Genomic DNA, 57,025 nt, shown 5'->3' with positions numbered 1-57,025 from the left:
GTCAACTATTTATTTAATTATCGGCTCTGGGATTACGGTTTTCGCGGGAGGTGCTTTATTTTATTTTATCTCTGACATAATAAATAAATCAATCAACTTGTCCACTACGACAGATCCATCAATCGGCTTTGGGTCGGCAATTTTTATTTTAAATAACCTTTACCCAATAATTGGAAAACTAATGCTAATAATATTTATCGAATCATTTGCTTTCTATTTTTTAAAACTCTATCGAAGCAATATCGATCTTAAAAAATACTACTTAAATGAATTAACGAATATTGAACTTAAAATTATTTCACTTTATGCTTCAATATTTCATGAAAAAGGGACTTCATTTGATGCCATTGCTTTAGAGATTGTCAAAATTGAACGGAATAAAATATTAAAAAAAGGTGAAACAACTACAGATCTCGAAAGAGTAAAAATAGAAAGCTCACAATTGATGAAAGTTATTTCAATGTTATCAAGAAGGATTAAAATAGGGACTTGAAGAACTTTGCACTTCGTCTAACTTCGGCTTCTCACTGCGTTCGCGACTCACGGTTCCCGCTCGCGCTCACTCCGGCCTTCGGCACATTGCTTTGTCACTTAGGTTCGCGGGACGTTCGCTAAGGCTCACTCGAACCTCGTGCCAACTCCGTCGCGCACAAGCGCTTGGACACGCAACGTCGAGAAGTCTCTTTCGTTAGACGTAATTGCCCAAAGCTACAATTGAACAAAAAGCAAAATCCTGAAGAAGGCTGAAAAGGGGAGCTCTCATTTTGAAGAAAATTCTTAAAAATTGATTCAAAGCATTTGCTTGATTTTTTGGATTGCGTCTGCATTCTATGGTTCATGGACCGAGATTTAGAAAATTTAAAAACGCAAGTTATTACTCTCGTAAATCCTTTAAAAATAATTCTTTTTGGATCAAGAGCTAGAGGCTTATTTAATGACCACAGCGATTACGATATTTTAGTAGTTATGCCCAAAGGAACGAATAAAAGAAAAACAGCACAATTCCTTTATCAAAATATTGAAAATATAGAAAGACCTTACGACTTCGTTGTGGTAACTGAAGAAACGCTAGAAAAATATTCTAATTCGCACCACCTTATTTACTTTCATGCACTTAAGGACGGGATCGAGCTATATGCCGCTTGATGATCCAAGCTCACCAAATACTTGGCTGATTCATGATAAAAGCGATTTATTATTATCTAAACTTGGTGATCGCGAGGAAATTCTTTTTAATCAGTTATGTTTTCATGCACAGCAATCCGCTGAAAAGTCTCTCAAAGCGGTCTTAATAAAATATAACATAGATTTTGAATTTACCCACAATATAAAAAATCTTATTTCGTCTCTACCTAAGCAAATCGAAAGACCAGATTTTTTTAAAGACTTAACAATACTTACAGATTATGCCGTGTCCACGAGATATCCTGGTGATTATGAAGAGATTCTTTTGCCTGAATATGAAAAGGCTATTTCTTTAGCACAACAAGCTTTCGATTGGGCAGAAGTTTTAATTAGAAAATGACTTTTTGAAGTCGAATGGCCAACTACGGCTTCTTGCTCCGTTCGTCACTCGCGGTTCCCGCTCGGAGACGCAACGTCGAGAAGCCTCTTTCGTTAGACGAAATGTGGCTGAATTTTGCATTTGAAATCGGAATGAAGATGCCACTAAAAATTAGTTGCAATTCTGAGAATTTACTTTAAAATAGGACTGTGTCGAAGGGCGAAAAGTTAGTAGAAAGATTCAAAGGAAAACCAAGAGATTTCTCTTACGATGAGCTTAGAAAACTACTCTCTAGTTATGGATATAATGAAAACAATTCCGGCAAATCCTCTGGTTCAAGGGTCGCTTGGATTCATTCAGAAACCAAACATATAATAAGACTTCATAAACCTCATCCTAAAAATATTTTGAAGTCGTACCAGATAAATCAAATTTTAGACGAATTAAAATCGGAGGGCTATGTAAAATGAAAGATATTATCGAATATAACGGCTTTTTAGGCTCTGTTCATTTTGATGCAGATGATGAAATATTTTTTGGAAGAATAGAAGGAATCGAAGATTTAGTTTCCTTTGAAGGTGAATCAGTTAAACAATTAAAGAAGGCATTTCAAGAATCAGTAGATGATTATTTAATTTTATGTCAAAAAGCTAAAAAAAGTCCAGAGAAATCTTTTAAAGGTTCATTTAATGTTCGCATACCGACAGAGCTTCATAGACGCGTCTATAGAAAATCTTTGAGAGAAGGGATCTCTTTGAATCAATTAGTTCAGAGAGCTTTAGAAAAAGAAATTACTGATCTCAAAACGCCACACTTCGGCTAACTTCGACTTCTCGCTTCGTTCGTCACTCACGGTTCCCGCTCGGACTCACTCCTGCCTCCGGCACATTTGCTTTGTCACTCGGTTCGCGAGACGCGACTAAGGTCGCTCGAACCTCGTACCAACCGCGTCGCGCACAAGCGCTTGCTGCCGCAACGTCGAGAAGCCTCTTTCGTTAGACGAAAATTTTGGGCGCTTTTTACCTCACATCATTATTTGAAATCTAAATTAAATAATGACCCAAAAAAGATTGTTCCCATGGTGGGAACATGTAAGGATTGTCAATGTGAGGATAATTTCCAGAAAAATCTTACGTGATTTCTATGAAAATCCAAAACACACAGATTCAAAAACAGCCATTGAAGTCTGGTATAAAGAAGCTTCAAAATCAATATGGACTTCTCCAACCGTAATTAAAGAGAAATATAGGAACGCAAGTATTCTAAAAAATAGTAGGGTAGTTTTTAATATTCATGGAAACAAGTATAGATTAATCGTAAAAATACATTATAATCTACAGACCATATTCATACGTTTTATTGGGACACATGAGCAATATGATAAAATTAGTGCTGAGGATATTTAAATGGAAATTAAACCAATAAAATCTACAAAGGATTACGATTTCGCTCTCAAAGAAATAGAAAGACTTTGGGATGCAAAGAAAAATACACTCGAGTATGATAAATTAGATATTTTAATAATGCTTGTTGACGCGTACGAAAATAAACATTTTCCTATTGAGAATCCAGATCCAATTGAAGCGATAAAATCTGTTATGGAAGAGAAAAATTTAAAGAACGTTGATTTAGGTAATTGGATTGGTGGTCGCAGTCGGGCAACTGAGATTCTTAACAAGAAAAGAAAATTAACTTTAGATATGATACGAAAGATCAATAAAAATTTAGGGATCTCTACTGAAATTCTTATAAAAGATTATAAAATCAAAGATTCGATATCAAAGAATAAAACGAGAGCTTCATAAGTCATTTTTTTGTACGCGCCAAAAGGCAAACTAATAAAACAGTTTCAAAAGATAAGTTTATAACCTACAGATAGCACGATCGCCTAACGTCGACTTCTCGCTCCGTTCGTCACTCACGGTTCCCGTTCCCGCTCGGACTCACTCCGGCCCCCGGCACATTCGCTTTGCAGTTCAGCTTGCGGGTCGGCGCTAAGGCATCTCAAACCTCCGTCAACCGCGTCACGCACAAGCGTTCCGGGAATGCAAACGTCGAGAAGTCTCTTTCGTTAAGCGACATTTTTTCTTGCGAGGATATACTATGAAATATTTTCGAATTTGTATTATCGATTATTTAGAATGGACAAAGGAAATTAGACAATTACCATATTCCGGTAAAAAGTATTGATCGTTCGCACAAATACGGCTATCAATATAATATTTGTAAAACAGTCAAGAAATCGTTTTCAAAAAGGGAGAAAAACATGGTAAATTCAAAGAAGAAAAGCAGTCCGAAAAACTCGAAATCCGACGGAACGAAAATTAAATTTGTGGGCGCTCCGTCGCACAGCATTACGCCCTTTCTCATGTTCAACGCGAACACCGAAGAAGCGGCGAAATTCTATGTATCGATCTTCAAGAAATCCAAAATTCTCAGGGCAAACTCAATGCAGGCGGATTTCATTCTGAACGGCCAAAAGTTTTTTGCCTACAATGGCGGACCTGAGTTTCAGTTCAGCTGGGGCGTCTCCTTTATGATCAGCGTAGAAACGCAAAAAGAGGTCGATTATTACTGGAACGCCCTTCTTGCAGACGGCGGAAAAGAACATATGTGCGGCTGGCTTCAGGATAAATTCGGCATGTGGTGGCAGGTGACGCCTAAAATTCTCTTGCAACTTATTTCGCATAAAGATCGCGCGAAGGCCGAGCGCGCAACACAGGCGATGCTGAAGATGCAGAAAATTGATATTGCGGCGCTTAAGGCCGCAGCCGATTAAATGACTTTTATTTTCTTTTCCCCCGCAGAAACAACGTCTCCTCGCGGCGCTTCGTTCGTCACTCACGGTCCCGCTCGGACACTGGACACATTTTTTTGTCGCTTTGGTTCGTAAGACACGACTAAGGCGACTCGTTCCAAGTCGGCGCCCTTGCGGACACAACGTCGAGAACTTTCTTTTGTTATATGACATAGCCAGCGAGGATTTTAGGATCGTCCGACATCCATCTATGCTTGGCGGAAATGTGCTACTGATCTCTATAAAATTGAGTACCGTTAGTTTTTATCGCAAAATACTGTTTCAATGCAAAACATTAGGTATTTATTATATAGTTATGAGTAAGGGTTGTATATTGGAGAAAGATATTGTTGTTCGTTTTTAAATAAGGCCCGTATTATCTTTCTCTTTTTACGAAGGGGGCGATGCGGAATGATTTATTTTGTTATTAATTGACCTTCATTCAAAGCTTTTATAAATTATTAGAAGAGGTGAAATAAAATGAGAAAAATAATTGTTTTATCATTTATTACATTAGATGGAGTCATGCAAGCGCCCGGTGGACCTGAGGAAGATACCTCAGACGGTTTCCAATATGGCGGTTGGACTGCGCCGTATTTTGACGAAGTTTCTGGTAAGGTCATGGAAAAACAGATGAAACCTACAGATTATCTTTTGGGCAGAAAAACATTTGAGATTTGGGCCGATTATTGGCCTGAACACGCTGACTTTTGGCCCGGCATCAATGATGGCACAAAATACGTCCTGTCCAAGACCATGAAAAAGTCAGATTGGAAAAACTCAGTCTTCCTCGAAAGTTTGTCGGATATCGAAAAGCTCAAAAATTCAGAAGGTTCTGACATTCAAGTTTGGGGTAGCGGTAAGCTCGTTCAGCTGTTACTTAAGAATGATTTAGTGGATGAGTTATGGCTTAAAATATTTCCCGTTACGCTCGGCGCCGGCAAACGTTTGTTTGGTGATGGGACCATTCCGGCGGCATTTACATTAATAGAAAGTTCTGTTACACCAAGTGGAGTAATTATTGCCAATTACGAGAGAGCCGGAAAAGTTAAAACAGGTACTGTTGGAGTTTAAAGAGAAATAAAATGAGAAAAAAATTGTTTCATCATGGGGATGGAGGCTGAAATACGACGGTACTACCAACTTTTTAAAGATGTTATACAAAGGGTTAGACACAAAAAGGCGGTGCTATACGTGCAATAACTTAACGACGAAAAGCTAACAATGTTGCTGACCGCCTCCGTCAATCCCGAAGATCCAAAAGATAATGGATCCGTTTATTTTCTAAATGAACGTGAGTTCGGTATAAGAAAATCCGGGCGAATCAGAAACTCGATTGTGTTCGCTCTCTAAGGATCGCTCTGCAGTTCACTTTGAAGTTTAAGGAAGAGCGAACTTAGTCGTCCCCATTGAGCAAAAACGCTCGGGTTCGCAGCGTCGAGAGACCTATTCGTCGTTCGCCTCAGACCTGGAAATTACGATTGTTCTTAGATCCTTTTCTTAAAAACAAGTGTATTTATGATACAAGAACTTCAGCTTCGCGTCGTTCCGGAGATAGCCGGTCAGGACGAGGCGCTCAAAACGTATGTTTCTAAAAATTTAAAGATCAACGCGCAAGAAATTCGTCATATTGAAGTTTTGAATCGTTCTATAGATGCAAGACAAAAAGCGGTCTACTACAATCTCAAGGTTTTGGTTTTTATCCGGGAAGATTTTGTCGAAAGGCAGATCGTTCTACCGGATTTCCCCGATGTGTCTAACGCAGAGGAGGTCGTCGTAATCGGCGCCGGACCGGCGGGTCTTTTTGCATCTCTTCAACTGATCTTATCCGGATTCAAGCCGATTCTTTTGGAAAGGGGTAAGGACGTGATGAAACGTCCTTTCGACCTGAAAGAAATCAACATTCATCATAACGTAAACGAAGATTCCAACTATTGTTTCGGAGAGGGAGGAGCCGGAACATACTCGGACGGAAAACTTTATACAAGATCCAAAAAAAGAGGGAACGTCCGTCAGATTCTCGAAATGCTCGTGGCATTCGGCGCAAACAGAGACATTCTCGTAGAAGCACATCCTCATATAGGAACCAATAAACTTCCCAAGATCGTAAAAAACATCCGAGAAAAAATTTTGGAAACGGGAGGAGAGGTTCGCTTTGAAAAAAGGGTGACCGATTTTTTATTAAACGGAAGTTCCATTCGAGGAGTTATTACGAAAGACGGAGATAAAATCCATGCAAAAAATGTAATTCTTGCCGCCGGACATTCGGCGAGGGACATCTTCGAATTATTACATCAAAAAGGAATCGAACTTGAACTCAAGCCGATTGCGGTAGGCGTTCGGGTTGAACATCGCCAATCTCTGATCGATTCCATTCAGTACGGATGTGAAGTTCGAAGTCCTTATCTTCCGCCTTCTCCTTACGGTATCGTAAAACAAGTGGATGGAAGAGGTGTGTATTCTTTTTGTATGTGTCCGGGAGGAGTGATCGCGGCCTGCGCCACAAAACCGGAAGAGGTCGTCACAAACGGATGGTCTTCTTCGAAAAGGGCGAGACCTTCCGCAAATTCCGGAATTGTTGTCGAGTTGAGAATGGAAGACTTCAAACCTTTTTCCAAATACGGCCCTCTCGCCGCGATGGAGTTTCAAAAAGAAATCGAACGAAAGGCTTGGATTGCGGGAGGACGCACACAAAAGGTCCCGGCGCAAAAGTTAACGGACTTTGTTCAAGGAAAGATATCTTCCGAACTTCCGAAAACCTCTTATACTCCCGGGATCACCTCAGTCATGTTAGGCGACGTTCTTCCGCATTTCGTTTATCAATCACTGAGGAAAGGATTTCAGGAATTCGAACGTACTATGAAAGGGTATCTAACGAACGAAGCGATCGTTCACGCTCCCGAAACGAGAACTTCTTCACCCGTTTGTATTCCTAGGGATCCAAATACGTTGCAACATATTCGGATCCAAGGTCTTTATCCTTGTGGAGAAGGAGCGGGTTACGCGGGCGGAATCGTATCGGCGGCGATGGACGGGATTCGATCCGCAAACGCCTGCGTTTTGGCGAACGGGTAAGATTTTTTTTCGATCCGGTTAGAACTACGCGCTTCGGTTCCGACAGGAATTATACTCTTTAAAATAATTTTCAGATTCCATTTTTCAAAACATTACAAATTCATAAACTGTTTGTTGAGTTTTTCCAAATCCTGAATCAGGTCCGTCGGTTTCGGTTGAATCGTTTTGGCGAGTTTCATTCCGTCGTCGATCAGATCGAGAATCAACTTTTTCTCGGCGATTGCGCGTGCGGAAGGCATGGACTTTCTTTCGTTTTTGTAAATGGAAGCTTTTTCGTCGATGATGGAAACGATCTTATTCAACGCGTGAATTTTTGCCTGTTCTGCTCCCATAAAACCCTCCTTCTTTTAGAGAAGTTTAACCGGTTTACAATTATAGGAAAGCTTATTTTTGAATTCGTTTCCGCAGAACGGCCGTTAGTGTTTTCCTTTCCAACCAAAGAAGTACGATGCAAATCAACGCGTTTCCCAGAGCCATAAAGAATAACAATCCACCGTCGTTTTCCTGCTCGATTCCGATTACGAATAAATGGGCCAGAACGGCGCCCGACATGAGTCCGAGTCCGAGTAAGGAACCGAACCAATTCCAACCCGGAACAAACAAAAGGATCGAGGTGAGGAGTTCCAAAATTCCGGTTCCGATTCTTCCCCAAGGTTCCATCCCGAGTTTGGAAAAAATCGCAACCGACTCGGGAGCTCCGGTAAACTTATAAAAAAGAGTTTGCAGGAATATGAAGGCTACAACCCCGCGAAGACAATATAGAAAAAATTCCTTTTTGGAAAAGTTGGGCATAAAACAAGAAACTTCTCCTAATACTTACCGATACATTTCGTCGATCTCTTTTTTATACTTATCCGCAACTACGTTTCGTCTGATTTTCATCGTTTGAGTGAGTTCGTCTCCGGGTTCGAATTTTTTTTCGAGAATTCTAAAACTCGAAACCTTTTCGAAATTCTTAAAACCGTTTTCGCTCGAAACCAGACTTTTGATTTCGTTCTTAAAAAGCGCGAGAACATCCGGATCACCGTTTAGATTTTGCACTTCGCTTAACATTTTGGATTTAAGTTCCTTCAGATATTTTTCCAAGACTTCTTCGTCCGGAACGATCAAGGCTCCGAGTGTTTTCTGATCGTGTCCGACCACCATCGCTTGATGAATGAATCGGCTTCGAACGAGCGCAAACTCGATCGGTTCGGGCTCTAAATTCTCCCCGCCTAAAAGAACGATCGTATCCTTGGCCCTTCCGGAATATTTCAATTCTCCCGACGTCGTCCAAGCCAAAAGATCTCCCGAGTTCAACCACCCGTCCGAACTCAAAATTTCCTTCGTCTTTTCCGGCTCCTTGTAATAACCCTTCATCACGTGATCGCCCTTATGCCAAGCGATTCCTTTGATACCCGGTTTTGTGATTTCATTACCTTTTTCGTCCATCAGTTTGATCCGAACTCCGGGAATACAACGTCCTAAAGTTCCGACCGTGATTTCTCCCAGAATGCGTCTCGTCGAAATGCCGGATAACTCGGTCATCCCGTAACCTTCCAAGATCGGAATCCCGATCGCGTTGAAAAACGTATCTATGTACTGAGGCAAAGCTCCGGCTCCTGAAAGTGCAAATCTCAATTCTCCGCCTAATCCTTGTTTGATCTTTTTGAAAGCGAGTTGTGCGATCTGATTCGGAATCCAGAGAAGGATCACGATCCAAAGTGAAATCAATTTTTGCCACAAGGAAGCGAACGTGGATCGTTCCGTTAAAGAATATTCCAAATCTTGCAATCTGGAAATATGTTTATAATATGTGATCGCGATTTCCTTAAACGCCCCGAATAGAACCTGTTGAACGGGTGATGCATTTCTCGCCTTATCGTGAATTTTGTTGTAGAGACTTTCCCAAACTCGGGGAACCGAAAGAAGTAATGTCGGTTTAATATCCGAAAGATCCTGACTCAAAGTGGAGATGGAAGTGAACGCTTCCGCGCCTCCCGCGCGGATACAAACCGTTTCGACCAATCTTTCCGCGATATGCCAAGGAGGAAGATACGCCATACTTCTATCGGTGGGATATACGTTCAGATCTTCTCCCTGTAGAGCGCTGTCCACGTTAAACACGATGTTTTTGTGAGTCAGCATAACACCTTTGGGTTTTCCCGTGGTTCCGGAAGTATAAACGATCGTAGCAAGATCGTCTTCCCGGATCGAGGAACCTCTTTTGTGAAATTCGTCCTTTCCCTTGTCCTGAATCCAGGTTTTTCCTTTTTGGATTAAGTCGTTTAACAAAATGATTTCGAAAGGTTCCGTGTCGGAAAGAGAACCTTTTTGATCGAATAAAATTATTTTTTTGAGATGAGGAAATTCGGACTTTCGGCCGGATACTTTTTTTAAAGCGACTTCGTTTTCTAAAAACGCGATCGAACATTCCGCGTGATTGAGTATGTAACGAAGATCGTCCGCAGTGGAATCCGTTCCTCTCGGAACGTCCACACAACCGATGTTCGTGATTCCCATACTACACCAGAGCCAACGCGCGCCCGAGTCGGCGATCAAACCGATCGGAGTTCCGGGTTCCAATCCTAAAGAGATCAGTCCACAACCGATTTGTTGTACGGTTTCATAAAGATTTTTGAAACTGTTCGCCTGATATTTTTTACCGTCCGGTTTGTAGTATTGCGCCGTCGAATCTGCAAAGGTTTCTGCGGAAGCTTTCATGACGTTGTATAAGGTTCTGGATTGGATTTTGGGGATGTTGGCGGTTTTCATAGCGGGAGAATTTTATGAAAACCTTTCATTCAGTCGAGAAAATTTTTGAATCTGGATTCATTCCTTTTTAAAAAATCGAATTTACCTCTCTCTGAAAATTCATTATACTCAAAGATCCATTTCGTAACTCGCCAGTTTGAGGTTTTTTAGAATACCGAGAACGTACGATAACAAGGACGCGCCAGTGGTTACAAATCAAATCCGACCGGAAGAATCAAAAATGCAGTCTCTCCTGAAAAAGATCGGGCAAAAGTTCGGGTTTCTGATCGACTTTAAGAATCTTTTTTACTTGGGAATCCGAGCCAAACTTGCCCTTTTTACGGGGACCTTGATCGCATTTACGGTTATGATCCTTTCCGCGATAGACGTTCATCAACAAACCGAAATTCTCACTCGGAATTACGAAAAGGAAGCCGCGATCTCCAGACGTTATATTTCGGACTTGGTGCTCGAATTGGAAAATCTTTCCAGTAGTCTGATCCGAGTGGAATCCTTTCGCGAAAGGGTCAAACGTCAAAGCCAAGCGTTACGTAAATATAGAACGAAAGTGGTCACCCAGGAAACGAAAGAAGTCAGTTTTTTCGGATTCAAAACGAAACTTTTCGGAGTTCTGGGAAAAGAACGTAAGTCGTCCATTAGGGATACTTACTATTCCGTTTATCTTTCCAAAGCCGACATCAACGAACTCGAAAAGAATACGAAATCCTTACTCAAAAATCCGAACGGGCTTGCCATTTCGGATGCGATGTATTCCAAACTCAAAAACATCGCACATCAAGTTGCGGTTTTGGAGGCGGATCTGAACGAACAAAAACAAAAATGGGACGAGTTACATTCCCTAGAAAAAACTTCCGAAAAGGAAAAGCTGGATTTGGAACACGGACTGGACAATCTGAAAACCGGAACCGAAAAAGCCAGAAATCAACTGGATCATTCCATTCTCGAACTTGCACTTCCGAAACAACATAAAAAAATCGAAGAACTCGGACTCAACATGTCTCAGTATAGAATTCAGACTTTTCCGGTGATCTCCAATCAGACCAAGGAGAACCTGACTCCTTCTTTCGATACGAAAATTTTTAAACCGGACGTTTCGATCAACTCGAACATTTTTTTATTGGATATCGACGCGAATCTGAAGGATTCGATCGCAAAAATTCTTTCGTTGGATTTCTCTCAGGATACGGATAAAAATTCGTACACGATCGGTAAGATGGAACTACAAACCTTGTATTCCCCGATTTTTAGAAATCAAAGTTCCACCGAACGAGCCGATCGACTTAGAAAGGAATTGCCGGACTTCGCGGAACGTTATCTGCAACAGGACGCAAACATCTCGGCGCAGATTCGGGATTTGGTAGTTCCTTTGAAAAAAAGGATCCAGGAACTGAAAGCGAAAAAACCGCCGGTTCCTCCTTTTAAGGATAAAACGTTCAACGATCTTTACGTTCGTTATTCCAAACTGATCGTGGAAAGAGAAGCCGGGTTTGAAACGTTTCGAAACCAATACTCCGAAGACAAAAAGGATCTTAAGGAAACCCCGCAAAAAATTAAAATAGGAAAACAAAAAAATCCGATCAAAACGGAAGTTTCCTTTCCGATCCGAAGCGAGACGGACCTTCTCATCGACGCGTTAGGCGAGCTTAGGAATGCGGGACTCGAAGATCTGATCGTATTGCGGTTCAGTCAGAATTCCGGAACTTACTTCGATTATTTGAGATATCCGAAAGAACAGAATTTATCCAAACAACGATGGAAGGCGATCCGGGAATGGATCTATTCGGGTAAAAGCGAAGCGCCGACCCCTCAACTCAAAAAATTAATTTCTCACGGAATTATCGCGAACTCAAGAGGGGAAGCCGAAGAGATTCTTTGGAACTTGGATTCCAAACCTCTTATTGCCGAATCGGGAGACGCGGTTAGTTCCGTGATTTTATCCGCAAATCTTTCCGGAATTTCAAGGACTCTCGTGGATCGTACGGAAGGTCTGGAGATGGTACAAAAAAATAAGAACTCGGCGATCGTAACCGCTTTCCTCATCTGCGCGGCGGCGCTCGTATTTGCGATTTTGATTTCCGGTTTTGTGGTTCAAAAGATCAAACGAATCATCTTTCACGCGAGGGAAGTCGGTCAGGGAAATTTGGAAGTTCAATTTGAACAAGGCGGCAAGGATGAATTCGGAACTCTTACGGTGGCCCTAAACTCTATGGTTACCGGTCTGAAGGAACGAGAAAAGATCAAAAACATTCTCGGGACGATGATCGATCCGGTGGTTGTTCGCGAGGCCATGGTCGATTTGGCCGCCCTCAAACGGGGGAGCGAAAAAAGAATCACCGCTTTTTTTTCGGATGTAGCAGATTTTTCGAATATTAGCGAAAAGTTAACTTCCGTAGAATTGGCTTTGTTGTTAAACGAATATCTTTCGGCGATGACGTTGATCCTGAAAAAACACGAAGGAGTTTTGGATAAATACATCGGGGACGCGATCGTGGGAATTTTCAACGCGCCCGTCGAAGTGGACGGACATTGTATCAAGGCGGCGCGAGCCTCGGTCGAGATGATCGAAACCCTCGAACAACTCAGACAAGAATGGAAAGGGAAAAAAGCTTATATTCCGGAAGCACAAGCGATGCAGATTCGGATCGGACTCAACACGGGTCTCGCCAAAGTGGGATTTATGGGAACCGATTCCATTTCGGCTTATACGATGATGGGAGACACGGTAAATCTCGCGGCGAGACTCGAAGCCGCCGGTAAGGATTACGGCGTCAGCATTTTGGTCAGCGAGATCGTTCAACGCGAGATCAAGGACGAATTCTTTACGAGACTTTTGGACGTGGTTCGAGTCAAAGGGAAAAACGAACCCGTTTATCTCTACGAACTCATCGGAAAGCCGGATAACGTTCCCGAAAGAGTGGAGGCTTCCGTGTTGGAATTTTCCAAAGGTTTCGAAGCGTATCTCAACCGGGAATGGTCCTTAGCCCAGGAACTTCTCGAAAGTTCTCAGATCACGAGAGGAATCAGAGATAAGGCCGCGGTTCTTCTCATCGATCGTTGTGAGGAATACAAAAACAATCCTCCTGAAAAAACCTGGGACGGAGTTTATACCAGAACTCATAAATGAAACAGTAAATCGATTCCGAGAAAAAAAACTCCGCTGAAGAATATCCAAAAAATGGAATATTCTTTTTTGAGTTTTAAAAACAAAACACTGAGCAAGGTCCAGGACAAAGAAAACCATTTTGTCCGGGCGAGGGGATTTTGAATCCAAAGTCCCCAGTCGCTTGCGGATTCCAATACGATCGACTTCGCAAAGAAAATTCCCAGATACAAAATCACTCCGCAGACACAAGCCGTTACATAGTTGAAAGTAACTCGTAAGAATGGAGATTCTTTGGTTTTTTCCACAAGACTTGCTCCTCCTAAAATGAAGATAAAGGAGGGAAGAAACGTATAATATGCCGTTAGTAACAAACCGAAAATGCCCGAACCAATTCCACCGAATTTATGCGCGCCCGCGAGAAATCCGATAAACGTCAAAATCATCACCAGAGGTCCGGGTGTGCTTTCGCCGAACGCGAGACCGTCTATCATTTCGTTGGCGCTGATCCAACCGGCTTGTCTTGTTGCAAAGTCGGCGACCGTGGGAAGAATCGCATACGCCCCGCCAAACGTGAGAAAGGCGGTCTTGGTAAAAAACAAAATCATCTCCTTCCAAAATAAAAATTCAGATTTCAAAAAGAATAAGATTCCAAAAATCGGCAAAGCCCAAAGAACCAGGCCGATACTTCCGATTCTGCTGATGTTCTTTAGAATTTCTGAATTCGTTTCTCTTCGGGTATCCAAAGTCGTCTGAAGGTCGATTTGCTCCAAAGAAAAAGTGGAAACGTCGGACTTTTTTAAAGATCGTTCCAAAGAGAAAAGATTTTCTTCTGTGTCATTGTGTGTTTGTTTAAAAAGAGAATCGTTTCCCTTAGAAAGAATCAAACCTTTCCGTTTCCAAAACGGCAAGTCGATCACTAAAGAATTCTTTTTACTCGCATAAAAGGAGACTGCGCCGAAAAACATTGAAAACAAAAGAAGAGTCGGATAGCCAATCGAAAAGAATAAGATTCCGATCGCGGTTAAAATAAAACAAAGAATATGTCCGTTCGACTTTAGGTTCTTTTGAACCAAATTGCCGAAGGCGACGAGGATGATCGCAAGGATCGCCGGTTTGACCCCGTTTAAAAACGAAATTACGAACGGAAGCGAACCATAAGAAAAGTAGAATGTGCTAATTCCGATAAAAATCAGAACGGAAGGAAGGATAAACAAAAGACCGGCGAAAATTCCTCCCTTGGTTCCGTGTAAAATCCATCCGAGATAGGTCGCGAGTTGCTGCGCTTCCGGACCGGGAAGAAGCATACAATAGTTGAGAGCGTGAGAGAATTTATCTTCGGAGATCCATTTTTTTTCCTCCACTAGAGTTTTGTGCATCAGACTGATTTGTCCGGCGGGTCCGCCAAAACTCAACCAACCAAGTCCGAACCAAAAAAGAAGGGATTCTCCAAAAGAAGGAATCAACCCGGAAGTCTCCCGATTTTAAAGAACAAAGGCCATTCCACCGACCTCGTCGCTGCGGCTCCCCAAAACTTTCTGATATCGGGTTCGACTTGCAACACTGGATCGGATTCATTTTTTTGAATGTATTTTTGTACGCTGGACCAAGTCCTGAGATAACCCAATACTTGATCCACGGTCCATTCTTCTTTCATGCCGAAAGGCGGAGGAAAAATTTCTTCGAAAGGGAAGGGGATCGTTTCGTATTTATCTTCCACGTATTTTCTTTCCGGCGGCCAATACGAACCTACGATTTCGCCGTAGAGTTTTCCCACGGTTTTGTCGATTTCCGGACTGATTCCGTGTAGACCGTAACCCCAGATCGCAAGAATTCCGTTTTTTTTACCGACCCGAACCGCCTCTTTGTAAAAAGGTTCAAAGTCGAACCAGTGAAACGCCTGCGCCGCCGCGATCAAATCTACTTCATGATTTTCTAATGTAGAATTTTCGGCTTTGCAGACTCTGTATTCCACGTTTTGACGTGGTTCCGCGTTTGCGATTTGATTGGCGCTGGGATCAGTCGCGATGACTTTTTCAAAAACTTCTCCGAGGGCAACCGCGGCCTGGCCCGTTCCGGTTCCGCAATCCCAAACTACTTTTCCGTTTGGAACCAGGCTTTTGAGATATAAAAAAAGTTCTTTCGGATAACCCGGTCTGAATTCGGAGTAAGAAGAGGAGTGGGAGGAAAAATGATCTCTGAAACTCATACTCAGATACTTTCAGAAATCATTATATAAACTCAAGTCGGAATTTAGAAACTACCGTCCGGATGTTTCTTAAATTCTTTTTGATTGATAAAAAGATACTGATATTGGATTTGTTTTCCGTCTTTTGTTTTGGCTTGTACCATCAAAGGAAGGAAGGTCGATTTTCTGGAAAAGTCCGGAATTTTCACGGTATAATCCGGAGATAAATTTTCCGAGATCACGTTCTTACTTTTGATCGTAATCGTTACCGATTCGGGTTGAACCCCTTCGAGATGGATCTTAAATTCCTGACCGGGTTTTACCCAGGCTCCGTCTTGAATGGAAATGGAAATTTTAGAAGGAGGAGCCATCGTCAAAATGGAGTTAAACGCAGACTGAGACTGACCCCAAGGAACCAAGGATCTATGAACGTTGTAAACGGGAGTTCCCGGAAGATTTTTTCCCGGATTGACCGTAAACGCCATTCTGTAACCGATCGATTTGGCTTCTTCGATGACTCTCGGATCGAAAAGGCCGAAAGGATACGCGAGATCGATTACCTTTCTACCGGTTTTTGTTTCTAAGATCTGTTTGGATTCCAAAAGTTGTTTTCGGATGAACGCGCGGCTCATCGTAGGAAGTTTCGGATGATACAGGGTATGAGAACCTAAATCCAAAACGCCGCTATCCAAAGCGCCTTTTAACTGATCCCAGGTCATGTAATACTTCTTACCCGAAGAGATGATCGAAGGGTAGATAAAGACGGCGGCGGTAAAACCGTATTTCTTCAAAAGAGGAACCAAAACTTCCGCATGTGTTTTGGAGCCGTCGTCAAAGGTCAAAAGGATCGGTTTGTCCGGAAAGTCCGAAGGTTTTTGGCCGTTGATATAAGCGTAAAATTGATCCAAACGAACGGTTTTGTAACCGGCGGCTTTCAAAAATCGAAACTGTTCTTCCAAAAGTTTCGGATGTAGATTGTAACCGCCCATCGGTCCGCCTTCTGCGGCTAAATGGTGATAACACAGAACGGGAACTCCACCTCCGGAAACCGACTCCTGAATCGTATAACTCGGAGTAGGCGGAGTATCGTCTTTTACGGTCGGAAGTGCGTCCTCGTATTTTTTCTTTTTGGAATTTTTTTTAGAAACGGTTTTTTGCGAAGAATCTTCGGTAACTTTCGGAGTTTCCGAACGTTTTTGTTCCGTATCTTTTTTAGGAGCCGTTGTTTTTTTCTTTTTTTCGGGATTGAGGAAATCGTCCACGGGTGCAGCCGTGAGAACCGAAGAAACGAGTATGCAAAAAATCGCAAGAGCCGCGAAAGAATTTCGCATAACGTTCTTATGTTTTTGTGTTCCGTCCTCGGTTCGGTTCTTAGGATAAAAGAAAATCGGCGTTTTAAAAATGGTTGTAAATAGTTTTGTTTGCATGAGAGATCCGGGAAAAGAAGTCTTCGGTTAGTGTTTTAATACCTCTTTCCCCGGCAAGCGATTCCCGGAGCTTATCCAGTGCAGAATTGTGCGAAAGATTTTCCGGCTTCGACGTGTCCCAGGTTTTCCGCTTTTTTCCAATCCTCACAAGCGTTTTGCCGTTCTTTCATCGCCCAGTTTGTTAAAGCGCGGTTATTCAACGCATTCGCATAGGTAGGGTCCCGTCGAATCGCCGAGGAAAAATCTTCGATCGCACCCTGATAGTCGGAGGTTTTCATTTTTGCACAACCTCGGTTGTTGAAAGCGATCGTATAGTTTTCTCGTTTTTCAATCGCCTGGTCGTAATCGGAAATCGCCCCCGTTGTGTTGCCGGATTTGCTTTTGGCAAGTCCTCTGTTGTTGAGAGAAGTCGGATTGTCCGGATTTACGTCCAGATCTCTGGAATAAAACTCGATCGCTTCCAAAAATTCCCCGTTCTTGAATTTAGAATTCCCTTGTTGAAAGGGATTCAAATTGGGAGAAACCGGGCCTTCCGTTTTCTTCTGTTCGGAAGAACAGAAAGAAAACAGAGTCATGGTTAGCCAAAAAGTAAAAATCGAAGTAAGTCTCGATCTAAGATCCGGGACCATCTTAAAAGTCTCCGAAAGAAGTTTAGTTTTCTTCCTTCTCTCGGATCAATCTCTTTAAGACCGATTCACTGTGGCTGCAAAGTTTCAAAATTCCGCCCTTTGCCGGTTTTTGTTTTTCGAGTCTCAGAAGTTCGGAAGCAAAGCGAAACTTCCTGCGTATATGATTTACGGCGGGAATCGAGGTTTTAAAGTTTCTCGCCAACTCGTGATCGGTTAAACCTTTCGAGTTGAGTTCGAAGAACTTCGCTAACTTGTCTTTGTCCCAAACGATCTTCTGATCCGTTCGGTAATAATTGTGTTGTTCTAGACGTTTGCTGTTACGTTCGTAAGAACCTTGATTCCTCTTCTTTCTCCAGAAGGGATGTCGGTTTCTTGCGTACTTGATGTCGTCAATTGTATACCCGGTGGACGTAAGCCACTCCGAAGTGATACTGGATTTTTTGGGTCCGGTCAGTTTCGATTTGATTGATAACTCGATGTACTGCTCCGGTGTCGATGCTGAAAGTAGTTTCCGTTTTTCTTTTTCGTAGATTTCCATATTGTTTTACGCTCATTTAATCTGTTTGAAGAGTGTAGACTCGCCAAACTTAAGAACAATACTTACCACAATACGGTTAACTTGAAAACATTTTTCCTAATTTGAAAAGAATTTCTCGAATGTATTTATCGTCCCCAAAAGTACACTGAAGTAATTGAATACTTACCAACTTCTTTTATAAATCCGGAATCGATCGGATCACTTGAAACTTCCGGATATACAACTGTCGTTTTTCCCTGATAAGCGAAATGAAAAATTGCATTTAGTAACTGCGTTTGTTATCGAGTTCGAATTGTGTATCGATGGAAATGTCCCCGTTCTGCGTTTAACGCCGAGTTGGCGACTTTTATTCTTAAAAACGTAATTCGTGGAAAAAATTTGGATGTCGAGCGATCCATAGAGAGCGAGACAAACAAAAGCCGCGAAGCGGAAGCGTTGTTTCTCAGCGTAGCTGAGATGAGCGATCCATAGAGAGGAGACAAACAAAAGCCGCGAAGCGGGAAACTCAATGTTTCTCCCTATGGGTCGAAACATAATGTTGTTTCTCAGCGTAGCTAAATGAGCGATCAGTAGACCGTTTCACTGAGTTCGGAGTGTAATTCATTGAAAACTCTGCGCATTCGTTTCTCGTTTCAATCGCTTTCGCATTGGAACTCACGTTAAAAAGAAACGACCTTCTTTAAAATTTCTATATTCGGAAGAACTGTGGGAATCAACCTTTCATCTCGGAACGAAAATTTTAAAGGATCGATTCCGACTAAGACTATATACTTTTCACGGATCCTTATACAATAGAAATACCATAAATTTTGAAACGAATCCCGTTTCCTTTCCTGCATGTAAAAGGGAAAGTTGTCGAACTGAGAAAGTTTTGGACGGCTCACAAAATAGAGAATCGCAAATTTTAAAAGATGCGTTACAATCACATTTTATGGCCGTTCCTGCACAAGCTCCGATCCAAAACGTTTTATTGGATTTGGACGGGGTATTATATACCGGAAACTCCTTACTGCCCGGAGCCTGTGAGACTGTTTCTTATTTAAAAAAGAATCATATACCGCATCTGTTTTTGACGAATACGACTACAAAATCGAGGAAGGGACTTTCCGAATTTTTAAACGATCTAGGAATTCCCGCGGAGGAAGAAAGAATTCTCAACTCACCTCGGGCCGCCCGCGAATACATCCGAGAAACCGGAAATCCGAAAACTTTTATGGTCATTCGAGAAGAAGTCAAAAAGGATTTGGAAGGAATTCAGTCGGAGCTCGAAACTCCGAAAGCGGTTTTAATCGGGGATATCGGAAAGGAATGGAATTATACGATCTTAAACGATATCTTTCAAAAGGTGAAGAACGGAGCGAGATTGATCGCTCTTCATAAAGGTAAGTTTTGGCAGACAAAAGAAGGATTGATGTTGGATATAGGAGCGTTCGTATCCGCGATCGAATACTCCACCGGCGTCAAAGCCGAGATCATCGGCAAACCTTCTCCCGCGTTCTTTAACGCCGCTTTGGCGATGATTTCTGCGGAAGCGTCTAACACGATTATGGTCGGGGACGATCTTGATTCGGACGTGGGAGGAGCGCAAACCTGCGGGATTCGGGGAGTTCTCGTAAAAACCGGGAAGTATCGGGATGAAATATTAAAAAATTCGAATATTCGTCCCCAAGCGGTTTGGGAAAATATAAGTTCATTGATTCCGTTCCTGCAAAATTCCAAATAAAAGGTTCGAAAATGCGAACGAATGTTCGGATATTGCGACTAACGCGATCGCGAGCTATTTTAACTATGAAATTCGCGAGCTGCAACGACGATCCAGGGAAACTCCTTGAACATCTCCTATGGGTCGGCGTTCAGGGAGTCGTTGCACTCGAGTTTTGATTTGCCCAGATTTTTCTTATACCGAACTCACGTTTAACCTGTCTCCCAAACGGATCCAAACGATTTGAAAAAAACTTCAAACCGTTTGATGAAAACCGATCGCTTCTAGGAATTTTGCGGGTCGTTTTGAATTCAGATTCAGAATCACCCAGTCAGTGCTCGCATTACAGGAAAGCGTCTGATTGCTTCCGCAGATAATTCTTTGTTCGAATACGGCGCGAGTAGGAGTTTTCAGAAATAGATCCGATTCGATCGTAATCGTTTCCGGATAATTGATTTCGCGCTTGAATTCGAGACAAATCGAAAGAATCACAGGTCCGAAATCTTGGGCCTTTAGTTTTTCCATGGAAAACCCCCAGTCCCGCATCGCTCTCATTCGAGCCTCGTCCAAATAACCCTGAAAATTCTTATTGTTTACGTGATTGTTTGGATCCAGTTCGTCCCAACGAATCGCAATTTGTGTAGAATGTCCTTTTTGGATTTCAGTCAACTCTTGTGTTTTCATTCAATTTTCCTAAAGTTCTATTTTGAGACCCGCCGTAAAATTTCGATACATAGATAAAAAATTTTCCAGGTAGGATTCGTCGCCGGTTGCTCTTGCAAGTAACATCGCGCCTCTCCAAGAAGATTCTAAAGTTTGAATGTGCGAAAGAATCCGTTTCGATTCCCCCTCGTTTTGGGAGAGTTGGAGAGAATTCAAAATCCCATTTGCGATCGCGTTTAAAGAAAGACTCAGTTTGTTTCTGAGTTCCTTCTTTTTTGAAGAAGAATGTTGAGAAAGCACGTTGATCAGACAAGAAAGTCCGTCTTGGATAAATTCCTTTTCTAATTTCACCTTTTGCTCGTAGAGATAGAGTAGTGCAGAAAGACCGCGCCCCCCTTTTTCCAGGGTTTGTTCGTTCCAACGGATCGCATTTTGAGTATAGTCTTCGAGAGCTTCGAGAAGAAACTGATCCTTGGAAGCAAAGTAGTTGTAAAAGGATCCTTTTGGAATTTTTGCCCCGTCGGCGATTTCTTGGATTCCGATCCCATCGGGTCCATTTTGTCGAATGAGATAAATCCCAGTTTGTAGGATCTTCTGTCGTTTTGTTTCGGATTCTATAGCTGAGATCTTCATTTTGTTCTTTGAGCGAGTTTCTTTCTCTTTGAATGAATCTCTTTTTGCTTGGAAGTCTGAGATTTTTTATATAGCATTAAAGCGACTGGTCATATTAAATGCAAGCCAAATTTAAGAAAAAATTCTTGGGGAAGAAACGTACCCACGGTGAATCTTGATTTCCCGGAATTTTGTGGGAACTACCACAGATTCAATGGAAGGGGCCTTTCAAAAGAGGGGAGATTTTACTTTGCATTCTGAATTTTTGTGGGAACTCCTGCGAATTTCCAGAATTCTATAAACTGAGTAAATACCTGAGCTTTTAGGAGAGTTATAAACCGTGATGAAATATGAGTTTCTTCAAAATTCCGGGCTGGAACGAAAATGTGGGAACTCCCACAAAATTCCCAAAAACTTTTTCACCGGCCCGCATAAAAAGCCTTGCAGATATCAAGATATCTTGATATCCTATCCTGGATGGAGCTTTTAGAGGCCAAAGTTACTTCCGGAAATAGTTCCAAGCAAATTCTTTCCGCGCTAAAAGCCCTTTCCGACGAAACGAGAATTCGAATTCTCCACATTCTTTCCCTATCCCCTTTGAACGTTCAGGAAATCACGGAAGTTTTAAGAATGGGACAATCTCGGGTCTCCCGACATCTCAAAATCTTAACCGACGCCGGTTTTCTAACTCCGGAAAGAGAAGGTTCCTGGGTCTATTACAGAATTCCGGAAGAAAAGAAAGATCCCGATTTTTCTTCCGAGGTTACGGAACTTCTTTTGTCTTATAAGGAAGACCTTCCGTTTCGCAATTCGGATCAAACGCAAATCTCCGAAATTCTTTCCAGACGCGATCAGAAAAACACATTCTATTTTAATAATGTAGCCCAGGACTGGGAATCGATCCAAAAGGACGTCCTCGATCCCGCGCTCTATCGCAAAAAAATTCTTTCCTATCTGCCCGATTTTTCTTCCGTGATTTATGATTTGGGCTGCGGTCCGGGCGGTTTGATTCCTTACCTTTTAACAAAATCGGATCAGGTGATCGGTGTGGACTCGTCTCCTAAAATGGTGGAAGAGGCGCAGATAACGTTTGCCGGAAACACTCACGTTTCTTTGATTCATTCTCAACTGGAGAATGTGGCCGCATCCGCAACACAAGAAGCGGACGCCGTGGTAGCGTCGATGGTTCTGCATCACCTTTCCAATCCGCCTGCGGTCATTCGCGAAATTTATAAAATTCTAAAGCCGGGTGGAGTCTTCTGTCTTGTCGATTTAAAAAAACACAATCAAGAATTTATGAGAGATAACTTCGCCGATCTCTGGCTGGGCTTTGATTATTCTCTTCTGCAAGACTGGTTGGAACTTTCGGGTTTTACAATCAGCGCTCATGAAGAATTCGATACTGGTAACGTTTTCAAAATTTTGATCATTCAAGCAACAAAAAAGGAGGACTAAAATGTCCGCAACAACACAAGAAAAAGGTTTAAGCTATAAAGTAAAGGATCTCTCCCAAGCAGAATGGGGAAGACAAGAGATCATTCTGGCAGAAAAAGAAATGCCGGGACTTATGGCTCTAAGACAAGAATACAAAGGTAAAAAACCTTTGGCGGGAGCGAGAATTGCCGGATCTCTTCACATGACAATTCAGACCGCGGTTTTGATCGAAACACTGATCGAACTCGGCGCTGAAGTGAGATGGTCTTCTTGTAATATCTTTTCCACTCAGGATCACGCAGCCGCAGCCGTTGCAAAAGCGGGTGTTCCCGTTTTCGCATGGAAAGGTGAAAGCGAAGAAGAATACTGGTGGTGTATCGAACAAACCATTTTCTTCGGAGACAAAGGTCCGAACATGATTCTGGACGACGGCGGAGATCTTACCGCATACGTTCACGAAAAGTATCCTCAATTGTTAAGCGAAATCCGCGGTATCTCGGAAGAGACTACTACGGGTGTTAAGAGTCTTTACAAACTTCTTAAAAAAGGAGAATTGAAAGTTCCTGCGTTTAACGTAAACGATTCCGTTACTAAATCCAAGTTCGACAACCTCTACGGATGCCGCGAGTCTCTCGCAGACGGAATCAAAAGAGCGACAGACGTTATGCTCGCCGGTAAAGTGGCTCTCGTTTGCGGTTTTGGAGACGTTGGAAAAGGTTCCGCTGCTTCTCTTCGTAACTTCGGCGCGAGAGTCATCGTTACCGAAATCGATCCGATCTGCGCTCTTCAAGCTTCTATGGAAGGTTACCAAGTTCTTCGCGTGGAAGACATCATCGAGCAAGTGGACATCGTAGTAACCGCAACCGGTAACGACGACATCATCACTCTCGAACACATGAAAGCGATGAAAGACGGAGCGATTCTTTGTAACATCGGACACTTCGATACTGAAATCCAAATGTCCAGATTGAACGGAGAAAAAGGCGTAACTAAAAAGGAAATCAAACCTCAAGTAGACAAATATACGTTTGCGGACGGTAAATCCATTATCGTTCTCGCGGAAGGACGTCTTGTAAACTTAGGTTGTGCAACCGGTCACCCTTCCTTCGTAATGTCTTGTTCTTTCACGAACCAAGTATTGGCTCAGATCGAACTTTACAATACGAAGTACGAGTTGGGAGTTTACACTCTTCCAAAACATTTGGATGAAAAAGTGGCGGCTCTTCACCTCGAACAATTGGGAGTTCGTTTAACAAAACTAAACCAAAAACAAGCCGACTATTTGGGAGTTCCTGTAACTGGTCCTTTCAAACCGGAGAACTACAGATATTGATCTGAACCTTTTTCCGGGATGTTAGAGTCCCGGAAAAAATCGGTCTTCTTGGAAAACCATGGCCTACGTAGTCACGGAGCCCTGCAGGAATTGTAAATACACATACTGTGCGGCGGTCTGTCCGGTGGAAGCTTTCCGAGAAGGAACCGATTGTCTTTATATAGAACCTTCCGTCTGCATCGATTGTAATAAGTGCAGACCGGAATGTCCGGTAGAGGCGATTTATCCGGATTACGAAGTTCCTTCGATCTGGCATAGTTGGATTGCGGAGAACGCAAGAGAATCAAAACATTCTCCCGTAATTTTGGACGTGAAAATTCCTCTGAAAAAAGAGGGATGTATCAATTCAGAATATTAGAATATTTGCAATTATATTTTTTAGAATCATCAAAGAAACTACTCATGACTCAGAAAGCTCAGAACTATACAAATCCAAAAGCAAAAGAACTACTTGCTCTCCTCGAAAAACAAATCTTAGTCATCGACGGAGCGATGGGAACGATGATCCAAAGATTTCCTCTTACCGAAGACGATTTCCGGGGAGAGGTTCTTAAAAATCACGCACATCCTCTCAAAGGGAACAACGAACTTCTTTGTTTGACAAGACCGGACGTAATCGAAGCGATCCACGTTAAATTTTTGGAAGCGGGCGCCAATATCTTAGAAACCAACACGTTCAGTTCGAACCAGGTTTCTCAAGGCGATTATAAAACGGAGTTTCTGGTCGCTGACTTGAACAAAGCGGCGGTTACATGCGCGCGTAACGCGATCGAGAAATTTCAAAAAACGAATCCGACTCAGCCTTGTTTTTTAGCGGGAGCGATCGGTCCTACGACTCGTACTGCGACCCTTTCTCCGGATGTAAACAATCCGGCGTTTCGCGCGGTGACGTTCGACGATTTAGTCGCGACGTTTTACGAACAAGTGCGCGCGCTCGTGGAAGCGGGAGTGGATCTTCTTCTTCCCGAAACGAACATCGATACTCTGAACTTAAAGGCCGCGATCTTCGCGATCGAACAAGTTTTCGAAGACCTTCAGGTTCGAATTCCGGTTTGTCTTTCCGTAACGATTACCGACGCTTCCGGAAGAACTCTTTCCGGACAAACGGTGGAAGCGTTCTACAATTCCATCGCACACTGTAACCCTCTTTCGGTGGGAATCAACTGCGCGCTCGGTGCGGATGAAATGCGTCCGTATATCGAAGAACTTTCCAGAGTTTCTTCCTGCTTAATTAGCTGTTATCCGAACGCCGGACTTCCGAACGCATTCGGAGGTTACGATCAAACTCCGGAAGAATTCGGAAAATACATTCAAGAATTTGCAAGTTCCGGTTGGTTGAACATCGCGGGCGGCTGTTGCGGAACCACCCCGGAACATATCGCCGCGGCGGCAAAAGCGGTCCAAGGGAAAAAACCGAGGGTTCTTCCTCAGATCCCCGAGTTAACGCGTCTTTCCGGTTTGGAACCTTTAAACGTTACACCGGATAAGGGATTTTTACTCGTGGGTGAAAGGACCAACGTAACCGGTTCTCCCAGATTTAAAAAACTCATCATCGAAGGAAATTTCGAAGAAGCCGTTTCCGTCGCGTTGCAACAAGTGGAAGCGGGAGCCAATATCATCGACATCAACTTCGACGAAGCGTTGTTAGACGGCGAGGCTTCGATGAGACATTTCTTGAATCTCATCGCGGGCGAACCCGACATCGCAAAGGTTCCGTTTATGATCGATTCTTCCAAATGGACGGTCCTAGAAGAAGGTCTGAAATGTATCCAAGGAAAACCGATCGTAAACTCTATCTCTCTCAAAGAGGGTGAAGAAAAATTTTTAGAACACGCTCGTAAAATTCAAAGATACGGGGCTTCCGCGATCGTCATGGCATTCGACGAACAAGGACAGGCCGCAACCAAGGACGAGAAGGTTCGTATTTGCAAAAGAGCATACGACCTCCTTGTTACAAAAGCGAACTTCAGTCCAACCGATATTATCTTTGATCCGAACATTCTTACCGTTGCGACCGGAATCGAAGAACATAACAACTACGCGATGGACTTTATCGAAGCGATTCGAGAAATCAAAAAAATCTGCCCGGGCGCAAAGATCTCCGGCGGCTTATCCAACGTATCTTTTTCTTTTCGAGGAAACAATCCGGTAAGAGAAGCGATGCACTCGGTGTTCTTATACTACGCGATTCAAGCCGGGATGGACATGGCGATCGTAAACGCCGGGATGCTCGCGGTGTATGAAGAAATTCCGAAAGATCTATTAGAATATGTGGAAGATGTAATATTAAATAGAAGACCGGACGCAACCGAACGTCTCGTTGAATTTGCGGAAAGTGTGAAGGCCGGAGACAAGGCCGAAAAAAAAGAAGAGACTTGGAGAGAGGGAACTACCGTCGAAGAAAGACTTTCCCACGCGCTCGTAAAAGGAATCGTAGAATACATCGACCAGGACACGGAAGAAGCTCGCGTTAAGTACGGACGTCCGTTAACCGTCATCGAAGGCCCTCTGATGGACGGAATGAAAATCGTGGGAGAACTTTTCGGCGCGGGAAAAATGTTTCTTCCTCAAGTTGTAAAAAGCGCGAGAGTGATGAAAAAATCAGTGGCTTATCTTTTACCTTTCATGGAAGAAGAAAAGAAAAACTCCGCGGACACTTCTTCTCGTCCAAAGTTTTTGATCGCGACCGTAAAGGGCGACGTTCACGACATCGGTAAGAATATCGTAGGAGTCGTTCTTGCGTGTAACAACTACGAAGTGATCGACTTAGGTGTTATGGTTCCTTCCGATAAAATTTTGGAAGAAGCAAGGAAACACAACGCGAGCATCATCGGTCTTTCCGGACTCATCACGCCGTCCCTCGACGAAATGGTTCACGTAGCGGCCGAAATGAAACGAACCGGCTTTCACGTTCCCTTATTGATCGGAGGAGCGACCACGAGTTCCGCGCATACCGCCGTAAAAATCGCGCCCGTATACGATCAACCCGTGGTTCACGTAGTGGACGCGTCTCGAGTTGTAAACGTAGTCAATCAACTCTTACATCCGGATCTGAACGAGGCGTATTCCAGGAAGATCAAAGAAGATCAAAAAGCGGCTCGGGAAAATTATTTCAACACAAGAGCGGAAAGAAAATTAATTTCTTTGGAACGCGCCCGGGAAAATCGAGATGAAATCGATTGGGCGACTACGACGATCGACAAACCAGCGTTTACAGGCGTCAAAGTTTTCGATCAAGAAATTTCCTTGGAAACGTTGATTCCGTTCATCGACTGGACCCCATTCTTTACCGCGTGGGAACTCAAAGGAAGATATCCCGCGATTCTAGAAAGTGAAACCACCGGAAAACAAGCCAGAGAACTTTTCACGGACGCGCAAAAACTGATGAAGACGATCACGGACGGAAAAATCTTTAAGACGAAGGGTGTCATCGGAATTTTTCCTGCCAACGCGGTCGGAGATGATATCGAAGTTTACGAAGACGAAACTCGTTCCAAGTTGCTCACTGTGTTCCATACGTTGCGCCAACAAATTCAAAAAGAAGACGAAACAGAACCTAACTACTGTTTGGCGGACTACGTCGCTCCGAAAGATTCGGGAAGGATCGATTATATCGGAGGATTTGCGGTCACCGCGGGTCACGGCGTGGAAGAATTTGCAAAAGAATTCGAAAACAACTTAGACGACTACAATTCCATCATGGCGAAAGCGTTAGGCGATCGTTTTGCCGAAGCGTTTGCGGAATACATGCACTACAAGGTTCGGAAAGAATACTGGGGATACGACAAAGACGAAAATCTTTCTCCGGAGGATCTGATTCGGGAACGGTACAGAGGAATTCGTCCTGCGGCCGGTTATCCCGCGTCTCCGGATCATACCGAAAAAAGAGTTTTATTCGATCTCTTACAAGCGGAGAAAAATACCGGGATCACTCTTACGGAACATTTTGCGATGTGGCCTGCGAGTTCCGTAAGCGGTCTCTACTTTGCGCATCCTCAGTCCAAGTATTTCGCGGTGGCAAAGATCAACCGGGATCAAATCGAAGAATACGCGATCCGAAAAGGAATGAGCATCGAAGAAGTGGAACGTTGGTTGGCTCCGAATCTTGCGTATGATCCGTTGGCGGTTTCAGTCGCGCGCTAAAAAGAGTTCCAAGAAGATTGAATTTAGAATTCGATTTTTTTCGTCTAATTTGAAGTTATGAAACCGGCGGTTCCCAATCATTCTTCGGTTCACAATCACGGTCCCGTATATTCGGAGACACGAAATGCTACCGAAGAATTTTCGTTTCATCCTACGTTGATTTCTTGGCTCAAAGTTTCCTTGAATCTGACTGGAAACGAAATTCTCAAACTCACCGAAATCGGTTGTACGGATAACTCTTGTCCCGTGATCGAAACTTGTTTGGAAATTTATAAGTCTGAACAGGATTCTTCACCGGAACGAATGATTCGTTTTGGAAGGGCAAAACATTTGATCAGCAAGATGGATCTTGCATTCTCCCTAAAAAAGCAAGGAATTATAGAGTGACCCGCAATGAAAAACTCAACACAACTCTTCCTGAAGGGCGCGTTGTGGGAATCATTTAGAAGAAGTTTCGGAAAAGCTGTATTTGATTCCTAAGATACCTTGCACGTCTTGCATCCACTGGTGTTGTTCACCGGAAAGCTGCGCCGCAGTGGGAACGGGAACTCTTACCATCCCTTCCAAACTTAGGTTTCGGGAAGAAAAGGAAATTCCGGGATTCAAATAGTATTCGTATGATTTCATGCCGCGAAAATTATTTCCGGGTTCTCCGACGACGTAACTCCTATTATCCTGGAAACGTTTGATACTCGAGAATTGAACAAAGAAGTTCATCTTGGAACTTTCTCCGACTTCCGGAAAAACAGAATAATTGAATGCGATCGTGGATTTTGCAGATTCCAAAACGGAAAGTCCCGCTTGGTTACCGATCATTCTCGCGTTAAAATCCATTTCCAAACCCGCGTGACGTTTCATATAAAGAAACATTACTCCGGAACTACTTCCGTTTTGCAGAGAATTCGTATTCCAATTTTGTAAACCCCAACCGGGAATTTGGTTTCTGGAATCGGTGATCCGATCCATGGTTCTTTTTTCGGAAAAAGCGCCCGATACAAGTTTGCCGTTTCCGGAGGAAACGTCGTTTACAAAAACCGTTTCGGAAACGGGTAAAAATTGAACGCTTCCGTGTGGAACCACGGAAAATAAAAAAGGTTGAAACATTCCGGAAAAAGAAAGTCCCGGAGTTTTGATAAAAGTAGTTTCGGGCGCTTTTTGCTCGGGAATCGAATCGTCTTCCGGTCCGAGTTTGAGTTCCATCGGATCCTTATAGGGAATTGCAATTACCTGTAGATATTTTTGACGATTGAGATCGAAGTCACGAGAAAGATGGTAGGGTGAAAACGGACTCAGGGAAGGGTCCTCGACCGAAAAAATCGAAACTCCGAATAGAAACAAAAATAAAGATAGAATGAAAGATCTCTTTTTGTTCATAAAAAGTTCCATCTGTAAGACTATGGAAATAGAACAGAACTGTCAGTATAAAATTGCAAAATGAGGTGATTTTTCCGGGAATTCCAGGAGGATCTATGTGAGGAACCGACTATGGAAACACTGATTCAAAATTTCGGCGCTTGTTCGATACCGTCTCCCGCAGATTACGAGTATTATACGAGCGATTCTGCCAGATTGATATTCCAAACCGTGTTTCAATCGAAAGAAGATTGGGACTCTTATGTCCAAAACGATCCCGATTTTTTCGAGCAGGCCGGACCCAGGGAAAAAATATATTTCCGTCCCGAGGAAGTAACGGCCGGGATCGTAACCTGCGGCGGTCTTTGTCCCGGAATCAACGACGTGATCCGTGGAATCGTGATGGAACTTTATTATCGATACGGTGTTTCGCGCATCCTCGGATTTCCGTACGGTTATCAAGGACTTGTAAAAAAATATTCTCACGAACCGATCGAACTCACACCGGAAAAAGTAGCGCATATCGTGGAAGAAGGCGGGTCCATGCTCGCTTCTTCTCGAGGAAATCAATCCTCCTCGGAGATGGTGGATTGTCTCCTTTCCTACGGAGTAAAAATGCTTTTTTGTATCGGAGGAGACGGAACTCTCAGAGGTGCGAGGGAGATCGTGGGTGAAATCGCAAAAAGAAAAGAAAAAATTTCCATCATCGGAATTCCGAAGACGATCGACAACGACATCAATTACGTACAAAAGACATTCGGTTTTTCTACTGCGTTTTCCAAAGCGATGGAATCGGTCGAATGCGCGCACGTGGAAGCGAAAGGAACGCCGAACGGAATCGGCTTGGTCAAACTGATGGGACGTCATTCGGGATTCATTGCGGTCAACGCGGCTCTCGCTTCCAGAAACGTAAACTACTGTCTGATCCCGGAAGTGAACTTCGATCTCTACGGAAACGGGGCCTTTTTGGACGATCTCAAAAAGAGAATCCAAAAAAAGAAACACGCGGTGATCATCGTGGCGGAAGGAGCCGGTCAGAAATTTTTCGATTCGACCGAGGAAAGAGATCCTTCCGGAAATTTGAAACTCAAGGACATCGGACTTTTTCTCAAAGATACGATGATCGAGTTTTTCAAAAAAGAAAACATTCCGGTGAACATCAAATACATCGATCCGAGTTATATCATTCGATCGATTCCGGCTAACGCGGAAGATTCCGTCTTCTGCGGTTTTTTGGCTCAGAACGCGGTTCATGCGGCGATGGCCGGCAAAACGGATATGGTCGTCGGCATGTGGAACAACGTGTTCACTCATCTTCCGATTTCCATTGCGATTCAGGAAAGAAAGGTATTACAACCGGATCGAAGTACGTTGTGGAGATCGCTTTTGGCTTCGACCGGACAACCGGCGCACTTGTTAGGAGTTAGGGGCTAGGAGTTAGGGTTTAGATTTCAGAGATTTTACAGAATCAGAAAATCATACTTTGCTAAAGTCTGATCGTCCTTTTAGGAAAAAATCCCTCTGAATTCTATCCACTGAATCCGAGTATACGTCCTATAAAAAGTTGTCGGAATTACGGAAGGCGAACCATAAACAACGTGTAGTCGTCGTGCGGATCCGCGTCTCCTCGAAACGCATCGGTTGTATCGATGATAAGTTCCTTTAAGGCTCCGAGAGGCATATCTCCGTTTCGTTCGATGAGTTTGGTGAGATTTTCAAGGCCGTACATTTCGTTCGATTCGTTCATCGCTTCGCTGACTCCGTCCGTATAAAGAAGCAAAAGATCTCCGGGAGAATAATCGATCTCGTGCTCGTCGATCTCGGATTCTTTGATTCCGAGAGGCATCCCTTTACCGGAAAGACTAACGACCTTTTTTTCTTCGGCCTTATAAAGAACTTGTTCGTTGTGTCCCGCGCTGGAATAACGAATTTTTCGTTTTGCCATATTGATTCTTGCGAGCATCACGGTGACGAACATAAAGTATCCGGATTTTTCCTGAATGATTCGGTTGGCGCTCATCAAACTGATGCTAGTCGAAGAATTTCTGGAAACTTCTCCCGAGATGATCGTTTTGGAAAATTCCATAAAAAGGGCGGCTGCGATTCCTTTTCCGGAAACGTCGGCGATGAGAACGCTGACTTCGTCCGGATTGTGATAGATCAGATCGTAAAAGTCTCCTCCGATTTCTTTCGAAGCGATATAACTCGTTTCCAATTCCAATCCTTGAATCTTCTTCGGAATGTTCGGCAGAGAATTGACCTGAATTTGGGAAGCGATCTGCATGTCCCTATGAATCGAATTGAGTTTTTCCTTTTGTTCCTTGGAAAGCAGAGAGTTGTAGGCCTCCGCAATTTGATTGGAGATCGTGCTCAAAATATTTTGATCCGCATTGTCGAAACTGTTTCCCGATTTTTTATCCGCGGAACTTAAGATTCCGATGATCTTTCCGTCCTGACGAATCGGAACCGAAATGAAGGATTTGGTTCTGTATCTTTCGGGGCGAATCCAGTCGTATAGGATCGACGTGGTGTTTTGAACGAGTATCGGAGCGCCGGTTTCGATGATCCTGCGGATCACTCCTTCCTTTTCATTGATGAAATATTCTTCGTCACTGAGACTGAAACCGATGCTTTTTTTGAGTTCGTATTTTCCGTTTTTCGAATTGAAAAAGATCAGAGAAACCCTTTCCGCTCCCATCACTTCCGAAATGGAATGTACGGTGAGATTTAAAAACTGATCCATCTCCGATATATTCGAGATCGCCTGACTGAGTTGAAACAAACAATCGAGTTCGTTCGCTCGACTTTTTAAATCTCGAATCAATCTTCGATTTCGAATCGCGATCGCTGCGAGATCGGAAAGATATTGAAGAACCTTAATGTCTTTGTTCGTAAACTCGTTTCTTTCCAGGGAATTGACCGCTTCCAAAACTCCCTGGATTTCTCCTTGAGTACTCATCGGAACGCAGATCAGATTGTTGGTGACGAATCCCACGGTTTCGTCGATGTTTCTGTAAATTCGCGGATCGTTCGCGGCGTCGTTTACGATCACCGGTTGTAACGTTTCCAGAACTATCCCGGCGATTCCTTTTCCTCTCGGAACTTTCAGCTCCGCCAAAGAATCTCCCTTTGTGCCTTTGGCGACGTTAAATACGAGACAGTCTTCGTTCGGATCGTATAAAAGAAGGGAACAACCTTCCGTATTGAGTACGTCTTTTGTGGTTTCTATGATGATGCCGAGGAGTTCATCCAAGTCGTCGGTCGAGTTGATTCTCGCCGTTATATCGGAAATTAAAGATAAGGATAGTTGCCTTTCACTCATAAGGGAAATTAATAGATGATTCTCCAAGGAGAATTCAATCATTGGACACAAGAAAGTTCTCCCTGTCAAGGAGTTTCAACGAATCGAGAACTTCGGGAAAAACGGAACCGAGAAAGAAAACCGGAGATTGTCGGCGGATTGAATAAAGGAACCTTTTTAAAAAAGAAACGAATCAGGATTCGATCAAAGAACCGATTCCTTGATCCGTGAAAATTTCGATCAGTATGGAATGGGAAACTCTTCCGTCGATGATATGAGTTCTTCGTACTCCGTGATCGATCGCATTTAGACAACATTCCACCTTGGGAATCATTCCTCCTGAAATTTCTCCCTTTCGAATGTATTCCTTCACAGTCTTTCGGCTGAGACCCGTTGCCAATTTTCCGTCGATCAAAATTCCTTCCGTGTCGGTAAGTAAAATTAATTTCTCCGCCTGGAGCGCGCCCGCGATTTCACCGGCAAACGTATCCGCGTTGATGTTTAAACTTTCTCCTTCCTCGTTTTCCGCAACCGGAGAAATGACGGGTATAAATCCTTCCTTTTGAAGGTTGTGAAGAATCTCAGGATTAACGGATTCGATTTTTCCGACAAGTCCCGCATCGAAGAGTTGTTTTTCTTTTCCTTCCAGTTCGATCTCGATCGGAGTTTTGATCGCCTTTGCAAGGTTCCCGTCTTTGCCGGAAATTCCGACGGCCTTACCTCCCTGAGAATTGATCATAGAAACGATTTGTTTGTTCACCTTTCCGGTAAGAACCATTTCCACAACTTCCATCGTCCGAGCGTCCGTAACTCGATGTCCGTGAACGAATTCGGTGGGGATTTTCAAACTCTCCAAGAGTCGATTGATTTCAGGTCCGCCTCCGTGAACGATTACGGGATGAATGCCTACGTATTTTAAAAGAACGATGTCTTTTGCAAAAGATTCTTTTAGATCGGCCTTGGCCATTGCGGCTCCGCCGTATTTGATCACAACCGTTTTGCCCGAATACTTGGTGATATAAGGAAGGGCTTCGAGGATATGATTGACTCTTTCCAAAAGTTTTTCCATGAGAAACAAAAGAATCCTTGTGTCTTACTCTGTCATCTAGAAATACGGGAGAGTAGGTTATAGAGTTGTCTTCACAAAATCGGGAAACAAACCAAAAGAAAAACGTAATTCTGACCGGAGGCAGCGGCGGTTTGGGAAGAGCCGTTGTGGAATCCCTTGTATCCGAAGGTTACTCCGTAACCAATTTGGACGTTCAATCTCCGAAAGAAATTTTTTCGGGAGAGTCTTTTCTGAATACGGATCTTACAAGAAGTGAGGAACTTTTTTCTTCGCTCTCCGAATGGGAGAACTTGGTTTCTTCCCAAAATCAGATTCCGTACGGTTTTGTTCACTGCGCCGGATACGGAGGCCCTTATCATAAAATCACCGAAGTCGGTTTGGAAGAATGGGATCGTATTTTTTCGGTAAACATCCGCTCCGCTTTTCAGATTGCGAAGTTCCTTCTTCCTAAATTCAAAAAATTGCAACTAGGAAGATTGTTGTTCATCGCTTCCTCCTTGTCGGTCGTCGGTTCGGCAAATTCGGTCGCGTATTCCTCTTCCAAACACGCTTTGATCGGTTTTGTAAAATCTCTCGCGGACGAATGGGGTTCTTTCGGAATCACCGTGAACGCGATCAGCCCGGGTTATATGGAAACCTCGATGGGAATTCAGGAAGATCAAGTTTCCGATCACAGAAAAAAAATCATCCGGATGACTCCGTCTCGTAAGATCGCATCTCCTTTTGAAGTGGCGAGGGTCGTTTCCTTTTTGTTAAACGAAGAATCTTCGTATATCAACGGCGCCAACTGGACCGTGGACGGCGGCATCACGTCGGTTTAAATAATTAAGGACAATGAAATAAAAGGAAACGAACGGTTTCCCGAAAAATTGCCGAGCCTGCATAATAGAGTTGTTGAAAAATTCCATAGTGGCCGATTAACAAAACTGCTTCAATCGTCCATTTCAATGAAACAGAAACAGATGGAGAATTAATTTTTCGACAACTCTCATAAAATGGGTTTGGATGAAATATTAAAATTACATAAAATACTAATTTAACCCGAAAAAAAGATTCCGCAAATTCTTTTGTTCTTCCGAAGGATGTTCCTCAAATCGAAATTGGCTCGTTTGAAAACGTTTGGAAAGTTTCAACTTTCGTTTGAGAATTTTCCCCCTTCTTGAAATCAAAAGTTCCACCTTTTCACCCGGCTTAAATTGTTTCAAAAGATCCTTACGATTTCCGGAATGAATCCGAGTCCCGTTCAAAGCGATCCATTCGTCTCCCTGACTCAAATCCACGGAAGAATCCAAAACTTTCCAATCGACTTTATGGACGAAAAGATTTCCCCTTTCCTCTCTCGTTGCGAAACCGAGCTCCACTCCGGGACCGGAATCCGATCGTTTAACGCCGATTTTGTGTAAGTATTTTTCGATCGGAATCGGAATCGGTTTAACCAGATAATCGCCGAATTCCGATTTGAGGTCGACTCCGGTGCGTTTTTTTGCCGCTTCGAAAAATTCGATTTTTGTAAACCCTCGATTTTTTCCGATATGAAAGGTTTGATAAACTTCGTTCATCACATCCAACAAGGAATGTTTTCCGGAGGATTCGGACAAAAGATGAAGATCCATTGCGAGAGCCAAAATTCCGCCCTTGACGTAATACGAAATTCCGGTGTTGTTCGCGTTCGGGTCGTTCGGACGATTGTAGAATTTGGTCCAAGCCGTAAACGAAGAATCCTCGAGGCTCATCCAAGATTCTCCTTCCGACTTTTCCAAACTCTGTAAATCTTCCATCACTTTTGCAAGATACGATTCCGCGTTGAGATGTTTGGTTTTAACTAAAAAATACGCGTCGTAAAAGGAAGTGATTCCCTCCGCGATCCATAATTCTTTCGTTAAACTCGGCTTTTGATAATCGAAAGGACCCAAAGCGATCGGACGAATTCGTTTCACGTTCCAGAGATGAAAATATTCGTGGGATAAAAGTTCCAAAAGTTTTAGATATCCGTCTTTCGAAATAACCTTCAAGGGATCGTACATATTTACGGAAGAGTTGAGATGTTCCAAACCGCCGTAGGCGCCTTCGGATAAAATCAGGATAAACAGATAACGCGCGTTTGGCGAACCTCCCAAAGAACGAATCTGTTCTTCCGTGATTTTTTGCAGATCGGGGATCAAAGTTTTCCGAACGGATTTGGGTAATTCCCCCTCGAGTACGATTTCGTGATCGTATTCTCCCGAACGAAACAAAACGGCCGCGCGATTGGATAAAAGAACGGGAGCGTCCAAAAATTCGTCCAAATTTTCGGAAAAACGTTTTTTTCCTTTGCCGTTTAAACCCGTATGGCAAAATTCAAAAGGAAGAGTATTTGAAATTTCTAATGTGATTTCGGAAACTTCCACGTCCTTCGGATATAAAAACAAAGCGGGAGGATGCAAAAGACAAAACTCGGTCGTAAAATAGTTGGAACGAACCGAATAGTCGTAACCGTAGACCACGTAACGCACACGAAAGGATTGGCCTTCGGAGCGGACGCTCCAAGAGTCTAAACCGATTTGCAAAACTTCCGGATTCTTTTCGTTTTTCCCTAACGCAAAGGTTTCAAATTTGTGAATATGTCTGGAATAATCCCGAACCATATAAGATCCGGGCGACCAAACGGGCAAAGAAAGAATCGTTTCTTTTGGGGCGGACTCTACCTCCAATTCCACTTGAAGATAGTGTCCCGTAAGTTGATATTCTTGAATTACAAAGTGAAGTTTAGACAATCATTTACCGCTGACTTTGGAAATCTCTTGGAGAGTTTCTTCCACGGTTGTTGTCGGGTCGACTTTTCTCCAAACCTTTTGAATCTTTCCCTCCGGAGAAATTAAAAAAGAGTCTCTGGAAAGACCTTTGAAAACTCGACCTTTCCATTCCTGATCTCCGTAAGCTCCCAAGGCTTCGCTGAGTTTATGATCCGGATCGGACAACAGAGGGAAGTTCAAGGAGTATTTTTGAATGAAGTTTCCGTGAGAATCCAAATTATCCAAACTCACTCCGTAAACTTTCGCTCCGATTTTTTTGAATTCTCCGATATTGTCCCGATAACTACAGGCTTGTTTGGTACAACCCGGAGTATCGTCTTTGGGATAAAAATAAAGAAGAGTCCAAGAACCCGCGATATCTTGGGGAAGGTTTACGTTCTTACCTTCCGTACTTTCCAAACTGATTGCGGGAAGATCGGTTCCCAACACTGAATCTGACATTTCAATTTCCTCGTTGATTTGAATTCCGGATGAATGTAAGAATCAGGATTTTAAAAGAGATGCAACCGCTTTTCCGTACGAAACGAAAGATTTGAACCGAATAAAAATGTTGAAAATTAGACAATCTAAACTTCTAATTCATATACTTCTGCATTAAAATTCATATTTTCTCAAACGGAAAACATCAACTTTGAAAACGATTCTATTCTTCCTTTGTACACTCATTCCTTCTTTGATTTTTTCAGAAAATCAAGAGTTTTGGAAACCGATCGATTTGAGAAAAGGAAATTGGATCGCGACGGACGATTTTCAAAAAGAATATCCGAACGGAATCGATCCGACTTTTCCCGAAGTGAAAAAAATTTCGACCTTCCCGATCGTTTTAAACGAAATTTTCGAAACTCCGATCGGAACGGGTTTGAAAGAATACACGTTGCAGACTCGATTTCACATCGAAGGAGATCTCCGGAACACAAAGATTTACAGACCGATCTTTTTGTATCTGGAATCGATCGGAGAAAACTGGGAAATATTTTTAAACGGTCATTCTTTGGTTCGGGAAATCCATTTGGATTCTTCCGGAAAAGAAATGTTTGTCCGAAGGACGATCCGAAGTTTTCGTCTTCCCGTCGATTCCAGCTTACTTAGATCCGGGGAAAATCTTTTGACTTTCCGTTTGATCGGAGACGCTCCGGCCTCGGCATTTTCCAAAAACGTGGATCTCGGTTTTTACATCGACGGAGATTATTCCCTCACTACCGAACCGAAACTTTCCGGTGAGATTTCCACGTTAGTCAACCTTTGCCTGAACACGATTTACGTCTTCTTCGGACTTTATCATCTTCTCATTTACGCAAAAAGAAGAGAGGACTTGTACAATCTCTATTTCGGAATTTTCAGCGTTTTTATGGCTTTGTATTCCCTTTCGAGATCCAACATCGCGTTCGACGTGATTCACGATACGACCTGGATTACAAGAATTGAATATTCTTCGGTTTCGCTTCTTTCACCCTTGTTTCTGCTGTTCATGCAGGATTACTTTTACGGAAGAGCCAAGTTTTCGAAAGTGTTGTTCGGAATTTTGATTTTGAACGTGATGATCGCGGTCGCGACTCTCACGGAACCGTTTCGATATACGATGACAAGTTTGAGAATCTGGCAGATTTCCATTCTTCCTACGCTTGTTTATCTTCTTTACTTTATGAGTAAGGCGGTTTATCTCCGCAAAAAAGACGCGATTCTTTTGGCGACGAGTATGTTTACGGTCGTTTTTATCGCGGTTTACGACGTGATCGATTCGGTTTTCTTTCAATCCGGAATTCGTTTCACTCAGTTCGCGTATTTTCTTTTCGTGGTCGCGTTAACCGTCATTCTCGCCAATCGATTCATTTCTTTGTATCGCCAATCGGAAGACTTAAACATAGAACTCAGTCAACAGAAGTTGGAACTCGCCAGACAAAAAAACGCGTTCTTTCGTTTTGTTCCGGTTCAATTCTTAAACGTTCTTGGAAAAAATTCCGCCGTGGAAGTAAATCTAGGCGATTCGGTTCTCAAAGAGATGAGCGTTTTATTCACGGACATTCGTTCGTTCACTACGATTTCGGAACAGATGACCCCGGAGGAAAATTTTCGTTTTATCAACGACTACCTCGCAAGTATGGAGCCGGTGGTACAAAAACACGAAGGTTTCGTGGATAAGTTTATGGGCGACGGAATTCTCGCCTTATTTTCGGGAGAAGGGGAAGCGATACAATCTCGTCTTCGCGGTAAAACTTCCGCGGATAAGGCGATTCTTGCGGCGATCGAAATGAAAAAAGCGGTCCAGGCGATTAACGCGGAAGCAAAGGATTCTCACTTTCGAGGTTTAAAAATCGGAATCGGGATCAATACGGGAAACCTGATGCTCGGAACCGTAGGAAGTCGTTCCCGATTGGATACGACCGTGATCGGAGATACCGTAAACGTCGCTTCTCGTTTGGAAAGTCTGACCAATCTTTATCGCGCCGACATTCTGATTACAAAAAATACTCTTTCTTCCATGACGATCGCGGACGATCTTGCGATTCGTGAAATCGATTCCGTCGTAGTAAAAGGAAAAACGGATCCGATCATCATTTACGAGGTTTACGAAGCGGACGTACCTCCTATGCGAAAACTGAAAGACGCGACTCTTCCTTTGATCACAAGAGGAATCATTCTGTATAAGGTCGCGGATTTTCAAGAAGCTCTCATCAACTTCGAACAGGCGCTTAAGGTTTTTCCGGAGGACATCGTTTCGATTCTTTACCGCAAACGATGTCAGGAATACATCGCTTCCCCGCCTAACGGAAATTGGATCGGAGTCCAACATCTTTTGGAAAAGTAAGGAAAGTTCCCATAAACAATCGTTGCCAAAGTTCATTCTTCCGTGGAGACTGGATCGGACGTGCAATCTTTTCGGGTCATAATCTTACTGAGTAATTTGTGGGTAAGTTTATACTTTGGGCTACACGACAAAATTTTCAAAAACAAAACAACGGTTTCGGAGCAAACCTAAAACCGTTTCATAAGGGAACCGGCATATGATTTCTTACGCGGTCTATAAAATGATCCATATCTTCGGAATTTTTCTACTTTTTACCGCGCTGGGAGGAGTCACACTTCATGTTCTGAACGGTGGCACCAAAGAATTCTCCAATCGTAAAATCGTAGCGATCACACACGGAATCGGCCTCTTTTTCATTTTGTTAGGCGGATTTGGAATGCTTGCAAGACTCGGACTGATCTGGCCTTGGCCCGGCTGGGTGATCGCAAAATTTGCGATCTGGTTGGCCTACGGCGGACTTTTGACGATGGTTTATAAAAAACCTACGTTGGGAAAAACATTTTGGTTCGGCTTTCCTTTGCTCGGCCTTGTTGTGGTCTATATCGTAATCTACAAACCGTTTTGATCGTTTCCATTCACTTTCAAAAATTAAGAGAGAAAATACAATCCGAGGAAATTAAAAGAGATGGCAAAAAAAGCGTCCACAGTCAAAAGCGTTTCCAAAACGAAGAAGGATTCTTCGATTCAACCCATCCACGACTTCTTAGGTTCTAGAGATCTGCCGCATCCGGTGGATCGTCTGGAGGACGTTCGAAGAAGGGCCCGCAAATTTCGGGAAAAAATGCTCTCGGGTCCCCAGGTAATTTTTTACAGATCTTACGATTTAGTCAGGGTTCCGTATCCTACACGTTATGCGCTCTTGAACGCCTACGCACTTCCGACTCCGTATATGCACATTCTCAACCGATTGTTCATCGTTCAGTACAAAACTTCGAGCGGAATCAAAACGCTTTTGTTTTCTCCTTCCGATATAGATAACAACGCGGAAACCCCGTTTTTTAAAAGACTCGCGGGCGGTTTCGGACCGTTCCAATCCATCGGTAAAAAGATCATCGCTCCGATTTTAAACACGGTCGAAGAATGTCTGAAAGACGCGGGAATTTCTCCCGAAAAAGTGGATTATATTTCTTACGATCATCTTCATACGCAGGACATTCGCAAATGGTTGGGGGCCAACGGAGAAAAAGGCTACTTTCCGAACGCGAAACTTTTAGTGATGAGACAAGAATGGGATTCCGTTCAAGGGCTTCTCCCGCCCCAAGCCGATTGGTATTGTCCGAACGGAACCGGAGGAGTGGCAAACGATCGGATCCTGACCTTAGACGGAGACACGTCGTTGGGAGAGGGAATCGCTTTGATTCGCACACCGGGACATACCGTAGGGAACCATTCTCTCGTGGCGCGTACTCCCGAGGGAATTTTTGTTTCGAGCGAAAACGGAGTCAGCGCCGACAGTTATTCTCCGTTACATTCTCGAATTCCCGGAGTGAAAAAATACGCGAAGGCCACCGGAATGGAAGTGATCTTAAACGGAAACACTCTCGAGATCGGATTGGAACAATATATCTCCATGGTTCAGGAAAAGGAAATGGCGGGAGTTTCTTCCAGAAATCCGAACTTTTACAACGTTATGCCCTCTTCGGAGATGACGAGCTACTGGCTGTTTCCGGGAACCGCGCCTACGTTCAGTTTCGGAAGATTGTCCTTCGGTTCTCCCGTAATTTAAGGAAATAGAATATGATTTTATTCATTACAGGGTGCGCGGGCGGTCTTGGAAAAAAATTAGCGGAAGACGCTTTTGCCGCGGGACATTCGATTTTAATCACGGATATCAACGAGAAGGAACTCAAAAAATTCGCCGCCCCTTGGAAGAATGAAAAAGATCGCGTCCTTGTTTCCAAACTCGACGTAACTTCTCCCGGCGATTGGAAAAAAGTAACGGACCTTGCGATCAAAAAATGGGGTAAGATCGATGCGCTTCTAAACGTGGCGGGTTATCTGTTGCCGGGTTATATCTACGAAGTTCCGGCGACTCATATCGATCGACATATGGACATCAACGCAAAGGGTGTGATGTACGGAACGAGGGAAGCGGCGACAAGAATGGTTGCGGCCGGAGCCGGACATATCGTAAACATAGCGTCGCTCGCGGGAGTGGCTCCGATTTCCGGGATCTCTTTGTATTCCACCTCTAAGTTTGCGGTGAGGGGTTTTTCACTTGCGATCGCTCAAGAACTCAAAGACAAGAACGTTTTTGTCACGGTCGTTTGTCCGGACGCGATCAAAACTCCGATGCTCGATCTGCAAAAGGATTACGAACAGGCTTCGATGACTTTTTCGGGAGGTAAGGTCTTAACGGTCGAAGAAGTTTCCAAAATCATTCTCGGTAAGGTTCTTACCGAAAGACCGCTTGAAATTTTGATTCCAAGGAGTCGCGGCATTCTTGCCAAAATCGGAAACGCATTTCCCGGAACGGCGGCCATCTTAGGCCCGATGCTCCGAAAAAAAGGACTCAAGAAACAAATCGTTTATACCAAAGGTTAAGAGATTTCCCCGAGTATTGTCTTTTACTCGAAACTCACGTTATTGAATAGAGTGTCCGGATTCTGCCTTTAAAACGGGAATTCGTCTTAAAATTCACGGTACTCGATTCTGTGGATATCGGTAGGACCTCTCTACAAAAGGGCGATTGAAAACCCTTCTTTTAAGAACTAGGAGAGGTCGCCATCGACGTTGAAGTTCATTCAAAATTTTGAATCTATTTTTCAACCGGTTCTAAATCTTTTACGAATATTCTTAAGAGCGTCTTGTCTTGATTTTTCCCGAACCGCCGCTCTCAGATTTTTTTTCACCGGTAAATAGGACTCGGTGCTCGCGAGGGTTTTGTGTCCTAGAAAATCCTTTACGTGATTTAAGGAAGAGCCGTCCGCGATCAGATGTAAGGCTCTGCTATGTCTGAGGGTAAAAACGGTTACGGGACTTGAAATTCCGGAGTTTCTGCCGATTTCGGAAATGATCCTTTCTACATTTCTAGAAGTCGTGTGAGATCCCGAACTTTTTCCCGGAAACAAATAGGCGTTCGAAGAAACGAGAATTTCTCTTTCGTATTTTTTAATCAGAACTCCTAGTTCCGCCGGAATTTCAACCGTTCTAGATTGGGAAAGAATCGAGGACTTGATTTGAATCGATTTTCTTTTTGTATCCAAATGCGCCCATCGAAGAGAAATCAATTCTCCGACACGAAGACCTCCAAAGTAAACCAGGCCGCACATCAACTCGTGTCTGGCGTTCGGAGAGGCGGTTTTTAAGATATTCTGCATTTCTTTATAAGTGATCGCGTTCGGATTATTATATTCCCGTACAGGTCTTTGAAAATCCTGAAATACGTTCATTTTCATCACGTCTTCGAAAAACATTTTCAAGGAACTTACGTTAATCTGAATTGTGGAAGAAGACACTTTTCTCTTCTTCAAATGATCCATATAACGGTTCAAATCCTTGACGGTGATCTTTTCCGCGGGTTTATCCGTGAAATGGAGAAAATCCAAATTGTATTTCATATAGGTATAAGCCGTGGCTTTTTTATAGTTTCTCTGGCGGATAATTTTGATCAGTCTTTCGATCGAGTGTTTGTTTTTTTTTGGAACTTCCAATTCTGACATCTTTCTTCCCTTTTTATTCCGTAGCGGGCTCGTTAGTTGCCTTTATACGGTTTTGATATTCTTTTTCTAAAAGCTTTGAAGAAAAGGAACCAAATATAGCCAAAGTGTGTCAATTCAATATTCGATTTTCTGCAGAATTCTAGAACAAACCTCTTCGACCCTCAAATCATCGATTTCAAAATAATAATCCGAAATGCTTCTGTAATGCGGCAACCGATTCTCCAATACGCTCCGATACGAGTCGATCGCGCTTAACGGAGGACGAGTAGGGTCATTTTGAATTTTTTCCACTAAAACTTCCGTGGGTCGGGAAAGGCCAAAAACGGTCGCCATGGATTTTAAAAGTTCCATTTTGCGATCACTCAGGATTTCTTTTCCTCTGGGATCCAAATCAAATACAATTCCACCCCCGCAGTCTAGAATGATTCCTTGAGAATTTTTTAGTTTCATTAAGATTTGAAATTCCAAATCTCGAAATGATCTCCAGTCCCCCTCATTCTTTTGAATGAATTCGGGGATTCCAATTCCCCCGATTTCATACACGGCGATCATATCGGTGGACACAACCGGCATCCCCGTCATTTTAGAAAGTTTACGAGAAATTTTAGATTTTCCGACCCCTCTCGGGCCGATCAGAGCGAAATTTTTTTTCAAGCCTGAATTAACTCGCGGATATGTTTCTGTATCTCCGGAAGGACCGTATAATACATTTGTACTTCAGAGTCGGTAATTCCTAAAATCTGCAAAGCCTGGGTGGAAATCGGGTTGGATAAACCCGCGATATCGATTCCCACTCCGGCCGCTATGGAAATCGAATGAGCTACGTGAACCACGGAAACCAACTCCGGAAATTCTTTTTCTTTTTCGGGTTGGCTGTAGTTTCGTACGACGTGAACCAACTCTTTTGGAAAATTCCATTTCTCCAATAATTTTTCCCCCGCTTCCTCGTGAGAATATCCGAAATGTTTTCTTTCCAATTCCCCAAATGAAACGGAATGAGTTTTTAATTCTTCCCTAAGATTGGCGATTACGGCTGGGAAAAAATCGGCAAGAATCACTTTTCCTATATTGTGCAAAAGTCCGCCGGTAAACGCAAGGTCCGATCCGATTTTGAGTTTTTTTTGTTCGCAGATTCTTTTGGAAAGTTCGGCTACGGTGAGAGATTGAATCCAGTTATCTTCCGCTTCGACCTGATAACCTTTCAGATCTTTTTTAAGAATTCCTCTCGCCGCGGTCAACAGGATGATATCCTTTACCGTTTTGATTCCCAAGGTCATCAGAGATTCTTGTACGGTTTTGATCGGTTTTGAAGCTCGATAGTAAGCCGAATTGGAAAGTTTAATCACATCGGCCGTCAAACCCGGATCGTTTGAAATTTCCTTTGCCAGATCGGGAATTCCAACGTCCTGTTTTTGAACCATCTGCATCACTTTAGTAACTACGGATGAAATTCTGGGGAGCTGAGCGTCGTTTAAAAAAAGTTGGTCTATTTTTTCTTTCATCTTTCCTTACCTGACCTTGTAGAGATACTTTTCAAACCCGCCTTTTTTTAAAAGAACTCGTCCGTCGTCCAAATATAAGCTGATGGTTCTACCGTCGTTTCCTCCGACGTCCTCTACGATCAAAGGGATTTTACTTTGTTCTAAAATGGCTCTAGCGGTAAGAATGTTTTGCTCGCCTATGTTTTGTAGAAAGCTGGATTGAACTCCTTTAAACATGGAGGCGCCCCCGAAAAGTCTTACCGCATATTCTCCGGGATTACAGCCCATTTCGTTCATTTTTTTGATTAAGAGAGGAATTGCAGTTTCCGCGTATTTGAAGGGATTCTTTTGCGAATCCTTTCCGCTCGGATCTTTAGCAAGCATAAAGTGAGCCATGGCTCCTATCTTTTTATCGGGAGCGTAAAAGACCACTCCGATACAGGAACCCAAGGTGGTTCTCAAGATTTCGGGAGACTGCGCTCCCTGTATATCTGCGATTCCTACGTTGACTACTTTCGATCCTTTTGCCAGCATTTGGTTCCAGTTATCCCGGTGTTCGTTTTAATTCCAAAAAAGTAACCAGACATTACAAGATGGTCTCGAATTCTTCAATACTTTTTTGAGACGACTCGAAGAAGTGAAACTTGAATTTGAAAAAGGCAGAATTTCATTTTACTCTCGGGTCTCGATTTCATACGCTGTTTTTGGAATGGCAAAAACTACGCTTAAAGATAAGACGAAATCCGAACGAAAAAAAAACGTTCCCGGCTCGGAACCGATCGAAACATTCAAACTCGGTAAAACCACCGTAACGATTCTCGGGACCGCACATATCAGTCAAAAAAGTATAAACGAGGTACAAAGAATCATCCGGGAAGAAAAACCGGACACGGTCTGCGTCGAACTCTGCAACTCCAGAATGCGATCCGTTCAGGACAGCGAACACTGGAATAAATTGGACATATTCAAAGTTTTTAAAGAAAGAAAGATGTATCTTCTTCTTTCCAGTCTCATCCTATCCGCGTTCCAAAAAAAACTCGGGAAAGGTTCCATTCGTCCCGGCGACGAAATGAGAATGGCGATCGGAGAAGGTGAAAAAATCGGCGCCAAAATCGTTCCGATCGATCGGGAAGTTTCGACAACTCTCAAAAGAGCCTGGTGGAACATCGGAATTTTCAGTCGGTTGTTTCTTCTTTCGGCGTTATTGACTTCTCTTTTTGTGAAAGAGGATATCTCCGAAGAAAAAATCGAAGAGATGAAATCGGAGGACGTCCTCAAGGATCTTTTTTCCCAACTTCCGAAACGTTACGAGTCGATTAAGAACGTGATCATAGACGAAAGAGATTCTTATCTCGCGCAAAAGATCCGAGAATCCGCAAAAGAAGGAAAAAAAGTTTTTGCCGTTGTCGGAGCGGGGCACCTGCAAGGAATTATGAATCACGTCCGGGAAGAGAAGAATATTTCCGATCTCGATCTTCTTCCTCGCAAAACGACTTTGGATCGTTGGAAAGGTTTTTTGGTTCCGGGAATTTTTCTCGGTCTGATCCTGACCGTTTTTTATTTCGGAGGAAAACAACAAGGTCAAGAATTCATTCTTCGTTGGATCCTGGTCAAAGGCGGACTCGCCGCGTTAGGCGCCATTGTCTCTCTCGCACACCCGTTGTCCGTAGTTCTTGCGTTTTTTGCGGCCCCCATCGGTAACTTTAATCCTATCGTCAAACCGGGTTGGATTGCCGCGTTATGCGAGTCTTGGTTGCGTAAACCGCTCGTGGAAGACTTTGAAAAAATCGCTCAGGATTCGGAACACTGGAAAGGATATTGGAAAAATAACGTGATCCGAATCTTTCTCGTGTTTATGCTTCCTCAAATCGGAAGTAGCATCGGTACGTTTATCGTAACCGCGGACTTATTCCGAGTTCTGAAGGGACTGATGTGATTTGGAGACTCCGGAAAATCATTTTCTTTTTGATTTTGGCTTTTTCCGGAGTGTCGCCGCTCCGTATAACCGAGTTACCCTGGTCAAGTATTGTTAAATGAAACATTCCATTTTTTTCATATTCTTTTTTGTAGTTTTCGCCGCCGACTGTGCAAACAACGGACGTTCGAAAAGAAATCTTCCGAAACCTTTAGGCGTTGTTTTGCAGGAAGTTTCCTCGGCATTGAAAAAACAGATCGACCTCAACCGAGAAATTTCTTTTCCCGAAAAGAGGAGCGTGTTAAAACTCGCCGTTTTTCCTTTGTTAAACGAAAACGGTTCGGCGACACTTTTGGGAACTACGATTTCTTCTCAACTTCTATCGCAGATGTACGATCCTGGAAAAATTTTACTCGTGGAAAAATCCCAATTGGGCCGGCTCATTGACGAACAAAGTTTTCAAAAATCCGGACTCGTACTTTCGGATCAAAATCTGGAAATCGGGAAACTATCGGGAGCGGATCTTCTTCTTTTGGGAACGGTGCAATTTAGTGATCAGACTTTTTTACTTCAACTGAGGGTTGTTTCTCTTCGTTCCGGAGAAATTCTAGCGTTATCCGAATCCGTTTTCGATTCGGACGACACACTTTACAATCAATATCGAACTTTAAACAAACCTTAAATTCGTGGATCGGTTTTGACAAAGGATTTTCTAAAAAGAAAATCCCAAACGGCCTATAACCCCAAGTTTGTTAAACGAAGAAACGGTTTCGCTTAACGTTTCTTTTTTTTCGGAGCGGATTTACTTTTGCTCACTAAAGAAACCGATTTCTTCTTTGCGACGTTCTTCGTTTTAGAAACGGCGCTTTGAGGTTTAGCGATAGGCTTCTTCGTCGCTTTCACGGAAGTTTGTTTTCCTTTCGAAGGACTATTCACTGATTTCTTTTTTGCGGCAACCGTTTTCTTAGCCGAAAGATTTCCTTTTCCAATACTCGATTGCGAGGAAGATTGCGATCTTCCTTTCGTTTCAACGAGCATCGCCGCTTTTTCGGATTCTAACGCAGCCGCACTCGGATAATGAAACAAAAGAAACTCAAGGATCGTTCGAATATTCTCCGCTTTACGAACCTGATTGTAGTTGCCCGGGATATCGAACCAAAGGTCTCTTCCCTCGCCATAAACGGAAGAAGAAGCCGGAAGAAAAATAAATTCTTTCAAAGGGGAAAGGGGATGAAAACGATCCATAAACAAGAAAGTTTTAAAAAGTTCTTTCAAGTACGCGGAGTCGTAACGTAAACCGCTTACGGGCAAAATCGAAAACAAATAACTTCCTCGAAACGGAGTTCCCAAAGTTACAAGCCCTCGGATTTTTTGACGACTTCGATCCGGGAGCAACAAAGTCAAAAGTCCGCCCGTATTGTGCGCGAGCAAAATAGACTTGGAAGGAATCCGATCCATCTGTTTTGCGAGAACTTCCACCGCCTTTTTCGTACGAAAGAGGAAAGTGGGAATTCTCAAAATCCTAGGCCGATAACCCTTCGATTCCAAAGCCTTACACAACTTGGAATAAAACAAGGGCCCTGAAAGATAACCCGTTACGACGTAAATGTCTCCTCCGGAAAGATTCGTACTGGAAGGAAACAACGAAGAGGTTAAGGAAAGAGTAAATTCAAAAATTTCGGAAAGAAAGTAAAGGAACGTTCTAAAAGAGGATACGATTTTTTTCATGAGAATGGCTTGAAGTTATGGAGTGAAAAGACAAGACTGTCAGAGTCTTTCATGAAAACAAAGAAGCTGATTCTTTTCCTATGGATCTTTTTCATCCTACCTTCCGTTGTCCATTCAAATATACCGACACATTCGGGTATGGAGAAAAATTTCAAAGAAACCTGGAAAAAATTATTTCCGGTGCCTTATACGAAAATTTTGAAACGGGATCTAACCGGCAAGGGAGTTCTGGTTTATAAAATAACTCCTGCAAGAATCGTTTATATCTACACGTATCTTGTTTTTCTTCCCTTATATGCGGAAAACGAAGAAACTCCCAAAGAAGTTCCGGGCAAAGGAAAAGAAGTAAGAGCAAAACTTTTTTACGAACCCTCGAACCCAGCCGAAAAATTTTCGATTGAGTTTACAGAGTTCGACGAACAATACAACGGCAGATCGGTGGTGCGATGGATTCGATAAAATCAAAATCGGATGAACTGATCCAAAAGAAAATGGCGTCCGAAGGAATGTCTTCCGCTTTCATCCAGGACTTTTTGAAAAAAAAGAATCTGGTGCAAAACGGAGAAACCGGAATGGTTCGTTGGGAAGAAGTAGGCGATTTGGATCCGACTGCGGACGAGATCACTCTCGAACAAATCGAAAGGGAGAATTCGCCGGATCCGTCGATCCTCAAAAATCTGGTCGTCATCAAACTGAACGGAGGACTCGGAACTTCGATGGGACTTTCCGGTCCTAAATCCTTAATTGAACTGAAAGACGGAATGTCCTTTTTGGAAATCGTAGCAAAACAATCCGAGGTCATTGAAAAGAAGTATAACGTATCCGTTCCGTTGATTCTGATGGACAGCTTCAATACACAAAAGGAAAGTCAAGAGGAGCTGAAAAAAATCGGGTTCGACCAAAAATTTCCGACCTCCTTTTTACAACATAAGGTGCCTCGTCTTTTGAAAGAGGACCTAACGCCGATTAGCTGTAAAAATCCGGACGACGAGTGGTGTCCGCCGGGCCACGGAGATATCTGGATTTCCCTTCTGGAGACAGGACTTTTAGACACTCTCATCGCAAACGGATACAAAATCGCGTTCGTATCCAACGGGGATAATTTAGGCGCTACGGTGCATCCCGGAATTCTTTCGTATATGTTGAAAGAAAAACTGGAATTTTGTATGGAGATGACTCCAAAAACCCTTGCGGATAAAAAGGGCGGGGCGATCTACAAAAGGATCGTTCGGGGAAAATCGGAGAGCTATCAACTTCTTGAAACGGCTCAGGTTCCACCGGATCATATGCAGGAATTTGAAGGTTTAGGCAAGTTCAGAACTTTTTCTACGAACAATCTCTGGATCGATTTAAAGGCGCTTAGAGAAAAAATCCTTCGAGATGATTTTGAACTCTCTCTGATCGTAAACCCAAAAACGATCGAAGGAAAGGAAGTTCTCCAACTCGAAACCGCGATGGGTTCCGCGATCCGAAACTTTAACAAAGTCAAAGGAATCATCATTCCGAGGGACCGATTTGCTCCCGTAAAAAAATGCGAGGACTATCTCGTTCGCAGATCCGACGCGTATCGTCTTTTAGAAAACTATTCGATTACGATGTCCGATATAAGAAAACAATCCGGATTCGGAGAAGTATTGATCTCTCTGGATGAAAAACACTATAAAAAAATCCAAGGTTTCAATCGACTTTTTCCGGAAATCCCTTCTTTAGCGCGTTGCACTTCTCTTACCGTTCAAGGCGAGGTTTTATTCGATCAAAAAGTCTCGTTCGTAGGCGATGTGTTGATTCAAAACGACGGTCCGGGGCTTCGGAAAATATCGGATTTGAAATCGGGGGTTTTAGGGCCCGGAAAATATTCCTTTTAGGCTTTACAAAGAAAATCCTTCATCGGATCTTTTATTTGGGCTTGTTTGAACGTACCGGCTTAAACCCCGACGGTTTTTTTGAATCACAAAGGCTAAAATGACAACTTCTAAAAGTCCGAAGATCCGATCCTTTGACGAAGGAGAAATCGAACAATTTAAGAACGTATTTATCAACGAAAACCGAGGTAAACCGATCGTTCTTCTTCGTTTTCAAGATATAAAATCCTTATCCTTTCTCGATTTCCTACAACTCGTTCCGGTCAAAGTTTCGGAGTTATATCCGGGCGCGGAAAACCACTATTCTTATTACTGCTACGGAGATAAAAAGAATCTCCTCATCGGAGTCGCTCAGATTCAAATGAGCGACTCGAACGGATTTTTGAACTTTGATTCTCTCCTCGGAAAATTCAGAGAGGTTTCTATCAAAAGCGGTTCCATAAATTTCGATTTCGGAATCGCAAGAACCCAGTGTAATTACATCTCTTATGTGGATGAAATCTTCCACGAGTTGGAAGTTTCTTCGCTCAAAAATTTGCAAGATAACCTCATCCGTTGGAGTTGGACCTATCTCAATCGGGTCAACGATTACTTTGCGGGCGAAAAAGCGGACGCGGTCATTCAACCGATCATTCATTACAATCACAAGAAACATACGTACTCCATGAAAGGAGGAGAAGTGTTCGTCGGTGGGGAAGCTTACGCGGGTTATGCGGACCTCATTCGGGATATTCCTCACGATCAGGATCTGAATCGAATCGAACTTTTGATTTTGGAAAAGTTGACGATGTGTTGCAACGGAGCCCCGGGTCTTTTAAAGTTCAACATTTCCCCGCAGACTCTCATCGATACGTTCGATACCGACGAAAAGGTGACTCGTTTTCATAATCTTCTTCTCAATCAAAATCTGAATCCGGCCTTGGTGAGAATGGAACTGATTGAAAAACCGTACGAAGAAGCGGATATCACTCTCAAAAGCGTATGCAAAAGATTTTGGAATTTCGGAATCAGTTTTGCGGCGGACGATTTCGGAGTTAAAAGTCAAAGTCACCAGATCGTTTTGGATCTGGGCGAGATGATCAAAGAATTTAAACTCGATCCGATCAGCTTTAAATTTAAGGCAGACCAGGATCTTACCAAATTTTTGGATAACTTGGCGTTTATCGATTATTGCAGGAGACTTTCCGATAACCGGGAAGCGATCATCACGGCGGAAGCTTTGGAAGACATCGATTCCCTGAACTTCCTAATTACACATCAAGTTTATTATTTTCAAGCCAATCTTTTCTGTAAGAAAATTTCCATCGAAGAATATAAGGAAATCTTTAACGACATGCAGGATCTTCCGGAAACGATCGTAAATCAGGTTTTGAGTTCGGAAGAACTTCTTTTTAAACTGAAGGAAAAAGGAAATATCTTTAAACTCGCAAAGGAACTGGAACTCGCGTTCTAGGAATCGGTGTTGTTAGGCGTTAGGTTGACCTTATCCACAAGTTAAGTAGGTTTTTGGAATAAGGAGGATCAAAAATGCAGATTTTTCAAGTGTTCCGACAGGAATCATACTTTTTACTTGCAAAAAGTATGATTTTCTGATAGAGAAAAACTTCCCGAATCTTCCCACCTCCACACCCCGCCACCCAAAATCAGGGTGGGGTTTGCTTGTTTCACAGTAGATTGTCGTAATTCCGACAGATTTATCTTGCGATCCAAGTAACTTGTGGATAGGTTCTAGTGGACAATGGTTAGAAATCAGTGGATCCAATATTTACAGAGTCAGGGAATTTTACCTTGTTAAAACCCAATCCATGTTTTAGGAAAATCCCTCTGAACCCTGATTTCTTGTAAACTCCTCCTATCCACTAGAACCTAAAACCGACTTCCTTATTCTTTCAGAAAGGACAGGTTGGATTTTTGACTTACGATCGAACCGTCTTTCATCGTAACCGAAAGGGCGTCCCCCGTTTTTTCGATTTCGATTTTAAACTTTCCGTCCTTGTCGATGATCGGGGATTCTTCCACGTATTTTCCCTCGAAAATCTTTTTCTTATTGAACTTAACCGTGTAATTGACGTTATCCTGACTTTCGATTTCCAGAAGAACCTGACTAACTCCGTTACTTCCGTCCCAGGCCATGGCGGTCCAAGGCCCCTTGAATTTTTCAAGAGTGGAATCCCCGCCGAAGGTTCTTTTTTTAGGAGCGGTAACAGCCGTGGAAATTACCGCCGACACGGGAAGTGAATTTCCGCTTTCTCCTCCGAGATCGGTTTTGGAAGTCACCGAATAAAGGAATAACGTTTCCTTTTCCGGAACGTCGGCTACGTAAGCGTTTTTATTTCCTGCGGAACCGAGAAAAGTCCATTTGGATTCTCCTCTCTTTTTACGAAAAACATAATATTCTGATGCTTCTTTCATCTTATCCCAAGTGAGATCGATCTTAGCCGCCTTTGCGTTCAAAACCCCTTTGAGATTTTCGGGGGAAGCGAGTTTAACGCCTCTTTGTTTATTGGGATCCGTATAACCGTATGCGAAACTCGAAAACGGACCGTTCTTTCCTTCCGGATTCACCGCCGTCACGGAATAGTAAGCGTAACGAGCGGGAATATTTTCATCGATGAATTCTTCCGCACCCGTTTCGGAAATTTTTTCCCAGGCTCCTCCGCCGATCCAACCGGATTTTACATATCGAAACACGAAGTATTTGGAGGCTCCCGAAACTTTCTGCCATTTCAATTCCACTTTGTTTTGATAAGAGCCCCTACTCGCGACCAACCCTAACGGTTTTGCCGGAGGAGTTTTGGGTTGAGCCGTAAAACCGCTCGCCGCATCCGATGGTTCTCCGGTTTTACCGCCGAGTTTTGCGGAGACTACGTAGTATTCTACAACTCCCTTTCTCGCTGCAGAATTATCCACGTAACCGTTGATCTTGGAGTTCCCGATCGGGTTATATCTTTTTTGAGTTTTGTTCCATTTAAAAATCTGATATTCCGCGGAAGTGTCCGCGTTTTCCCAAGCGAGTTCGATTTTGTTATCGTATTGTCCCTGGGTCGCTTTCACTCCCAAAACTTTGGGAGGAGGTTTTAATTCTTCCGTTTTTGCAAATCCGACCACGTCGCCTTGCGATAAATCGGAAGCGGAAGAATCCGTCAAAGTGAGAATCTTATATCTATAAGCGAGATTCGGTTGAACTCCGTCGTCGTTAAAGCTGTTCGTACCGGAAAGTCCTACCTTTGCAAAACCGGAATCACCCGGACCCTTTCTATGAATTTCATAACCGATCGCACCCGGCACAACTTCCCAATTGATCAAAACCTTGTCGGCAAAACTTCCTTGCGAAGCGCTGATCGAAGAAGGCGCCGTGGCATTGGAATCGCTCGCAACGGAACTAGGTTCGGGAGTGTTCGAATCGGGTTTACCTTGATCGCCGACGGTTTCCACCTGATCGATCATTACGAAAGCGCCTTGGCAGATTCTTGTAAACCAACGATAATCAATGTATCCGTAACCTTCTTCGCCCCAATTCGTTCCCCAAGAATTGATGAACTTCACGGCGTTTTTAGAATCGTCGTAACCGACCAGAGCAATCGCGTGTCCTCCGTAGGTTTTGCCCAGACCTTCTTTGTAAATCTGATCCCCTTTCATATTGAAAAAATTTTCATAGACCAAAATTCCCGCAACAACCGGCTTTCCTTCCGCGAGCTGAGCTTTCACTTCGTTCATGTCGGTCGTTTTCACTCTTAAGAATTCTTTGGCCTTGTATTTAGAAGCGGAGTCGATCGCGGCTTGAGAAGGACGGGTTCTGTAATCCGCCGAATTGTAGGGCATAACGTCCCAAGGAGCCGCTCCGATTTCCACCATTACACGCATCGCGTCCGAGATCAAAGATCCGTTGTCCCTTCCTCCGTTGATCTGATTGTAGATAAACGCGGGCGAGAATACCTGGCTGTAGTTCGGGGTTCCTTCGGCGGTTTTCAGGGACCAATTTTTGGAACCTTTTCTTTCTATATATTCCTGAAAACTTTTAGTCGCGTAAGCGGTGGACCAGGCGACACAACTGCCTTGTTCTCCCTGATTCCCTACGGGCGGCATCGAAGAAGAAAGATCGACTTTCGAGGCAAGCCCTCTGTGTGAAATTCCGTAAGGATTGGTTTCCTTTAAGGAGGAAAGAAGTTCGGAGGATTCCCGTTGCATTCCCAAAGAACGTATGGAAGGTTGTGAAAGAATAGAAGTCTGAGCGAGTAAAAAAAGAACCGATGTTAGGACAGAATATTTTAAAATTCTCATATACTTTCCTTTTAATTTCCTTTTTGGGACTGAACCGTTTCTCGGATTTTGTCTTCCGTTTCTCTGGAATATTCCTTAAACGCAAAAGGATGCGGTTCGTAGAGAACGATCAAAGAGGATTCGTTTCCTTTGCTGTCCTTTACCGTTTTTTGATTTAAGAAAAGAATATAATCTCCTTCCGGTGGAGCGGCCTTTAGCCATTTCCCTAAAAGTTCCGGAAAGATCATAAAACCGATTTCAAACTTCGTGGGAAGTTTCTCCGCACCCTTCCAAGGTTTTAGGATTTCAACGGTCGCAGTGACTGAAATCGAAGTATCGGAAATTTTTTTCTCGCGGACATTTGTGATTCGGGTCAACGCGATGTAATCGGAATTCTTGATTTGATTTTCCAGTGTGGGAGGGGTAGGCACCGAAAGAAGCGGTAAAGTAAATAGAAATAAACCGATCCAAACAAACGCTTTCCAATTCATTTTTGTCTCCATCTGGCCGTCTTTACAGCCAAGGATGAAGTATGAATTTTCAAACCGTCGCCGCAAGAAATTTTTTACGGCACAATGCAAAAGCGGGCAGGGAATGATCGATCTCGCGTTTACTGATTCCGGCAAACGAACCGGATCGAAATCGGGTAAAATCGGGCCTTTTCGATTTCATCCTCCCAGGATTCAGTCTTCGAGATTGAAAGAAATCGGAACCCGATGAGACATCTTTGTGGGTCGTCCTTGCAGGTATCCCGGACTCCAACGAGCGAGTTTTACGATCTTAATCGCCGCCTCGTCAAAACCGAATCCCGCTTTACCCGATGCGATTTTTGCTCCTTGCAGATTTCCCTGTTCGTCGATTTGAACGATTACCACAACCTGTTTGGAAACGATCCCGGCGGACTTTGCCTGAGCCGGGAAAAAATCCCTCAAATCGAAATCGATGATCGGAGTCGGAGTTTTATCTCCGTTATAAGAGAATAAGAATCCGTCCTTATCGGTTCCGTTTCCGGAAAGAGCGTTCGGATTGAGATCCTCGTCGATCGGATCGTCCGCGTTCTGATTGGAACCTTCCACCCATTCCTGTTTTTCAACGGGAGCGGGAGAAGAAGTTCCGCCGATCAACTCGGGCGGAATGTCTTCCAGATCGACTTCCACGTCTTGCGCTTCCAAATCATCCGAGGAAAGTTCAGCCTCGGGAATATAAGTCGCTATGAAATAAGTTCCGATCGTTAAAGAATGCAAAACAAAAGAAGCGATCAGACAGAAACGAAAAAGTCCGAATTTTAAAATCTTTTGTTTAATTTCAGGAACGTTTACCATTCTTCGCCTTACCTATTTCGCCTAACGTTTCACCGAAAGCGCAATCTTAGTGACTCCGGCTTTGCGGATTACACCCATGGCCTCCGCAATTTTTCCATAAGGTAGGGAAGAATCGGCGGAGAGCGTCAAACGCATATTCGGTCTGATCTTAGAGTCTCTTTCGAGATGCGCCTTCAGTTTTTCAATGGATATATCCGATCCTTCCAAAAGAATTTTTCCGTCCTTGGTCAAAGCCACCTGGACCGATTGGGCCACGTTCGGATCTGCGGCCGCAACTTTCGGAAGATTGATGTTGATGGATTCTTTTTTTAAGAAGTTCGCGGTCACCATAAAAATCACCAGAAGAACCAGAATCACATCCACCATCGGAGTGATATTTATATTGCCTATTTCTTCTCCGTCGCCGGAGGGAGCAGAGCCTGCCATATTCACATTCTCCTTTAAAAGTCTACTTCTTGCGAGAAAGACTGGCAAGAAACTCTCTGGAAAGAATCTCCAAATTTGCCTGAATCACTTTCAACTTACGAGTAAAATAGTTGTTCGCCATTACGACCGGAATAGCCACACCGAGACCGGCGGCCGTTGCAAGAAGAGCGGTGGAAATACTTCTCATCACGAACTCCGCTCCTGTACTTCCTAACGTTCCGAGTCCGTAAAACGCTTTGATCACGCCGAGAACCGTCCCGAGAAGTCCGATAAAAGGAGCGTTGTTGCCTAAGGTATTGAGAATCGGAAGATGATTTTCAAGTTCCACTCTTTCTCCGATGATTTTTCCTTCTTGTAATTCGGAAAGCGCGTCGTGACCGGCATCGTAATGCTCCACGGAAAAGTGAGAAAATTTTGCGTAGATGTTTCCGGAATTTTCGGCGCTAATCGACTTCACGGCGGCAAAGTCGCCTTTTCTGATTTCGGAAGTTAAAACGGGAAGTATCACTTCCGTGTTCTTCAGACTTCTACGAAAAATCAGAATTCTTTCAGTTCCTACTGCGAGAGCTACTATACTGGCTACGAGCATCACGACAAAAATGAAAGTCTCGCCGTATTCAACCAAAAACATTGTCATAATCTGAATCCTCTAATATTCTTTATTTTTAAAAACCGACGTCTCGAAGTCACTCAGTTTTCCGATCCTTTTCTTTTACACACCATCATTGTCCTGAAACGCTTGTGCAAACTTTTGTACAACCGAATGTTCCTGTCGACAGTCCCGTAATCTGAGAAAGCCCGTCCTGTCCGCAGGTTCCCGCGGAATTTTTATTTACCCAATACGAACGATTGCAATCCATCACACAAGCCTTTGCACGATTTGTAACTTTTGCAAACGTTGGGGAATTCATCAAAACGTTGCAATAATTCTGATACGATTCGACCGAAGCGACTCCTCCGCTGAACAAGGCAACGATCGCGGCCTCGGAAAGCGGGGTGGGCAAATCGGGAGCCTGGTTCAAACAAGACTGAGCCGCCTGCAAAGAGTTGATACAAGACTGGATCGGATCGGTCGGAGGCAAAAGGAGATACTGAAGTATCACTCTCTTTTCATTGTCTCGATTGAAACTATCGTCTCATACTAGGTGT

Annotated in this window: 54 protein-coding genes and 1 pseudogene (1 of these 55 cut by a window edge); 28 read left to right on the top strand and 27 right to left on the bottom strand. The window is 43.3% G+C overall.

The annotated features are described in order from the left end of the window. The 10 genes from LEP1GSC060_RS17925 to LEP1GSC060_RS17885 all read left to right on the top strand — a co-directional run. Positions 1-493, top strand: the final stretch of a protein-coding gene (locus LEP1GSC060_RS17925) for a hypothetical protein (RefSeq protein WP_003010207.1). 611 nt of this gene lie to the left of the window's left edge; the window shows 493 of its 1,104 coding nt (coding positions 612-1,104); its start codon lies off the left edge, out of view; its stop codon occupies positions 491-493. A gap of 344 nt (positions 494-837) precedes the next feature. Next, complete coding sequence (locus tag LEP1GSC060_RS17920; protein WP_036097055.1) at positions 838-1,146, top strand: nucleotidyltransferase domain-containing protein; 309 nt, start codon at positions 838-840, stop codon at positions 1,144-1,146. Then, positions 1,136-1,525 (top strand): HEPN domain-containing protein, encoded by a 390-nt coding sequence (locus LEP1GSC060_RS17915; RefSeq protein ID WP_036097052.1) that lies wholly within the window; start codon positions 1,136-1,138, stop codon positions 1,523-1,525. Before LEP1GSC060_RS17920 ends, LEP1GSC060_RS17915 begins: the two co-directional genes overlap by 11 nt. A 188-nt stretch (positions 1,526-1,713) precedes the next feature. Continuing rightward, the gene (locus LEP1GSC060_RS19755) at positions 1,714-1,974 is read left to right on the top strand and encodes a type II toxin-antitoxin system HicA family toxin (RefSeq protein ID WP_080634609.1); all 261 of its coding nucleotides are present in this window, start codon (positions 1,714-1,716) and stop codon (positions 1,972-1,974) included. Then, on the top strand, positions 1,971-2,327 hold the full coding sequence (locus tag LEP1GSC060_RS17910; RefSeq protein WP_036097050.1) for a type II toxin-antitoxin system HicB family antitoxin: 357 nt from the start codon (positions 1,971-1,973) through the stop codon (positions 2,325-2,327). The genes LEP1GSC060_RS19755 and LEP1GSC060_RS17910 overlap by 4 nt, the downstream gene beginning before the upstream one ends. Before the next feature lie 232 nt (positions 2,328-2,559). Beyond that, positions 2,560-2,910, top strand: coding sequence for a type II toxin-antitoxin system HigB family toxin (locus tag LEP1GSC060_RS17905; RefSeq protein WP_230458353.1), 351 nt, complete (start codon positions 2,560-2,562; stop codon positions 2,908-2,910). Continuing rightward, positions 2,911-3,309 carry a helix-turn-helix domain-containing protein gene (locus LEP1GSC060_RS17900; RefSeq protein WP_036097048.1) on the top strand — a complete coding sequence of 133 codons (399 nt, stop codon included), beginning with the start codon at positions 2,911-2,913 and terminating at the stop codon, positions 3,307-3,309. Positions 3,310-3,770: 461 nt separating this feature from the next. Next, the gene (locus tag LEP1GSC060_RS17895) at positions 3,771-4,283 is read left to right on the top strand and encodes a VOC family protein (RefSeq protein WP_036097046.1); all 513 of its coding nucleotides are present in this window, start codon (positions 3,771-3,773) and stop codon (positions 4,281-4,283) included. A 498-nt stretch (positions 4,284-4,781) separates the two neighbouring features. After that, complete coding sequence (locus LEP1GSC060_RS17890) at positions 4,782-5,375, top strand: dihydrofolate reductase family protein (RefSeq protein WP_003010228.1); 594 nt, start codon at positions 4,782-4,784, stop codon at positions 5,373-5,375. A 444-nt stretch (positions 5,376-5,819) separates the two neighbouring features. Continuing rightward, complete coding sequence (locus LEP1GSC060_RS17885) at positions 5,820-7,376, top strand: NAD(P)/FAD-dependent oxidoreductase (RefSeq protein WP_003010164.1); 1,557 nt, start codon at positions 5,820-5,822, stop codon at positions 7,374-7,376. A 92-nt stretch (positions 7,377-7,468) separates the two neighbouring features. Here LEP1GSC060_RS17885 and LEP1GSC060_RS17880 read toward each other — a convergent pair whose 3' ends face one another. From LEP1GSC060_RS17880 to LEP1GSC060_RS17870, 3 genes are read right to left on the bottom strand one after another with little or no spacing between them, the layout of a single operon-like run. Beyond that, the gene (locus LEP1GSC060_RS17880) at positions 7,469-7,708 is read right to left on the bottom strand and encodes a hypothetical protein (RefSeq protein WP_003010176.1); all 240 of its coding nucleotides are present in this window, start codon (positions 7,706-7,708) and stop codon (positions 7,469-7,471) included. 52 nt (positions 7,709-7,760) lie between these two features. Continuing rightward, entirely contained in the window at positions 7,761-8,168 is a 408-nt protein-coding gene (locus tag LEP1GSC060_RS17875) for a DoxX family protein (protein WP_003010261.1), read from the bottom strand. Positions 8,169-8,192: 24 nt separating this feature from the next. Beyond that, complete coding sequence (locus LEP1GSC060_RS17870) at positions 8,193-10,130, bottom strand: long-chain fatty acid--CoA ligase (protein WP_003010241.1); 1,938 nt, start codon at positions 10,128-10,130, stop codon at positions 8,193-8,195. A 220-nt stretch (positions 10,131-10,350) separates the two neighbouring features. On the opposite strand from LEP1GSC060_RS17870, the gene LEP1GSC060_RS17865 reads away from it, so the two are divergent. Next, positions 10,351-13,254: an adenylate/guanylate cyclase domain-containing protein gene (locus LEP1GSC060_RS17865; RefSeq protein WP_003010297.1), complete on the top strand. Its 2,904-nt coding sequence runs from the start codon at positions 10,351-10,353 to the stop codon at positions 13,252-13,254. Here LEP1GSC060_RS17865 and LEP1GSC060_RS17860 read toward each other — a convergent pair. The 5 genes from LEP1GSC060_RS17860 to LEP1GSC060_RS17840 all read right to left on the bottom strand — a co-directional run bounded on the left by LEP1GSC060_RS17860 (position 13,245) and on the right by LEP1GSC060_RS17840 (position 18,012). After that, on the bottom strand, positions 13,245-14,696 hold the full coding sequence (locus LEP1GSC060_RS17860; protein WP_003010266.1) for a chromate transporter: 1,452 nt from the start codon (positions 14,694-14,696) through the stop codon (positions 13,245-13,247). The two genes, LEP1GSC060_RS17865 and LEP1GSC060_RS17860, sit on opposite strands and share 10 nt — an antisense overlap. Further along, complete coding sequence (locus tag LEP1GSC060_RS17855; protein ID WP_003010311.1) at positions 14,693-15,439, bottom strand: class I SAM-dependent methyltransferase; 747 nt, start codon at positions 15,437-15,439, stop codon at positions 14,693-14,695. Before LEP1GSC060_RS17855 ends, LEP1GSC060_RS17860 begins: the two co-directional genes overlap by 4 nt. 44 nt (positions 15,440-15,483) lie before the next feature. Beyond that, on the bottom strand, positions 15,484-16,749 hold the full coding sequence (locus tag LEP1GSC060_RS17850; RefSeq protein ID WP_420805501.1) for a polysaccharide deacetylase family protein: 1,266 nt from the start codon (positions 16,747-16,749) through the stop codon (positions 15,484-15,486). A gap of 167 nt (positions 16,750-16,916) precedes the next feature. Continuing rightward, a complete protein-coding gene (locus LEP1GSC060_RS17845; protein ID WP_036097041.1) occupies positions 16,917-17,474 on the bottom strand; it encodes a tetratricopeptide repeat protein in 558 nt (185 codons plus the stop codon). A gap of 22 nt (positions 17,475-17,496) precedes the next feature. Further along, positions 17,497-18,012 (bottom strand): LB099 family protein, encoded by a 516-nt coding sequence (locus LEP1GSC060_RS17840; RefSeq protein WP_003010277.1) that lies wholly within the window; start codon positions 18,010-18,012, stop codon positions 17,497-17,499. 931 nt (positions 18,013-18,943) lie between these two features. Between LEP1GSC060_RS17840 and LEP1GSC060_RS17830 the strand changes: the two genes are divergently transcribed. Then, complete coding sequence (locus LEP1GSC060_RS17830; protein ID WP_003010288.1) at positions 18,944-19,735, top strand: TIGR01458 family HAD-type hydrolase; 792 nt, start codon at positions 18,944-18,946, stop codon at positions 19,733-19,735. A 234-nt stretch (positions 19,736-19,969) separates the two neighbouring features. Here LEP1GSC060_RS17830 and LEP1GSC060_RS17825 read toward each other — a convergent pair whose 3' ends face one another. Both LEP1GSC060_RS17825 and LEP1GSC060_RS17820 read right to left on the bottom strand, forming a co-directional pair. Next, positions 19,970-20,398, bottom strand: a complete 429-nt coding sequence (locus LEP1GSC060_RS17825; RefSeq protein ID WP_003010210.1) for an acyl-CoA thioesterase — start codon at positions 20,396-20,398, stop codon at positions 19,970-19,972. 9 nt (positions 20,399-20,407) lie between these two features. Further along, on the bottom strand, positions 20,408-21,010 hold the full coding sequence (locus LEP1GSC060_RS17820; RefSeq protein ID WP_003010156.1) for a TetR/AcrR family transcriptional regulator: 603 nt from the start codon (positions 21,008-21,010) through the stop codon (positions 20,408-20,410). Positions 21,011-21,466: 456 nt separating this feature from the next. On the opposite strand from LEP1GSC060_RS17820, the gene LEP1GSC060_RS17815 reads away from it, so the two are divergent. Genes LEP1GSC060_RS17815 through LEP1GSC060_RS17795 form a run of 5 tightly spaced genes read left to right on the top strand, consistent with a single transcriptional unit; the run spans position 21,467 to position 28,286 of the window. Continuing rightward, positions 21,467-22,444, top strand: coding sequence for an ArsR/SmtB family transcription factor (locus tag LEP1GSC060_RS17815; protein ID WP_003010193.1), 978 nt, complete (start codon positions 21,467-21,469; stop codon positions 22,442-22,444). A gap of 1 nt (position 22,445) precedes the next feature. Further along, positions 22,446-23,756 (top strand): adenosylhomocysteinase, encoded by a 1,311-nt coding sequence (gene ahcY, locus LEP1GSC060_RS17810; RefSeq protein ID WP_003010248.1) that lies wholly within the window; start codon positions 22,446-22,448, stop codon positions 23,754-23,756. Positions 23,757-23,814: 58 nt separating this feature from the next. Beyond that, positions 23,815-24,114: an indolepyruvate ferredoxin oxidoreductase subunit alpha gene (locus LEP1GSC060_RS17805; RefSeq protein WP_036097038.1), complete on the top strand. Its 300-nt coding sequence runs from the start codon at positions 23,815-23,817 to the stop codon at positions 24,112-24,114. Positions 24,115-24,158: 44 nt separating this feature from the next. Beyond that, entirely contained in the window at positions 24,159-27,899 is a 3,741-nt protein-coding gene (metH, locus tag LEP1GSC060_RS17800; RefSeq protein ID WP_036097036.1) for a methionine synthase, read from the top strand. A 57-nt stretch (positions 27,900-27,956) separates the two neighbouring features. Further along, positions 27,957-28,286, top strand: coding sequence for a hypothetical protein (locus tag LEP1GSC060_RS17795; protein ID WP_003010308.1), 330 nt, complete (start codon positions 27,957-27,959; stop codon positions 28,284-28,286). A gap of 51 nt (positions 28,287-28,337) precedes the next feature. Here the strand turns inward: LEP1GSC060_RS17795 and LEP1GSC060_RS17790 are convergent, their stop codons facing one another. Then, positions 28,338-29,273 carry an LIC_20087 family outer membrane protein gene (locus LEP1GSC060_RS17790; RefSeq protein WP_003010161.1) on the bottom strand — a complete coding sequence of 312 codons (936 nt, stop codon included), beginning with the start codon at positions 29,271-29,273 and terminating at the stop codon, positions 28,338-28,340. 111 nt (positions 29,274-29,384) lie between these two features. Here LEP1GSC060_RS17790 and LEP1GSC060_RS17785 point away from each other — a divergent pair, with 111 nt between their 5' ends. Further along, positions 29,385-30,686, top strand: a complete 1,302-nt coding sequence (locus LEP1GSC060_RS17785; RefSeq protein WP_003010201.1) for an ATP-dependent 6-phosphofructokinase — start codon at positions 29,385-29,387, stop codon at positions 30,684-30,686. A 139-nt stretch (positions 30,687-30,825) separates the two neighbouring features. Here LEP1GSC060_RS17785 and LEP1GSC060_RS17780 read toward each other — a convergent pair whose 3' ends face one another. Together LEP1GSC060_RS17780 and argB are read right to left on the bottom strand one after the other, a co-directional pair. After that, entirely contained in the window at positions 30,826-32,574 is a 1,749-nt protein-coding gene (locus LEP1GSC060_RS17780; RefSeq protein ID WP_003010219.1) for a GAF domain-containing SpoIIE family protein phosphatase, read from the bottom strand. 172 nt (positions 32,575-32,746) lie between these two features. Next, positions 32,747-33,622 carry an acetylglutamate kinase gene (gene argB / locus LEP1GSC060_RS17770; protein WP_003010232.1) on the bottom strand — a complete coding sequence of 292 codons (876 nt, stop codon included), beginning with the start codon at positions 33,620-33,622 and terminating at the stop codon, positions 32,747-32,749. Positions 33,623-33,687: 65 nt separating this feature from the next. Between argB and LEP1GSC060_RS17765 the strand changes: the two genes are divergently transcribed. Next, positions 33,688-34,443, top strand: a complete 756-nt coding sequence (locus LEP1GSC060_RS17765) for an SDR family NAD(P)-dependent oxidoreductase (protein ID WP_003010283.1) — start codon at positions 33,688-33,690, stop codon at positions 34,441-34,443. Positions 34,444-34,653: 210 nt separating this feature from the next. Here LEP1GSC060_RS17765 and LEP1GSC060_RS17760 read toward each other — a convergent pair whose 3' ends face one another. Together LEP1GSC060_RS17760 and LEP1GSC060_RS17755 are read right to left on the bottom strand one after the other, a co-directional pair. Then, on the bottom strand, positions 34,654-36,375 hold the full coding sequence (locus LEP1GSC060_RS17760) for a M61 family metallopeptidase (RefSeq protein ID WP_003010213.1): 1,722 nt from the start codon (positions 36,373-36,375) through the stop codon (positions 34,654-34,656). Beyond that, a complete protein-coding gene (locus LEP1GSC060_RS17755; RefSeq protein ID WP_003010170.1) occupies positions 36,376-36,855 on the bottom strand; it encodes a peroxiredoxin in 480 nt (159 codons plus the stop codon). Positions 36,856-37,045: 190 nt separating this feature from the next. On the opposite strand from LEP1GSC060_RS17755, the gene LEP1GSC060_RS17750 reads away from it, so the two are divergent. The 4 genes from LEP1GSC060_RS17750 to LEP1GSC060_RS17735 all read left to right on the top strand — a co-directional run bounded on the left by LEP1GSC060_RS17750 (position 37,046) and on the right by LEP1GSC060_RS17735 (position 41,764). Then, positions 37,046-39,220 carry a 7TM diverse intracellular signaling domain-containing protein gene (locus LEP1GSC060_RS17750; RefSeq protein ID WP_003010331.1) on the top strand — a complete coding sequence of 725 codons (2,175 nt, stop codon included), beginning with the start codon at positions 37,046-37,048 and terminating at the stop codon, positions 39,218-39,220. Positions 39,221-39,416: 196 nt separating this feature from the next. Continuing rightward, positions 39,417-39,785: a SirB2 family protein gene (locus tag LEP1GSC060_RS17745; RefSeq protein WP_003010263.1), complete on the top strand. Its 369-nt coding sequence runs from the start codon at positions 39,417-39,419 to the stop codon at positions 39,783-39,785. A gap of 60 nt (positions 39,786-39,845) precedes the next feature. Then, on the top strand, positions 39,846-40,946 hold the full coding sequence (locus tag LEP1GSC060_RS17740; protein WP_003010314.1) for an MBL fold metallo-hydrolase: 1,101 nt from the start codon (positions 39,846-39,848) through the stop codon (positions 40,944-40,946). 11 nt (positions 40,947-40,957) lie between these two features. Then, positions 40,958-41,764, top strand: coding sequence for an SDR family NAD(P)-dependent oxidoreductase (locus LEP1GSC060_RS17735; protein WP_003010321.1), 807 nt, complete (start codon positions 40,958-40,960; stop codon positions 41,762-41,764). A gap of 221 nt (positions 41,765-41,985) precedes the next feature. Here LEP1GSC060_RS17735 and LEP1GSC060_RS17730 read toward each other — a convergent pair whose 3' ends face one another. From LEP1GSC060_RS17730 to LEP1GSC060_RS17715, 4 genes are all read right to left on the bottom strand, one after another. After that, positions 41,986-42,882, bottom strand: a complete 897-nt coding sequence (locus LEP1GSC060_RS17730) for a tyrosine-type recombinase/integrase (protein ID WP_003010259.1) — start codon at positions 42,880-42,882, stop codon at positions 41,986-41,988. A gap of 114 nt (positions 42,883-42,996) precedes the next feature. Next, a complete protein-coding gene (locus tag LEP1GSC060_RS17725) occupies positions 42,997-43,536 on the bottom strand; it encodes a shikimate kinase (RefSeq protein ID WP_003010225.1) in 540 nt (179 codons plus the stop codon). After that, positions 43,533-44,384, bottom strand: coding sequence for an HDOD domain-containing protein (locus tag LEP1GSC060_RS17720; protein WP_003010275.1), 852 nt, complete (start codon positions 44,382-44,384; stop codon positions 43,533-43,535). Before LEP1GSC060_RS17720 ends, LEP1GSC060_RS17725 begins: the two co-directional genes overlap by 4 nt. Before the next feature lie 6 nt (positions 44,385-44,390). Then, positions 44,391-44,897: a chemotaxis protein CheD gene (locus LEP1GSC060_RS17715; RefSeq protein ID WP_003010280.1), complete on the bottom strand. Its 507-nt coding sequence runs from the start codon at positions 44,895-44,897 to the stop codon at positions 44,391-44,393. 175 nt (positions 44,898-45,072) lie between these two features. Between LEP1GSC060_RS17715 and LEP1GSC060_RS17710 the strand changes: the two genes are divergently transcribed. Then, positions 45,073-46,299: a TraB/GumN family protein gene (locus tag LEP1GSC060_RS17710; protein ID WP_036097082.1), complete on the top strand. Its 1,227-nt coding sequence runs from the start codon at positions 45,073-45,075 to the stop codon at positions 46,297-46,299. Between the two features lie 97 nt (positions 46,300-46,396). Continuing rightward, the gene (locus LEP1GSC060_RS17705; protein ID WP_003010318.1) at positions 46,397-46,960 is read left to right on the top strand and encodes a FlgO family outer membrane protein; all 564 of its coding nucleotides are present in this window, start codon (positions 46,397-46,399) and stop codon (positions 46,958-46,960) included. A 92-nt stretch (positions 46,961-47,052) separates the two neighbouring features. On the opposite strand, the gene LEP1GSC060_RS17700 is transcribed toward LEP1GSC060_RS17705, so the two are convergent. Further along, positions 47,053-48,006, bottom strand: coding sequence for a lipase family protein (locus LEP1GSC060_RS17700; RefSeq protein WP_003010184.1), 954 nt, complete (start codon positions 48,004-48,006; stop codon positions 47,053-47,055). 51 nt (positions 48,007-48,057) lie between these two features. On the opposite strand from LEP1GSC060_RS17700, the gene LEP1GSC060_RS17695 reads away from it, so the two are divergent. The 3 genes from LEP1GSC060_RS17695 to LEP1GSC060_RS17685 all read left to right on the top strand — a co-directional run bounded on the left by LEP1GSC060_RS17695 (position 48,058) and on the right by LEP1GSC060_RS17685 (position 51,321). Continuing rightward, positions 48,058-48,465, top strand: coding sequence for a hypothetical protein (locus LEP1GSC060_RS17695; protein WP_036097033.1), 408 nt, complete (start codon positions 48,058-48,060; stop codon positions 48,463-48,465). Next, entirely contained in the window at positions 48,453-49,871 is a 1,419-nt protein-coding gene (locus LEP1GSC060_RS17690) for a UTP--glucose-1-phosphate uridylyltransferase (protein ID WP_003010204.1), read from the top strand. The genes LEP1GSC060_RS17695 and LEP1GSC060_RS17690 overlap by 13 nt, the downstream gene beginning before the upstream one ends. Before the next feature lie 97 nt (positions 49,872-49,968). Further along, on the top strand, positions 49,969-51,321 hold the full coding sequence (locus tag LEP1GSC060_RS17685) for an EAL domain-containing protein (RefSeq protein WP_003010146.1): 1,353 nt from the start codon (positions 49,969-49,971) through the stop codon (positions 51,319-51,321). A gap of 428 nt (positions 51,322-51,749) precedes the next feature. On the opposite strand, the gene LEP1GSC060_RS17680 is transcribed toward LEP1GSC060_RS17685, so the two are convergent. The 7 genes and pseudogenes from LEP1GSC060_RS17680 to LEP1GSC060_RS17655 form a co-directional block, all read right to left on the bottom strand. Then, a complete protein-coding gene (locus LEP1GSC060_RS17680) occupies positions 51,750-54,149 on the bottom strand; it encodes a C1 family peptidase (RefSeq protein ID WP_003010292.1) in 2,400 nt (799 codons plus the stop codon). A gap of 11 nt (positions 54,150-54,160) precedes the next feature. Beyond that, complete coding sequence (locus tag LEP1GSC060_RS17675) at positions 54,161-54,619, bottom strand: LIC_20196 family exoprotein (protein WP_003010151.1); 459 nt, start codon at positions 54,617-54,619, stop codon at positions 54,161-54,163. A 49-nt stretch (positions 54,620-54,668) separates the two neighbouring features. Next, a complete protein-coding gene (locus LEP1GSC060_RS20770) occupies positions 54,669-54,800 on the bottom strand; it encodes a hypothetical protein (RefSeq protein ID WP_268914486.1) in 132 nt (43 codons plus the stop codon). Positions 54,801-54,811: 11 nt separating this feature from the next. After that, positions 54,812-55,450, bottom strand: a complete 639-nt coding sequence (locus tag LEP1GSC060_RS17670; RefSeq protein ID WP_003010271.1) for an energy transducer TonB — start codon at positions 55,448-55,450, stop codon at positions 54,812-54,814. A 21-nt stretch (positions 55,451-55,471) separates the two neighbouring features. Then, positions 55,472-55,876, bottom strand: a complete 405-nt coding sequence (locus tag LEP1GSC060_RS17665; protein WP_003010252.1) for an ExbD/TolR family protein — start codon at positions 55,874-55,876, stop codon at positions 55,472-55,474. 22 nt (positions 55,877-55,898) lie between these two features. Further along, the gene (locus LEP1GSC060_RS17660) at positions 55,899-56,513 is read right to left on the bottom strand and encodes a MotA/TolQ/ExbB proton channel family protein (RefSeq protein ID WP_003010295.1); all 615 of its coding nucleotides are present in this window, start codon (positions 56,511-56,513) and stop codon (positions 55,899-55,901) included. A gap of 85 nt (positions 56,514-56,598) precedes the next feature. Next, positions 56,599-57,012 (bottom strand): annotated as a pseudogene (locus LEP1GSC060_RS17655) (hypothetical protein); the annotation flags it as partial. Between the last annotated feature and the right edge of the window lie 13 nt (positions 57,013-57,025).

The organism is Leptospira weilii serovar Ranarum str. ICFT (assembly GCF_000332415.1).
Taxonomy (GTDB): Bacteria; Spirochaetota; Leptospiria; order Leptospirales; family Leptospiraceae; genus Leptospira; species Leptospira weilii_A.
Note: the sequence above shows the minus strand (reverse complement) of the source record. Positions and strands in the feature narration are given on the sequence as shown.

Excerpts from the sequence above, each read along its gene's own strand:
- LEP1GSC060_RS17920 (WP_036097055.1), top strand. The coding sequence starts at position 838 with ATGGACCGAGATTTAGAAAATTTAAAAACGCAAGTTATTACTCTCGTA.
- LEP1GSC060_RS17915 (WP_036097052.1), top strand. The coding sequence starts at position 1,136 with ATGCCGCTTGATGATCCAAGCTCACCAAATACTTGGCTGATTCATGAT.
- LEP1GSC060_RS17910 (WP_036097050.1), top strand. The coding sequence starts at position 1,971 with ATGAAAGATATTATCGAATATAACGGCTTTTTAGGCTCTGTTCATTTT.
- LEP1GSC060_RS17905 (WP_230458353.1), top strand. The coding sequence starts at position 2,560 with ATGACCCAAAAAAGATTGTTCCCATGGTGGGAACATGTAAGGATTGTC.
- LEP1GSC060_RS17900 (WP_036097048.1), top strand. The coding sequence starts at position 2,911 with ATGGAAATTAAACCAATAAAATCTACAAAGGATTACGATTTCGCTCTC.
- LEP1GSC060_RS17895 (WP_036097046.1), top strand. The coding sequence starts at position 3,771 with ATGGTAAATTCAAAGAAGAAAAGCAGTCCGAAAAACTCGAAATCCGAC.
- LEP1GSC060_RS17890 (WP_003010228.1), top strand. The coding sequence starts at position 4,782 with ATGAGAAAAATAATTGTTTTATCATTTATTACATTAGATGGAGTCATG.
- LEP1GSC060_RS17885 (WP_003010164.1), top strand. The coding sequence starts at position 5,820 with ATGATACAAGAACTTCAGCTTCGCGTCGTTCCGGAGATAGCCGGTCAG.
- LEP1GSC060_RS17880 (WP_003010176.1), bottom strand. The coding sequence starts at position 7,708 with ATGGGAGCAGAACAGGCAAAAATTCACGCGTTGAATAAGATCGTTTCC.
- LEP1GSC060_RS17875 (WP_003010261.1), bottom strand. The coding sequence starts at position 8,168 with ATGCCCAACTTTTCCAAAAAGGAATTTTTTCTATATTGTCTTCGCGGG.
- LEP1GSC060_RS17870 (WP_003010241.1), bottom strand. The coding sequence starts at position 10,130 with ATGAAAACCGCCAACATCCCCAAAATCCAATCCAGAACCTTATACAAC.
- LEP1GSC060_RS17865 (WP_003010297.1), top strand. The coding sequence starts at position 10,351 with ATGCAGTCTCTCCTGAAAAAGATCGGGCAAAAGTTCGGGTTTCTGATC.
- LEP1GSC060_RS17855 (WP_003010311.1), bottom strand. The coding sequence starts at position 15,439 with ATGAGTTTCAGAGATCATTTTTCCTCCCACTCCTCTTCTTACTCCGAA.
- LEP1GSC060_RS17850 (WP_420805501.1), bottom strand. The coding sequence starts at position 16,749 with ATGCGAAATTCTTTCGCGGCTCTTGCGATTTTTTGCATACTCGTTTCT.
- LEP1GSC060_RS17845 (WP_036097041.1), bottom strand. The coding sequence starts at position 17,474 with ATGGTCCCGGATCTTAGATCGAGACTTACTTCGATTTTTACTTTTTGG.
- LEP1GSC060_RS17840 (WP_003010277.1), bottom strand. The coding sequence starts at position 18,012 with ATGGAAATCTACGAAAAAGAAAAACGGAAACTACTTTCAGCATCGACA.
- LEP1GSC060_RS17830 (WP_003010288.1), top strand. The coding sequence starts at position 18,944 with ATGGCCGTTCCTGCACAAGCTCCGATCCAAAACGTTTTATTGGATTTG.
- LEP1GSC060_RS17825 (WP_003010210.1), bottom strand. The coding sequence starts at position 20,398 with ATGAAAACACAAGAGTTGACTGAAATCCAAAAAGGACATTCTACACAA.
- LEP1GSC060_RS17820 (WP_003010156.1), bottom strand. The coding sequence starts at position 21,010 with ATGAAGATCTCAGCTATAGAATCCGAAACAAAACGACAGAAGATCCTA.
- LEP1GSC060_RS17815 (WP_003010193.1), top strand. The coding sequence starts at position 21,467 with ATGGAGCTTTTAGAGGCCAAAGTTACTTCCGGAAATAGTTCCAAGCAA.
- ahcY (WP_003010248.1), top strand. The coding sequence starts at position 22,446 with ATGTCCGCAACAACACAAGAAAAAGGTTTAAGCTATAAAGTAAAGGAT.
- LEP1GSC060_RS17805 (WP_036097038.1), top strand. The coding sequence starts at position 23,815 with ATGGCCTACGTAGTCACGGAGCCCTGCAGGAATTGTAAATACACATAC.
- metH (WP_036097036.1), top strand. The coding sequence starts at position 24,159 with ATGACTCAGAAAGCTCAGAACTATACAAATCCAAAAGCAAAAGAACTA.
- LEP1GSC060_RS17795 (WP_003010308.1), top strand. The coding sequence starts at position 27,957 with ATGAAACCGGCGGTTCCCAATCATTCTTCGGTTCACAATCACGGTCCC.
- LEP1GSC060_RS17790 (WP_003010161.1), bottom strand. The coding sequence starts at position 29,273 with ATGAACAAAAAGAGATCTTTCATTCTATCTTTATTTTTGTTTCTATTC.
- LEP1GSC060_RS17785 (WP_003010201.1), top strand. The coding sequence starts at position 29,385 with ATGGAAACACTGATTCAAAATTTCGGCGCTTGTTCGATACCGTCTCCC.
- LEP1GSC060_RS17780 (WP_003010219.1), bottom strand. The coding sequence starts at position 32,574 with ATGAGTGAAAGGCAACTATCCTTATCTTTAATTTCCGATATAACGGCG.
- argB (WP_003010232.1), bottom strand. The coding sequence starts at position 33,622 with ATGGAAAAACTTTTGGAAAGAGTCAATCATATCCTCGAAGCCCTTCCT.
- LEP1GSC060_RS17755 (WP_003010170.1), bottom strand. The coding sequence starts at position 36,855 with ATGTCAGATTCAGTGTTGGGAACCGATCTTCCCGCAATCAGTTTGGAA.
- LEP1GSC060_RS17745 (WP_003010263.1), top strand. The coding sequence starts at position 39,417 with ATGATTTCTTACGCGGTCTATAAAATGATCCATATCTTCGGAATTTTT.
- LEP1GSC060_RS17740 (WP_003010314.1), top strand. The coding sequence starts at position 39,846 with ATGGCAAAAAAAGCGTCCACAGTCAAAAGCGTTTCCAAAACGAAGAAG.
- LEP1GSC060_RS17735 (WP_003010321.1), top strand. The coding sequence starts at position 40,958 with ATGATTTTATTCATTACAGGGTGCGCGGGCGGTCTTGGAAAAAAATTA.
- LEP1GSC060_RS17730 (WP_003010259.1), bottom strand. The coding sequence starts at position 42,882 with ATGTCAGAATTGGAAGTTCCAAAAAAAAACAAACACTCGATCGAAAGA.
- LEP1GSC060_RS17720 (WP_003010275.1), bottom strand. The coding sequence starts at position 44,384 with ATGAAAGAAAAAATAGACCAACTTTTTTTAAACGACGCTCAGCTCCCC.
- LEP1GSC060_RS17715 (WP_003010280.1), bottom strand. The coding sequence starts at position 44,897 with ATGCTGGCAAAAGGATCGAAAGTAGTCAACGTAGGAATCGCAGATATA.
- LEP1GSC060_RS17710 (WP_036097082.1), top strand. The coding sequence starts at position 45,073 with ATGGCAAAAACTACGCTTAAAGATAAGACGAAATCCGAACGAAAAAAA.
- LEP1GSC060_RS17705 (WP_003010318.1), top strand. The coding sequence starts at position 46,397 with ATGAAACATTCCATTTTTTTCATATTCTTTTTTGTAGTTTTCGCCGCC.
- LEP1GSC060_RS17700 (WP_003010184.1), bottom strand. The coding sequence starts at position 48,006 with ATGAAAAAAATCGTATCCTCTTTTAGAACGTTCCTTTACTTTCTTTCC.
- LEP1GSC060_RS17695 (WP_036097033.1), top strand. The coding sequence starts at position 48,058 with ATGAAAACAAAGAAGCTGATTCTTTTCCTATGGATCTTTTTCATCCTA.
- LEP1GSC060_RS17690 (WP_003010204.1), top strand. The coding sequence starts at position 48,453 with ATGGATTCGATAAAATCAAAATCGGATGAACTGATCCAAAAGAAAATG.
- LEP1GSC060_RS17685 (WP_003010146.1), top strand. The coding sequence starts at position 49,969 with ATGACAACTTCTAAAAGTCCGAAGATCCGATCCTTTGACGAAGGAGAA.
- LEP1GSC060_RS17680 (WP_003010292.1), bottom strand. The coding sequence starts at position 54,149 with ATGAGAATTTTAAAATATTCTGTCCTAACATCGGTTCTTTTTTTACTC.
- LEP1GSC060_RS17675 (WP_003010151.1), bottom strand. The coding sequence starts at position 54,619 with ATGAATTGGAAAGCGTTTGTTTGGATCGGTTTATTTCTATTTACTTTA.
- LEP1GSC060_RS20770 (WP_268914486.1), bottom strand. The coding sequence starts at position 54,800 with ATGAAATCGAAAAGGCCCGATTTTACCCGATTTCGATCCGGTTCGTTT.
- LEP1GSC060_RS17670 (WP_003010271.1), bottom strand. The coding sequence starts at position 55,450 with ATGGTAAACGTTCCTGAAATTAAACAAAAGATTTTAAAATTCGGACTT.
- LEP1GSC060_RS17665 (WP_003010252.1), bottom strand. The coding sequence starts at position 55,876 with ATGGCAGGCTCTGCTCCCTCCGGCGACGGAGAAGAAATAGGCAATATA.
- LEP1GSC060_RS17660 (WP_003010295.1), bottom strand. The coding sequence starts at position 56,513 with ATGACAATGTTTTTGGTTGAATACGGCGAGACTTTCATTTTTGTCGTG.